This is a genomic window from Agromyces sp. NPDC060279 (genome assembly GCF_042726785.1).
Taxonomy (GTDB): domain Bacteria; phylum Actinomycetota; class Actinomycetes; order Actinomycetales; family Microbacteriaceae; genus Agromyces.
Genome location: NZ_JBHXBK010000001.1, coordinates 1,339,340 through 1,395,366 on the forward strand (window position 1 = coordinate 1,339,340; position 56,027 = coordinate 1,395,366).

Here is a 56,027-nt window from a genome sequence, read left to right on the forward strand (position 1 = left end):
TAAAGCACGCGAAGGGGACCGCGTGGGGGGGGGGCGGGTTGGGCAGGGTGGGGGGGTTCGTGAGGCTCGTTGGTGGGTTCCCTCGCGTCTGTTTGTTGGTGCCCCTCCCCTGCGTGCCCCCCCACCAACGTACCGGCCCACGCCCCGCAGCGCGCGATTCGCGCGACTCCGCGACACCCGCGCGGGTGGCCACCGCGGATGTGACGCGCTCAGGCCGCGAGCGGCTCCTTCGCGACGAGGGTCAGCACGTCGTAGCTCGCGACGAGCTCGTCGCGCTGGTTGCGCAGCACGGCGTCCCAGCGCACCTCGCCGTACTCGTCCGTCTCGCGCGGCGTGATCTGCTTCGCCGTGAGCTCCACGCGGATCTCGTCGCCCGGCGACACCGGCGTCACGAAGCGCAGGTTCTCGAGCCCCGAGTTCGCGAGCACCGGCCCCGGCTCGGGGTCGACGAACAACCCTGCGGCCCACGACACGAGCAGGTAGCCGTGCGCCACCCGCCCCGGGAAGAACGGGTTCGCCGCCGCCGAGGTCTCGTCCATGTGGGCGTAGAAGGTGTCGCCCGTGAACGCCGCGAACGTCTCGATGTCGTCGAGGGTGACCGTGCGCGCCGGGCTCTGCACCTGATCGCCGATGCGCAGCTCCGCGAGCGACTTGCGGAACGGGTGCCGCTCGCCGCTCGCCTCGTACGGTCGGGCGGATGCCCCGGCGTGCCACACGCCCGTGAGGGCGGTGAGCATCTCGGGCGAGCCCTGCACGGCGGTGCGCTGCATGTGGTGCAGCACCGCACGGATGCCGCCGAGCTCCTCGCCGCCGCCGGCCCGACCCGGGCCGCCGTGCACGAGGTTCGGCAGCGGCGAGCCGTGCCCCGTCGAGGTGCGGGCGTCGTCGCGGTCGAGGAACAGCAGCCGGCCGTTGTACGCCGCGACCGTGCCGGCGAGCGCGACCGCCACCTCCGGGTCGTGCGTCGCGACGCTCGTCACGAGCGAGCCGCCGCCGCGCGCGACGAGCTCGGCCGCCTCGGCGAGCGAGCGGTAGCCGACGATCGAGGAGACCGGCCCGAAGGCCTCGACCTCGTGCAGGGCGGGGCTCGCGGCATCCGCGAAGCGCAGCACCGTCGGCACGACGAAGGCGCCGTCCGGCAGCGTGCCGCGCGTTCCGTCGGCGCGCAGTACCTCGGGCTCCCCCGGTTCGCCGATTACGCGCTCGCCGCCCGCGGCCTCCAGCCTGGCCAGCTGGCGCAGTACCTCGTCGCGCTGCTCGATCGAGGCGAGCGGGCCCATCGTGACCCCCTCGGCGCGCGGATCTCCGACGACGACGCGCTCCGCGATGCGGGCGCGCACCGCGGCGATGACGTCGTCGACGGATGCCTCGGGCACGATCGCCCGGCGGATGGCGGTGCACTTCTGCCCCGCCTTCGTCGTCAGCTCGACGACGAGCTGCTTCACGTAGGCGTCGAACTCGGGCGTGCCCGCGGTCGCGTCGGTGCCGAGCACGGAGGCGTTGATCGAGTCGGTCTCGCTCGTGAAGCGCACCCCGCCCGTCTGCACCGAGTCGTGCGCGCGCAGCCGCTCCGCCGTCGAGGCGGAGCCGGTGAACGCGACGAGGTCGCCGAGGCGCAGCTCGTCGAAGAGTCCGGGCACGCTGCCCGCGACGAGCTGCAGCGAGCCGGCGGGCAGCAGGCCCGACTCGACGAGGATGCGCACCATCGCGACGGCGAGGTAGCCGCTCGGCGTCGCGGGCTTCACGAGCGTCGGCACCCCGGCGAGGAAGGCGGGCGCGAACTTCTCGAGCGAGCCCCACACCGGGAAGTTGAAGGCGTTGATCTGCACGGCCACGCCGGGCAGCCGCGTGTACACATGCCGCCCGAGGAATGTGCCGTCCTTCGAGAGCTGCTCGACCGCGCCGTCGACGTAGACCTTCGCGTTCGGCATCTCGCGGCGGCCCTTGCTCGAGTAGGTGAAGAGCACGCCGATGCCGCCGTCGATATCGACCCAGGAATCCTGCTTCGTGGCGCCGGTGCGGCTCGAGAGCTCGTACAGCTCCGCCTTGCGCTCGGTGAGGGCGAGCGCCATGCGCTTCAGCAGCACCGCGCGCTGGTGGAAGGTGAGTTCGCCGAGGCTGGCCTGCCCCACCGTGCGGGCGTGCTCGAGCGCGCCGGCGAGGTCGAGCCCCTCAGTCGAGACGCGGGCCACGAGCTCGCCGGTCGCGGCGTCGCGCACCTCGCTCGTCGCGGCCGAGGCATCCGGGCTCCACCAGGCATCCCGCACGTAGCTCGGCAGCGCCGCGTGCGTCAGGGTCTCGCTCATCGTGTTCCTCTCGCTCGTCTGCGCGCTCACGGCGCGTCCCACAGGTAGAAGCCCTCGCCGCTCTTGCGGCCGAGCCGGCCCTCGGCGACCATCCGCCGCAGCAGCGCCGGCGGCTCGAAGCGCTCGCCGAGCGTGCTCGCGAGGTACTCGGCGATGCCGAGCCGCACGTCGAGCCCGACGAGGTCGGTGAGCCGCAGCGGGCCGACGGGATGCTTGTAGCCGAGCGTCATCGCCCGGTCGATGTCCTCGGCGGAGGCGACGCCGGCCTCGAGCATGCGGATCGCCTCGAGCCCCAGCGCGACGCCGAGTCGCGAGGACGCGAAGCCGGGGGCATCGGCCACGACGATCGGCGTCTTGCCGAGCGCCTGCACCCAGGACTGCGCCTCGACGACGAGCGTCGCATCGGTGGCGTCGCCGCGCACGAGCTCGACGAGCGCCGACGCCGGCACCGGATTGAAGAAGTGCATGCCGAGGAAGCGCTGCGGCCGGTCGAGGAGCGCCGCCAGCTCGTCGATCGAGATCGAGGAGGTGTTCGTCGCGAGGGCGGCGCCGGGCGCCAGCACGGCCTCGACGCGGGTGAGGGCGTCGGCTTTCAGGGCGAGCTCCTCCGGGACCGCCTCGACGACGAGCTCGCACGCGGCGAAGTCGCCCACCTCGGTGCTCGTCGCGAAGCGCGCGTCGTACACGCCGGCGGCCTCATCCGCGGTGCCGCGTTCGATCGAGACGGCGACGGCGTCGAGCACGCGCCGCCCGGCGGCCTCCGCCGCGTCGGCGTCGCGCTCGACGACGGTGACCCGGGACCCGGCGAGCAGGAAGGCGTGCGCGATGCCCGCGCCCATCCGGCCGCCGCCGAGCACCCCGACCGTGGCGGGGGCACCGCCGACGCCGCCTTCCCGCACGTGCGCCGCCTCCGGCGTGCGCCCCGCGTCGCTCATCCGTTCCGCCGCACTCATCCGTTCCGCCGCACTCATCCGTTCCGCCGTTCCAGGAACTCCGTCATCAGCCGGATCTTCTCCGGGCTCTCGAACAGCGCCGCCTGCTCGTCGAGATCGACGGCCGGGTGCGCCGCGCGCGGCGCACGGAACACGCGCTTCGTCGCCATCGTCGCCGCCCGGTCGTTGCGGGCGATGCGATCGGCGAGCGCGTGGGCGGCGGGCAGCAGCTCGGCGGGCGGATGCACCGCCGACACCAGGCCGATCGCGAGCGCCTCCTCGGCGCCGACGGCGCGGCCGGTGAGCAGCAGCTCCATGGCGCGCGCGTCGCCGACGATCTCGCGCAGCCGCCAGCTCGCGCCGGCCGCGGCGAGGATGCCGAGCCCGGTCTCGGGGTTGCCGATCTTCAGCGCCGGGGTGCCGAGCCGCAGATCGGCGGCGTAGGCCAGTTCGGCCCCGCCGCCGAGGGCGTAGCCGTCGAGGGCGGCGATGACGGGCATCGGCAGCTCGGCGACGCGGATGAAGGCGTGCGCGTTGATGCCCTTCCTGGCGTCGTCGGCGCGGCGCTCCCGCAGCTCGGCGATGTCGGCCCCCGAGGCGAAGACGCCGCCCGCGCCCGTGAGGATCAGGATGCGCGGTTCGGCCTCGAGCTCGGCGCAGAGCTCGTGCAGCTCGTCGATCATGGCCTGGTCGATCGCGTTGCGCTTCTCGGGGCGGTCGAGGGTGGCGACGACGCGGTCGTCGAGGCGCTCGATGCGGAGCACGCGGCCGCTCGCGGCGCTCATCGCACCGCCTCCAGGATGACCGCGGTTCCCTGTCCGACGCCGACGCACATGGTGGCGAGGCCGTAGCGGGAGCCCTCGCGCTCCATCCGACCGAGGAGCGTGACGAGCAGGCGCGATCCGGAGGAACCGAGCGGATGCCCGAGCGCGATGGCACCGCCGTCGGCGTTCACGCGCGCCTCGTCGAGGCCGAGCCGGCGGATGCACGCGATCGATTGCGTCGCGAACGCCTCGTTCAGCTCGATCGAGCCGATCTCGTCGAGGTCGAGCCCTGAGCGCTCGAGCGCCTTCTCGGTCGCGGGCACGGGGCCGAGGCCCATGATCTCCGGAGCCAGCCCGGCGCTCGTGCCGACGACGATGCGGGCGCGCGGCACGAGCCCGTAGCGTTCGACGGCGGCGCCGCTCGCCACGACGATCGCCGAGGCGCCGTCGTTCAGCGAGCTCGAGTTGCCCGCGGTGACGACCGAGCCGCCGGCGACGACCGGGCGCAATCCGGCGAGCGCCTCGAGGGTCGTCTCGGGCCTCGGCCCCTCGTCGACGAGCACCTCGCCGGCGCGGGTGGCGACGCCGACGATCTCGGCCTCGAAACGTCCGGCGGCGATGGCCGCGGCGGCGCGCTGCTGCGAACGGAGGGCGAAGGCATCCGCCTCCTCCCGGGTGATGCCGTCGACCCGCGCGACCTCCTCGGCCGTCTCGGGCATCGCGAAGGTGGCCTTGTCGCGAGCGAGCAGCTCGGGGTTCGGGAAGCGCCAGCCGATGGAGGTGTCGTAGGCGGCACCGGGCTTGGCCCAGGCGCGCTCGGGCTTCTGCTGCACCCAGGGGGCGCGGGTCATCGACTCGACGCCGCCGGCCACGATGAGCTCGGCGTCGCCCGCCCGGATGGCCTGCGCGGCCATCGTGACCGCCGACATGCCGGAGGCGCAGAGGCGGTTCACCGTGATGCCGGGCACCTCGTCGGGCAGGCCCGCGAGCAGCACGGCCATCCTCGCGACGTTGCGGTTGTCCTCGCCGGCCTGGTTCGCGGCGCCGAGGATGACCTCGTCGAGCTCGCCCGCCTGGTCGGCGCCGATGCCGGCCCGGGTGACGGCCTCGCGGACGACGAGGGCGGCGAGGTCGTCGGGGCGGACGCCGGCGAGCGCGCCGCCGTAGCGACCGACGGGCGTGCGCACGCCTCCGACGAGGTAGGCCTCGGCCATGCGGGTCTCCTGACTGCGTTGTCTGCGACGGCGGTTCGCCGGGTCGATTTCCTGACCGAGCGTTCGGAAAGTAATTATGGCATGCCCCACCCCCACCCCGCACGCCCACAGAAAACCGACTTGCCCGACTTTCATGAAAGTCGGGCAAGTCGGTGGGCGGGTCAGTCGAGCAGGTCGACGCCCTTCGTCTCCTTCACGAGCGAGACACCGATGAGCGAGATGACCGCCGCGATCGCGATGTAGAGGCCGATCGTCCACGAGGCGTGGAAGGCGTTCATGAGCGCCTCGGCGATCATGGGCGCGAAGGCGCCGCCCAGGATGGCCCCGAGCGCGTACCCGATCGAGACGCCCGAGTACCGCACGTTCGCGGGGAACATCTCGGCGTAGAGCGCCGCCTGCGGTCCGTACGACAGACCGAGCCCGAACGTCATCACGAACAGCGCGACGAAGTACCAGACGATGTTGCCGGTGTCGATGAGGAACCACATCGGCACCGCCCACAGCGCGAGGAACACGTAGCCGATCTGGAACGTGCGCACCCGGCCCAGCCGATCGGACAGGCGACCGCCCCAGAGGGTGAAGATCAGCCAGCCGAACGAGGCGAGCGTCGTGGCGAGCAGCACGGTGGGACGGTCCATGCCGAGCGCCGCGACGGCGTAGGTCGCGAAGTACGCGATGAGGAGGTACCCCGCGGCGTTGTTCGCGATGAAGATGACCGCCGTGAGCAGCACCTGCTTGGTGTTGCGGCGGAAGAGCTGGCCGAGCGGGGCCGAGGACTCCTTGCGGCGGCGCAGCAGCTCCTCGAAGACGGGGCTCTCCTCGACGGCGCGGCGGATGACGTACCCGACGACGATGAGCGCGATCGAGAGCAGGAACGGGATGCGCCAGCCCCACTCGAGGAACGCCTCGGGCGACATCGAGCTCGTCAGCAGCCAGAGCGTGAACGTCGCGAGGATCATGCCGACGGGCACGCCGATCTGCGGGAAGGCCCCGAAGAAGCCGCGCTTGCCGCGCGGGGCGTGCTCGACGGCCATGAGGGCGGCGCCGCCCCACTCGCCGCCGGCGGAGAAGCCCTGCAGGATGCGCAGCAGGATGAGCAGCACCGGCGCTGCGATGCCGATCGCCGCGTACGTCGGCAGCACGCCGATGAGCGCGGTCGACAGGCCCATCATGATGAGGGTGAAGACGAGCATCTTCTTGCGGCCGAGCTTGTCGCCGAGGTAGCCGGCGACGATGGCCCCGAGCGGGCGGAAGAGGAAGGAGATGCCGATGGTCGCGAAGGAGAGCACCTGGGCGAGGCCGGGGTTCGACTCGGCGACCGGGGCGAGGAAGAGCGGCGCGAGCACGAGGCCGGCCGCCTGCGCGTAGATGAAGAAGTCGTACCACTCGATTGAGGTGCCGACGAGGGTGCCCGCGAGCACCTTCCGCTCCTCGCGGGACATCCGCTCGGCGCGAGCGGGATCGGTGACAGCTGTCGACATACGAACTCCGTTGTTCGTTCGGGCGGGGCCGGCACGGGGGATGCCGGGCAGGGACCCCTGGCATGGTCATGGGACATTTCCTGACCGATTGTTCGGTCGGGAATCCCGAGCGTAGCGCATCCGTCCCGATTCCTGGAAGGCCGATCGCTCCGGCGTTCTGGACGCCCCGGGCGTGACGGCAGTATTTGCGGGTCGCGGCGGCCGGGCACCCGCAAATACCGACCGCATTCGCCCTGGCGCCGCCGACTGAATCGGCTGTCAGCGGGATCGGGCAGGCTGGACGCCATGACCGAACTGCGCTCCGCCGCCCTCGACGCCCTCCGCGAGCTCGTCGGCCGCGACGACGTCGACTTCCACGACGGCCAGTTCGAGGCCATCCGCGCGCTCGTCGACGAGCGCCGCCGCGCGCTCGTCGTGCAGCGCACCGGCTGGGGCAAGTCCGCCGTGTACTTCGTGTCGACGCTGCTGCTCCGCCGCGCTGGCGCCGGGCCCACCCTGCTCGTCTCGCCGCTCATCGCCCTCATGCGCGACCAGATCGCCGCGGCCGAGCGCGCCGGCGTCCGCGCCGTCGCCATCAACTCCACCAACGCGCACGAGTGGCGCGAGGTCGAGCAGCGCCTCGCCGCCGACGAGGTCGACGTGCTGCTCGTCTCCCCCGAACGGCTGAACAACCCCGCGTTCCGCGAGACCCAGCTGCCCGGGCTCGTCGAGCGCGTCGGCCTCCTCGTCATCGACGAGGCGCACTGCATCAGCGACTGGGGGCACGACTTCCGGCCCGACTACCGGCGCCTGCGCGAGCTCATCGCCCGCATGCCCGCGGGCGTGCCGGTGCTCGCGACCACCGCCACCGCGAACAGCCGCGTCGTCGCCGACGTCGCCGAGCAGCTCGGCGCGACGGTCGCCGACGACTCGGGCCGGCTCACGACGGGCGGGGCGGATGCCTCGGCCGAGGTGCTGACCATCCGCGGGCCGCTCGCCCGGGCCTCGCTGCGCCTCGGGGTGCTCGAGCTGCCCGACTCGCCGAGCCGGCTCGCCTGGCTGCTCAGCCATCTCGACGAGCTGCCGGGCTCGGGCATCATCTACACGCTCACCGTCGCCGCGGCCGTCGACACCGCCAGGCTGCTGCGCGAGCACGGCCACGAGGTCCGCGCGTACACGGGCCAGACCGACCCCGACGAGCGCGCCGAGTCCGAGGGCATGCTGAAGCGCAACGAGGTCAAGGCCCTCGTCGCCACGAGCGCGCTCGGCATGGGCTTCGACAAGCCCGACCTCGGCTTCGTGCTGCACCTCGGCGCGCCCTCCTCGCCCGTGGCCTACTACCAGCAGGTGGGCCGCGCGGGCCGTGCGACCGACAACGCCGACGTGCTGCTGCTGCCCGGCGTGGAAGACCGCGACATCTGGCACTACTTCGCCACCGCGTCCATGCCCGACGAAGACCGCGCGAACCGCGTCATCGCCGCCCTCGGCGAGCAGCCCGTGTCGACCCCGGCGCTCGAGGCGATGGTCGATATCCGCCGCACGCCGCTCGAACTCCTGCTCAAGGTGCTCGACGTCGACGGGGCGGTGCGCCGGGTGCAGGGCGGCTGGGTCGCGACCGGCGAGCCCTGGCTCTACGACGCCGAGCGCTACCGCCGCATCGCAGCCGAGCGGGTCGCCGAGCAGCAGCACATGCTCGAGTACGAGCGCACGACCGAGTGCCGCATGGCCTACCTGCAGCGCAGCCTCGACGACGACACCGCGGCACCGTGCGGGCGATGCGACACCTGCGCCGGGCCCTGGTACCCCGCCGCCGTCGGCCAGGAGGCGACGGCGGCCGCCCGTGGGGCGCTCGACCGGGTGGGCGTCCCGATCGAACCGCGCGCGCAGTGGCCCACGGGCGCCGACTCGCTCGGCGTGCCGCTCAAGGGGCGCATCCCCGTCGAGGCCAGGGCGGCCGAGGGGCGGGCGCTCGCCCGGCTCACCGACCTCGGCTGGGGCGGCGTGCTGCGCGAGCTCTTCGCCGCGGGCGCCCCTGACCAGCCCGTGCCGCCGCGTGTGCTCGACGCCTGCGTGCGCGTGCTCGCGGGCTGGGACTGGGCCGAGCGCCCGGCGGCCGTCGTCGCGATGCCCTCGCGCTCGCACCCGCAGCTCGTCGACTCGCTCGCCCGCGGGCTCGCCGAGATCGGCCGGCTGCCCTACCTCGGCGCGCTGCAGCCCGTCGGAGGCGGACCGAGCGGCGAGCCCGGCGGCAACAGCGCGTTCCGGCTCGCCGGCGTGTGGGGGCGCTTCTCCGCCGAGGGGCTCGAGCTGCCCGACGGCCCCGTGCTGCTCGTCGACGACCAGGCCGACAGCCGGTGGACGCTCACGGTCGCCGCCCGCACGCTGCGCGAGGCCGGCGCCGGCGAGGTACTGCCCTTCGTGCTCGCGCTCCGCGGCTGAGGCGCTCCCCCTCAGCGGATCTGTTCGAGCACCGCCTCAGCGATCGCGACCGGCTCGTCGTGACTCTGCACGCGATAGACCGAGTCTCCGACCTTCAGCATCACCGTCGTCGCCGGCCCGTCCGCGACGCGCACGAGCGACGCGGCATCCCCGTCCACGAAGCTCGGCGAACCGCTCAGGTCGATCGCTTCGTAGACGCCGGAGAGGTCGGCCTCCGCCATGAGTTCGAACTGCTCACCTGCACCGATCACCGCGTCGATCGTCGGACCGGGGATGCCGTCGACGGTGTACTCGCAGCGGTACGCCCGGGATGCCGCCGCGACCGCGTCGCGGAAGCTGGTCGGCGCCGACGAGGTGGGATCGACGACGCTCGCCTCGATCGCCCCCGCGCCGAGGGCCATCCCGATGCCCTGGGGATCGAGGCCACCGGTGCAGACCGCATCGCTCTGCCGCTGTCCGGCGGCGCGCGGCCAGTCGAGCTGCTCGGCGCTCGCCTCGGCGAGCACAGGGAACGCCGCCTCGCCCACGGAGACGAGCCGCCCGTTCATCTGCTCGGCGTCAGTATCGCCGTAGACCGACCCGCCCGTCACCAGCCCGGGCGCGGTGAGTCGGATCGTCGTCCAGGTGCCGCCCACGGGGGCGGTCAACTCCCAGCCGGTCTCCCCCGCGCCGCGGGAGGCGGTGATACCGGCGACCTCAACCGTGTCGGTGGAGGGCGAATCCCCGAGCCAGGCGGGCTGCCACTCGCCGGCGGCTCCGGGCAGCACCTCGACGCTGAGGTACGCGATCTCACCGCTGCCGCCGAGGATGTCGCTCGGGGCCGGGCCGATGCGCCAGGAGCAGCCGAGCCCGCCTGCCGCGGCCAACTCGATGGCGCCGAGTGCGGCGTTGCCTTGGATCGCCGCTTCGGGCTGCGGCGTGCCGTCACCTGTCGGGCTCATCGCCGCAGCGACGACGTCGGCGGGCACGAGCGCATCGCAGTCGAGTGGGCCTGCGATGGTCGTCGGTTCGGGCGTTTCGCTGGGGGCCGATGTGGTCGGCGTCGGCGCGGGCGACGCGCATCCCGCGAGCAGGAGGCCGACGGCCGCGACGGCCGGAAGGACGAGCGGTGAGCGCATGTCGCCACGGTATCGCCCCGCGAGACGTCGGCAGCTCAGGGGCGCCCCGGAAACGGAAGAACCCGCCCGCACCCACTGGATGCGGACGGATTCCCTCGGTGGACGGTCGCCTCGAACGTGCCTACTCGGCGGACGTCGCGCCCGCCTCGACGGGCCCGAGGTCGTACAGGAGCTCGTCGCCGAGTCGCACGTCCTCGAAGTCGACCTCGATCTCGGCGCGGTCGAGCAGCTCGTTCATGCGACGCTGCCGGTTGCGCGGGATGAGGGTCACGACCCGGCCCGTGCGTCCGGCGCGGCCCGTGCGGCCCGAGCGGTGCAGGTACGTCTTGTACTCGTCGGGCGCGTCGGCCTGGATCACCAGGTCGATGTCGTCGACGTGGATGCCTCGGGCCGCGACGTCGGTCGCGACGAGCACGTCGACGCGCCCGCTCGTGAGCTGCTGCAGGTTGCGGGTGCGGCGCGACTGGTTCAGGTCGCCGTGCAGGGCGACAGCGCGGACGCCGGCATCCTCCAGGTGCTCGGTGAGGTCCTCGGCGAACGCGCGGGTGCGCGAGAAGACGAGGGTCTTGCCGTCGCGGTCGGCGAGCTGGGCGACGATGTCGCGCTTGTCGCGGTTGTCGATCACGAACACGCGGTGCTCGATGGTGCCGGAGGCCTGGTCCTCGCCGGCGACCTCGTGCACGGCCGGGTCGACGAGGAACTCGTCGACGAGCGCGGCCACGCCGGTGTCGAGCGTCGCCGAGAACAGCAGTTTCTGGCCGCCGTCGCGGGTCTCGCGGAGGATGCGCTGCACCGGCTCGAGGAAGCCGAGGTCGCACATGTGGTCGGCCTCGTCGAGCACCGTGATGCGGATGTCGGAGAGGTCGAGGTGTCCCTGCGCGAGCAGGTCCTCGATGCGGCCGGGGGTGCCGATGACGATGTCGACGCCGCGGCGGAGCGCCCCCACCTGGCGGGCCTGCGGCACGCCGCCGTAGACCTGCGTGGTGAAGAGCCCGACGGACTGGGCGATCGGCTGCACGGTGCGGTCGATCTGGAGCGCGAGCTCACGGGTCGGCGCAAGGATCAGGGCGCGGGGCGCGCGACCCATCTGGCGCTTGCGGCGGCCGTCGGGGCCGTTCTCGACGTTGCGCTGCTGCTCGGCCCAGAGCTGCATGAGCCGCTCGACCGTCGCCGCGCCGAAGGCGATCGTCTTGCCGGAGCCGGTGCGGCCGCGGCCGAGCACGTCGCGCCCCTCGAGCACGACGGGGATCGTCGCCGCCTGGATCGGGAACGGCGACTCGGCGCCGAGCTCCTTCAGAGCGCGGACGATGTTGCCGCCGAGACCGAGCTCGCCGAAGCCGATGCCGTCGACCGCGTCGGCCTGGATGGCCTGGGCCTCGAGACGCTCGAGCACGACGTCGTCCTCGGGGGTGAAGCGGCTGCGCTCGTCCTTCGCCGGGTAGAACGCCGAGGGCCGGCGCTCCGAGTCGCGGAAGCCGGGACGGTCGAAGTCGCGACGCGCGCCGCGCTGGTTCGCTGAGCCCGTCGAAGCGCCATCCCGCTCGAAACGACGCGGACGGTCATCGCGGTCATACGACCGAGCCGGACGCTCGTCCCGGTCGAAACGACGCGGCGCACGCTCATCACGCTCGAAGCGACGCGGACCACGCTGGTTCGCTGAGCCCGTCGAAGCGCCATCACGATCGAACGAACGACGCGGGCGGTCATCCCGGTCATACGACCGAGCCGGACGCTCATCCCGGTCGAAGCGACGCGGAGCCCGATCATCCCGATCGAAGCGACGCGGGCCACGCTGGTTCGCTGAGCCCGTCGAAGCGCCATCACGATCGTACGAACGACGCGGCGCACGATCATCCCGATCGTACGAACGACGCGGCGCACGCTCATCACGATCGAACGAACGAGCCGGACGGTCGTCACGATCGTACGAACGACGCGGCGCACGGTCATCCCGATCGTAGGAACGACGCGGCGCACGCTCGTCACGATCGTACGAACGCCCGTCCCGCTCGGAGCGGTGCGGGGCGCGACCGCTGGCGGTGCGCTCGTCGCGGGTCCAGCGCGGCTTGCGGTCGGATGCCTCCTCGGGGCGGTAGCCGCGGTGGCCGGGGCTGCGCGAGCCGGGCTTGCCGCTGCCGGCCGGGCGACCGGCGCGGCTGCTCTTCGCGTAGGAGGGGTCGAAGTCGTGGGCTCGTCCGCCGGCGGGCTTCTTGTTCTTCGGCATGCTGGTGCTTCCTGGGTTGTATTCGAGTACATGGCGATGCCGCCGCGGGGCGCGGCGTACCGAGAACCCGGGAGCATCGTCGACCGGGGCCGTTCACATACGGTGACTATCCGCAGCCTGATGCTGCAGAACCGGCCCTCAGGACTCACAAACCCATCCGCGCACAGCGCGGTGTCCAGAACCGACCTCCCAACGATACCCGATCGCCGCTGGGAAAGCGCCGGGCATCCTGCGCGGGCGCCGAAACCGCGCGGAAACACGCGACGCATACCCTCTCCTCGTGACCAGCACCGTGTCGATCCGCATCGAAGCCCCCCGCCAGCCCGAGGTGGAGCGCCTCCTCGCCGGCAGCAGCGAGTACTCCTTCTCGCTCGGCTACCCGCCCGAGGCGTGCTTCCTGCTCGACGTCGGCCAGCTCGAGCAGCCCGGCGTGCGGCTCTTCGTCGCCCGGAACGGTGCGGGCGACGCGCTCGGCATCGCCGCGCTCGTCGAGGACGGGCACGCCGACGACGAGCACGCGGCCGTCTACGCCGGTCGCGGCGAGCTGAAGCGCATGTACGTCGACGAGGCGGCACGCGGGCTCGGCGTCGCCGGGCGCCTGCTCGAGGCGATCGAGGCGGATGCCGCGGCGCGGGGCCTGCGGGAGCTCGTGCTCGAGACCGGCACCCTGCACCTGCCCGCCCAGGCGCTGTACGCGAAGCACGGCTACCGGGTGATCCCGCACTTCGGCCCGTACGTCGGCGAGGAGTTCAGCGTGTGCATGGCGAAGCCGCTGGCTTCGCATTCGGCCGACGCAGGGGTAGCATCGCTGCACCCCTGAACCCGGAGCCCCCGTGACCCGCACTCGTCCCTCCGGCGGTCGCGGCGGGCGCACGCGCCTGGTGCTGATCGCCGCTGCCGCCCTCGCCGGCGTCGCCGTGACCGGCGTGCTCTCCGGCTTCCACTTGCCGCTGCAGCCCATCGACCCCGACGCCGCGGAGTCCCGCAGCGAGCTCGCGAGCGTCGTGCCGATCGGCATCCGCACCTTCGAGGCGCCGGCCGATCTCGTCGTCGACGAGGACCTCGCGTACGGCGTGCGCGAGGACGGCACGCTGCTCACGCTCGACGTGTGCCGCCCCGCGAGCGCGGTTGCGGCGAGCGAGGGCGGGACGGATGCCGCGGCGGGCGCACTGCCCGCGGTCGTCTCGATCCACGGCGGCAGCTGGGCCCGCGGCGATAAGGCGAACGCGGACTGGCGCAACGTGTGCCTCTGGCTCGCGAGCGAGGGCTTCGTGGCCGTCTCGGTGAACTACCGGCTCGTGCCCGACGCCGTGTTCCCCGCACAGCTCGACGATGTGGCGCTCGCGGTCGAGTGGCTGCGCGAGCCCGAGCAGCTGGCGGAGTTCGGCATCGATCCCGGTCGCATCGGCGCTTTCGGCGGTTCGGCCGGCGGCAGCCTGGCCGCGCTGCTCGGCACCCGCGGCGACGGGCCGCTCGACACCGGCTCGCGGGTGGCGGCCGTCGCCGAACTGTCCGGCCCGCTCGGGCTCACCGGGCTCGCGCTCGACACCGACGGCGCCTCCCCGTGGCTGCGCTCCATCGTGACGGACTACCTCGGCTGCGAACCCGGGGACGCCTCGTGCGGGGCGGCGGCCGAGGCATCCGCGGCGACGCACGTGGATGCGAGCGATCCGCCGGTGTTCCTCGCCCAGTCGGATGCGGAGGTCATCCCGCTGGGGCAGCAGACCGCGTTCGTCGCAGCGCTGCAGGCGGCCGGGGTTCCCGTCGAGTCGCTCGTGGTGCCGGGGTCGGCGCACTCGATCGGCATCCTCGACGCGCCGATGCGTGCGCGGGTGGCGGCGTTCCTGCACGCGGCGCTGGGGCCCGTGGTCCGCTGAGCCCGTGGTTCGCTGAGCCCGTCGAAGCGGAGCGGATGGGATGGTTCGCTGAGCCTGTCGAAGCGGACTCCTCGCTTCGACAGGCTCAGCGAACCAACGGGGCGATCGCTTCGACAGGCTCAGCGAACTACTCGCCGCCGATCATCGCCGCCCAGGGGTAGTTGAGCTGCACGGCCGCGGTCGGCGCCCCGGTCAGGCCCTTCCCCAGGAACACCGCGTTGTACGGGGTGTAGATCGGCAGCCACGTCGGGTCGTCGATCTCGATCGACTGGGCCGCGATGAGCGAGGCGGCCCGCTCGGCATCCTCGGAGCTCGCTCGCGAGGCGTCGATCGCCTGGTCGAACTCCGCGTTCGACCATCCCGAGAGGTTGAAGAAGTTGTCGCTCTCGAGGTACTGGTAGATCTGCGTCGGGTCCGGGAAGTCGGTCTGCCAGAGCGAGAAGATCAGGTCGATGCCGTCGCGGGCGGCCGGGTCGCTGTACAGCGCGTTGTAGCCGTCGGCGGGCAGCGAGGTGAGTTCCGCCTCGAGCCCGATCGCCTGCGCGGCGCGCTGCACCTCGGCCCCGATGATCGGCATCTCGGCCTGCGAGTTCGTCACCGCGATGGTGAGGGTCTCGCTCGGCACGCCGGCCTCGGCGACGAGCGCCTTCGCCTCCTCGAGGCCGCCGGCCGCGTCCGCGATCTCCTGGTACGCCTGCTCGAAGTCCTCGCGGGCGAAGCCCCAGGTGCCGGGCGAGGCGGGTGCGGCGAGCGGGTCGGCCGCGCCGGCGACGGCGGCGGCGATGATCCCCTCCCGGTCGATGCTCATCGCGAGCGCCTGCCGGATGCGCGGGTCGGCGAGCGCGCCGTCGAGCGAGGTCACCATCGCGACGTAGCTGCCGGAGGTGCGGCCGAAGGCGAGCGTGCCCTGGCCGCCGCCCTGCAGGCGGGCGAAGCCTGAGGCGGGGACGCCCCAGGTGCCGTCGACCTCGCCGGACAGCAGCGCGTTCACCCGCGCGGCGGGGTCGCGCACGAAGGAGAAGTCGACCTCGGCCACGAGCGAGGGCAGCGAGTCGTCCCAGTAGTCGTCGAAGCGCTCGAGGGTGATCGCCTCGCCGGCCCGCCAGGAGGCGAGCGTGTACGGGCCCGTGCAATCGATGTCGGAGCCGGGGGTGCCGAAGTCGGTGCCCTGCGCCTCGGTCGAGGCCCGGTTCACGATGCGGCCGGCGCCGGTCGCGAGCGCCTGCGACAGCGTCTGGTCGGGCGCCGTGAGCGTGATCGTCACCTCGTTCGGCGCGGTCGCGACGATGTCGGCGACGTTCGCGTACACGGCGGTGTGGAACGAGCCGAGCTCGTCGCTGCGCGCACGGTTCAGGCTGTAGACGACGTCGTCCGCGGTGAGCGGCGCCCCGCTGTGGAACGTCACCCCGTCGCGGAGCGTGTAGACGAGCGTCAGCGGGTCGGGCTGTTCGAACGACTCGGCGAGCGCGGGCTCGATCGTGAAGTCCGGCGCGATGCGCATGAGGCTCTCGCAGACGTTCGAGAGCACCTCCATCGGCGGGAAGTCGTTCGGGTAGATGGGGTCGAGCGAGGACGGCTCGGCGTAGAGCGCCCAGTCGAGGCGCTCGACCTCGGTGCTCGGGGCGGGCAGCGACTCGGTGAGCTCGGGCTTCGTCCCCTTCGAGGGGGACGGGCCGGCTGCGGTGCAGCCGGCGAGGAGCACGGCGGCGGCGAGGGCGGCGGCGCCCCCGAGCAGTCGCGGTGTGCGGCGGGACATCGGCATTGATCTCTCCTTGCGGGGGATGCGGGACGGACGGGCCGTCACGCGAGCTGACGGAGGAAGGTGCGGCGGTCCCGGGAGACCTGATCGGGGTCCCATCCGGGTCTGGGCACGCTGCTGAGGAGCAGGCGCGTGTACGGGTGCTGCGGATCGCGCAGCACCCGGCTCGTCTCGCCGGACTCGACGACCTCGCCGCGGAACATCACGATGAGCTCCTCGGTGATCGAGCGGACGACCTCGAGGTCGTGGCTGACGAAGACGATGGCGACGCCGGTGTCGGCGCGGATCCGCGCCAGCAGCCGGAGGATCTGCGCCTGCACGGAGACGTCGAGCGCGCTCGTCGCCTCGTCGAGGAACAGGAGGCGCGGGGATGCCGCGAGCGCCCGTGCGATCGCGACGCGCTGCCGCTGCCCGCCCGAGAGCTCGCGGGGCAGGGCGCGGCGGGCGCGCTCGGGAAGGTCGACCTGGTCGAGCACCTCACGCCGGCGGGCCGTGCGTGCGGCGCCGCGGAGCGCGGTGTGCAGCGAGATGATCTCGTCGATCGCCTCCTCCGGCGTCTGCCGGGGGTCGAGGCTCTGGTAGGGGTCCTGGAAGACCATCTGCATGATGCCGGCCCGCTCGTGGCGGGCGCGCCGGGAGGTGCGGGCCTCGAGCTCGGTGCCGGCGACGACGATGCGGCCGGCGTCGGGCTGCTCGATGCCGGTGATGAGCCGGGAGAGCGTCGTCTTGCCGGAGCCGGACTCGCCGACGACGCCGAGCGATCCGCCCGCGGCCAGCTCGAAGGAGACGTCGGTGACGGCCTTCACCCGACCGTGGTCGTACGTCTTGCTCAGGCTCTCGACGGTGAGGATGCTCATGCGGCGCCTCCGATCGGCGTCGGCGCCTCGGCGTCGAGCCGGGAGGGCATCGCGTCGAGGAGCTTGCGGGTGTACGGGTGCTCGGGCCGCTCGAACACGTCGAGGGCGGGGCCCTGCTCGACGACGACGCCGGACTGCATGACGTGGATGCGGTCGCAGCTCGCCGCGGCGAGGTCGAGGTCGTGGGTGACGAAGACGATCGCGAGCCCGCGCTCCTCGCGGAGCCGCCGCAGGAGGCCCATGATCTCGGCCTGGGTGGTGACGTCGAGCGCGGTGGTGGACTCGTCGGCGAGGAGCAGGCGCGGCTCGGTGGAGAGCGCCGAGGCGATCATGACGCGCTGCAGCATGCCGCCGGAGAGCTCGTGCGGGTAGCGCTCGGCGAGCGTCTCGGGGTCGGGCAGGCCGACCTCGTCGAGGAGCGAGACGACCTGCTGCGCGGCGCGGGCGCGGCTCCAGCCGCGGGTGCGGCGCAGCCCGTCGGCGACGAACGCGCCGATGCGCTGGTAGGGGTTCACGTGGGCGCGGGGGTCCTGGAAGATCATGGCGGCGATCTCCCGGCGCACCTGGAGCACCTCGCGGCGGCCGGCGCCGACGAGCTCGCGTCCGGCGACCCGCACCGAGCCGGTGATCCTCGCGCCCTTCGGCGAGAGGCCGACCGCGGTGCGCAGCGTCATCGACTTGCCCGAGCCCGACTCGCCGACGAGGCCGACGATCTCGCCCTCGGCGCACGAGAGGCCGACGCCGTCGAGGATCCGCGCCGCGGCCTCGCCCTGGCCGACGTCGAGCCGGAGGTCCTCGATCGCGAGCACCGGGCCATCCACCTGCCGGTTCGAGCCGCTCATGCGCTCGTCCTCCTCACACGCTCCGCGATGCCCTCGCCCAGCAGGCTGAAGCTGACGACGGCGATGACGATGACCGCGCCCGGCGCGAGGGCCGGAGCGGGCGATCCCTGGATCAGCGCGGCCTGCCCGGCGGCGACCATGGCGCCCCAGTCCGCCTCGGGCGGCTGCACGCCGAACCCGAGGAAGGACAGGCCCGCGAGGTCGATCATCGCGTAGCCGAAGCAGAGCGAGGCCTGCGCGAGCACGAAGGGGGCGATGTTCGGCACGAGGTGCAGCGAGGTGATCCGCCAGGCCGACATGCCCTGCAGCTCGAGCGCCCGGATGTAGGGCGTCTGCCGTTCGGCGAGCGCCACGCTCCGCGTCGTGCGCGCCATGTACGGGATGTACGCGACGGCGAGCGCGGCCACGGTCGAGGCGAGGCCGGGACCGAAGACGGCGACGATCAGGATGGCGAGCAGCACGCCAGGGAAGGCGAAGAGGATCTCGACGAAGCGGGAGGCGGTCGCGTCGACCCAGCCGCCGCGCCAGGCCGAGAGCACGCCCACGGCGACGCCGATGAGGGTGGAGCCGAGCACGACGCCGAGCGGTCCGAGGAGGGAGATGCGGGCGCCCCAGATGACCCGGGAGAGCACGTCGCGGCCGGCCTCGTCGGTGCCGAGCAGGTGCGCGGCCGACGGCGGCTGCAGCGCGTCGATGAGGGAGACCTGGTTGGGGTCGTAGGGCGCGATCACCGGGGCGAGGATCGCGACGAGCACGAGCACGCCGAGCGCGATGAGCGCGGCGAGGGTGAGCGCGTTGCCGCGATGGCGGATGGCGAGCCACGAGCGGCGGGTGAGCAGATGCGTCGAGCGCGTCTCGGTGGTGGGGAGCGTCACCTCGCGCCTCCCTTCGCCCGGGCGCGGGGTTCGAGCACCGGGTAGAGCAGGTCGACGACGAGGTTCGAGAGCACGAACACGGCGACGATGATGAGGATGACGGCCTGCACGACGGGGAAGTCCTTCACGTTCACGGCCTGCACGAGGAGCGAGCCGATGCCGTTCAGGCCGAACACCGTCTCGACGATGGTCGTCGTGACGAGCAGGCCGGAGATGACGAGGCCGGCGAGGGTCACGACGGGCACGATGCCGCCGCGGAACGCCTGCCCCCAGATGACGCGCGAGGAGGAGAAGCCGCGCACCCGGGCGGTCTCGACGTACTCCTTGCCGAGCGCGCCGATCATCGAGGTGCGCGTCGTCCTCAGCACGAGCGCCGCCGAGGAGAGCGCGAGCGCGATCGCCGGGAGCGTCAGGTGCCAGAGCCGGTCGCCGAAGCCCTCGCCCGCGCCGAAGGCGGGGAACCAGCCGAGGGTCACCGCGAACAGGGAGGTGAGCGCCATCGCGACCACGAAGGACGGGGTCGCCATCGCGACGGTGCTGACGACGATCGCCGTGCTGTCGACCCCGCCGCGCTTCACCGCGGCGAGGACGCCGACGAGCACGCCGACGACGAGGATCAGCACCGCGGCGTAGCCGACGAGCAGCGCGGTCGTCGGCACCCGGCTGGCGATGAGCTCCGCGACGGGCTGGCGGAACTGGATCGAGAGGCCGAAGTCGCCGTGCACGACGCCGCCGAGCCAGAGCACGTACTGCGAGAGGAACGGCTCGTCGAGGTGGTACTGGTCGCGGATCGCCTGCAGCGTCTCCTGCGTCACCGAGTTGCCGCGCACGAGGAAGGACTCGGGCGAGCCGGGCGCGAGGTACATCGCGCCGAAGACGATGAAGGAGGTCGCGAGCAGGACGAGGGCGAGGGAGCCGACGCGCCGGGCGAGCGGGAGCAGCCAGGCGCTCATCCGGCGGCCCCGATCATCGCCGCCCACGGCGAGTGCAGCTGCACGTACGAGGCCGGGGCCCCGGTGGCGCGGGCGTTCAGGAACATCGTGTTGTAGGGCGCGTAGAGCGGGATCCAGAGCGACTCGTCGACGACGATCCGCTGCGCCTCGATGATGGATGCCGCGCGCTCGGCGGGGTCGGACTGGGTGCCCGCCTGCGCGATGAGGGCGTCGTAGTCGGGGTTCGAGAAGCCGAAGAAGTTGTAGAAGTTGCCCGTCTCGAAGTAGCGGTACATCTGCAGCGGGTCGGCGAAGTCGGTGCCCCAGGCGGTGAGGTAGAGGTCGATGCCCTTCCGCGCCTCGGCGTCGGTGTAGACGGCGTAGTACTGGTCGACGGGGACCGAGCTGATCTCGACGTCGAGGCCGATCTTCGCCGCGGCGGACTGGATCTCGGCGCCGATCACGGGCGTCTGCGCCTCGGCGCTCGTCGTGGCGAGCACGATGGGCTCGGTGGGCGCCGTGGTGGTGGCGAGCAGTTCCTTCGCGGCATCCAGGTCGAGGGTCGCCGAGTCGATGTCGTCCCAGGCGGCCTGGAAGGCGTCGCGCTCGTAGCCCCAGGTGCCGGGCACCGCGGGGGCGCGCTGCTCCTGGCCGGCGCCGGCGATGGCGACGTCGATGATGGCCTGCCGGTCGATCACCATGGAGAGGGCCTCGCGCACGACGGGGTCGGCGAGCGGGCCGGTGGGGTCCATCACGATGGCGTTGTAGCCCTGCGTGCTCGGCCCGTAGTACACGGTGCCGACGCCGCTACCCGAGAGCCGGGTGATCGCGGAGGGGGCGACCTCCCAGGTGCCGTCGAGCGAACCGGAGAGCAGGCCGTTCACGACGGCGGCGGGGTCGCGCACGATGGCGAACTCGACGGTCTCGGTCTTCGCCCGCAGCTCGGGGTCGAAGTAGTCGTCGTCGCGGACGAGGGTGATCGTCTGCCCGGAGTCCCAGCTGTCGAACTCGTACGGCCCGATGCAGTTCACGCCGCCCTGGGGCGTGCCGTAGCGCTCGCCGAGCTCCTGCACGGTGGCGGCCCGCTCGACGATGCCGGCAGGGCTCGACAGGTAGGCGTTGAACAGCTCGTCAGGGGCGCTCAGGGTGACGGTGACCTCGAGGGGCCCGGTCGCCGCGATCGAGTCGACGTTCGCGAACGCGCCCGACCAGAACGAGCCGGCGGCGGGGTCGAGGTGGCGCTGCAGGCTGAACACGACGTCGTCGGCGGTGAGCGGCGAGCCGTCGTGGAAGGTCGCCCCGTCGCGCAGGGTGTAGACCCAGGTGGTCGGGTCGGGGTGCGCGAAGGACTCGGCGAGCGCGGGCTCGAGCGAGAGGTCGGGGGCGAGGCGGAGCAGACCCTCGCAGACGTTCGCAAGGATCGAGCCGGTCGTGTTGTCGGCGTTGTAGATCCAGTCGAGCGAGGCGGGCTCGCTCGACATGGCCCAGGTGATGCGGTCGAGCTCGCCGGCGGGCGCCGGGGTGAGCTCGACGACCTCGACGGCCGCGTCGCCGCGTTCGGGTGCCGCGGGCGACGCGCACCCGGCGAGCACCACGACGGCCGCGGCGCCTCCCGCGATCATGGCCCGTCGTGCGGCCTTGGCTGTGCGCCTCATCACTGCTCCTCACCTCGTCGTGGGTACGTGCGATCGACGGCGTTCCGGTTGCGGTCAGGGGGGGTTCCGCCTGCGGTGGCCGATGGGGGCCGTCTGCCGATGAGTAAACACGGCGGCCTGGATCGCTGTCAAGCGAATGGAACGTTCTTTTTTTTGAATGGAACGTTCCTTTTCGCTTCGGCATGGGCTACCGTGAGGTCCGGCGACGACGTGGTCCGGTGGCTTCCCGGCACGTCGAATCCGTGATGCGAAGGAGCGAGACGTGAGCCAACCGTGGATCCTGATCACCGGCAACGGCGGGTTCGGCGACACCGCCGAACGAGCCGACCTGCGCTACCCGGTCAACCCGAGTTCCGAGCTCGCCGCCGAGCTCGACGGGGAGACCGTGGCGGGGCACCTGCTGGTCGGCCGGAGCCTCGCCTGGCACCGCCACCCCGCCGAGGCGCTCGCCCCGATCCTCGACGAGGCCGGCACGCCGCCCGCCGTCATCCTCTCCACCGGGGTGTTCTCCGGCCGCAGCACCGTCTCGATCGAGCGCATCGCCGCGAACGTGCAGGACTTCCAGTTCGCCGACGACGACGGCTACCGCCCCGCCGGCGACCCCGTCTACGCCGATGGCCCGACCGCCTACCTCGCGACGGTGCCGATCAAGGCGATCACGCACGCGATCCGCGAGCAGGGCATCCCCGCGCTGCTGTCCAACTCGGCGTCCACGCACGGCTGCAACGCCGTCATGTACACCGCGCTGCACCTCGTGGCCGAGCGCGGCCTCGGCAGCCGCGCCGGCTTCATCCACCTGCCCGACACCCCCGGTCACGTCGCCAGCCTCGGCAGCAACGGCCCGAGCATGGACCTCCGCCTCCAGGCCGAGGCCGTGCGCATCGCCGCCGCCGCCGCGATCGCGAACCCCGGCGCCGACCTCGACGTCCCCGCGAACGAGTGGGAGTGGTGAGCGGCATGCCGACGAACGCCCCCGCCCTCCTCGTCACCGGCGCCGCCCTGCACGGCCGGCCCGGCACGCACGACGTGCTGCTCCGCGACGGCGCGGTCGCCGCGATCGAACCGAGCGGCTCCATCGGCGCCGACGCCCTCGCCGAGTGGGCCGACCGCGCCGGCGCCGAACGGCTCGACGCCCGCGGCGGCCTGCTCGCCCGCGCCTTCGTCGAACCGCACCTGCACCCCGACAAGTCCTTCAGCCTGTCCGAGCTCGACCCCGCCGAGGCGTCCGGGCTCGACCACTTCGCCCGCTCCAGCCGCATCAAGGCCGGCTTCACGCCGGAGCGGGTCGCCCGCCGGGCCCGCCGGGCCTTCGAGCTCGCCGTCGCGAACGGCGTCACCCGGCTTCGGGCGAACATCGACATCGACTCCATCGCCGGGCTCCGCGGCTTCGAGGGCGTGCTGCAGGCGCGCGACGAGGTGCGCGGCATCCTCGACGTCGACCTCGTCGCCTTCCCGCAGGAGGGGCTCGGCCGCGACCCCGGCGCCCTGCCCCTGCTGCGCGAGGCCCTCCGCTCGGGCGCCGACCTCATCGGCGGCTGGCCCAACGTCGAAGAGGGGGATGCCGCGCAGCGCGCGCACGTCCGCACCGTCTTCGAGCTCGCCGAGGAGTTCGACGTCGACGTCGACATCCACGCCGACTGCTGGCTCGACGAGCGCGAGCGGATGCTCGAGGTGATCGCCGACGAGACCATCGCCCGCGGCTACCAGGGCCGCGTGCTCGCGAGCCACTGCTGCGGCATCGAGCGCTACGCCGAGGAGGACGCCCGCCGCGTCGCCGCCCGGGTCGCCGAGGCCGATGTGCGCGTCGCGATCATCCCGCTGAACCTCGTCGACGGCGGCCCCCGCGGGCTCTCCCGCCCGCACGAGCTGCGCCGCGCCGGTGCCGAGCTCGTCGTCGGCAGCGACAACCTGAACGACGGCTGGTACCCGCTCGGCACGCTGAGCCCGCTCGACCGCGCCTACATGACCCTCGTCGGCGGCGGATTCGACGACGACGACGACGACGTCGACCTCGTCTGGCACATGGTCGCCTCGGGCGCGGCGCACGCGCTCGACGATCGCGGCCGGGCGGATGCCGAGGCCTGGCGCGCCCCGGACGTGACGGCGGGCATGCCCGCCGACCTCGTGCTGCTCGGCGCCCGCGACCGGCTCGAGGCGCTCCGCCGCCCGGGCGGCCCGATCACCACGATCAAGGCCGGGCGGGTCGTCGCCCGGCGGAGCGTCAACGAGGCCGTCGTGGATCCCGCCGACCGCCCCGCCGTCGGGGTCCGCGCATGAGCCGCGTCGAACTCGCGGTCGTCGGCGAGCGGGTGCTCCTCGGCGACGAGCTCGTGCCCGCCACGGTGCTCGTCGAGGGCGGCCGGATCGCGGCCGTGCGCCGTGGGGCCGACCGCGAGGTCGACGCCGAACGCGTCTTCGACGCCGGCGAGGACGTCGTCTCCCCCGGCTTCGTCGACCTGCACGTGCACTTCGACAACCCCGGCGACGACCTCGCCGCCGACTACCGAATCGGCACGGCGAACGCCGCCCTCGGCGGCTGCACCTTCGTCATCGAGCACCCGTTCACGACCCCGCCGACGACGACCGCCGCGCGCTACGCGGCCAAGTCCGAGCTCGGCGCGCACGGCGCGATCGTCGACTTCGGCCTGTGGGGCGCGCTCACCGGGCCCGGCCTCGGCGAGCTCGGCGGGCAGCGCGAGCTCGGCGCCCCCGGCTTCAAGGCCTTCCTGCCCGAGAACGACATGGACTACCCCTCGGCGAGCGACGACGACCTTCGCCAGGGGCTCGCCGAGACCGCGCGGCACGGCGGGCTCGTGCTCGTGCACGCCGAGGATCGCGAGGGGCTGAGCGCCGCGATCGCCGCCGAGCGCGCCGCGGGCCGCACCGGCTACGCCGCCGTGCTCGCGGCCCGCAGCCCGGAGCTCGAGCTCGAGGCCGTGCGCCGCGTGCTCGCGATCGCCGAGGAGACCGGCGGGGCCGTGCACTTCGTGCACCTCTCGCTGCCGGAGGCGGTCGACCTCGTCACCGCCGCACGGGAGCGCGGCGTCGCCGCGAGCTGCGAGGTCACCGCCCACCACCTGCTGCTCGATGCCGAGGACTTCCTGCGGCTCGGCTGGACCGCGCTCTGCGCGCCGCCGTTGCGCGCCCGGCCCGAGGTCGAGGGCATGTGGCGGCGGCTCCGCGACGGGGCGATCGACGCCGTCGTCTCCGACCACTGCGTCTACTCCGTCGCCGACAAGGCCGTGGCCGAGCACGACGCGCTCGGCGGCCCGTTCGGCATCCAGAGCGCCCGCGAGTTCGCCCCGCTCTTCCTCGACGAGGCGCTGCGGCGCGGCTGGACGCTGCCCGAGGCACTCGCCCTCGTCACGATCCGCCCGGCCGAGCGCTGCGGCGCGGCGCCCGCGAAGGGGCGCCTCGCGCCCGGCGCGGATGCCGACCTCGTGGTGCTGCAGCTCGGCGAGGCCCGGCCGGTGCAGGCGTCCGGCCAGTTCGGTCCCGACCGCTGGTCGCCCTACGCGGGCCGGCCGAGCACCGTCCGGGTGCGTGCGACCGTCGCCCGCGGCGAGTTCGTCGTGCTCGACGGCGGGCTCGTGACCGACCAGGGGCCCGGCGCCTTCGTGCCGCTCGCCGTCCCGGCGCCCGCGAGGAGCTCCGCGTGAGCGGGCCGGACGCGAGCAGCGCCGCGACCGGGCTCCAGCGCCCGAGCGCGCTGCCGCCCGTCAGCGACGCGGACCTCGACCGCGGGGCGCGCGAGCTCATCGACACCTGCCTCGCCGTCGGCGCGAGCGACCGGGTGCTGGTCCTCGCCGACGAGGCGACCCTCGGGCTCGCCGAGCGCATCGTCGCCGCGGCCACCCGTGTCGCCGCGGACGCCCGGCTGCACCTCGTGCCCGGGCTCGACGACGACTACCCGGCCGCCTTCGCCGAGATCGAGCGGGCGATCACCGGGCACCGGCCCACCGTGACGGCGTTCGCCGCGCGCGACGGCGACGACCGCCTCGCCTGGGACGAGCGCTTCTGGGCGCTGCTCGACGCCGTGGGCGCGAGGCACGCCCAGCTCACCGCGCTCGACCGGCCGAGCCTCGGCATCGGCCTCGCCGCCGACTACCGCGAAGTGGCCCGCTTCAGCGAGCTCGTCCGCGACCGGCTCGGCGGCGGGACGACGGCCGAGGTGCGCAACGCCCTCGGCACCGAGATCCGCTTCACCCTCGACCCGGACCGGCCCTGGACCGCGTTCACCGGGCTCTACCACGCGCCGGGTGAGGGCGGCCGGCTGCCGCAGGGCGAGGTGTTCTGCTCGCCGATCGGCGCCGACGGCGTCATCGCGGCGAGCGTGCTCGGCTACCCGTTCAACGCCTCGACCGGCCTGCTCGCCGACCCCGTGCGCTTCGAGGTGCGGGGCGGCCGACTCGTCGGGCTCGAGCACCCCGACGCGGAGCTCGCCGCGCGGCTGCGCGCCTGGTTCGACCGCGACGAGCACGCCGGCCGCATCGGCGAGTTCGCCGTCGGCACCAACCGCGCCTGCACGGCGCTCAGCGGGAACCTCCTCTTCGACGAGAACGTCCCCGGCTGCCACATCGCCCTCGGCCATCCCTTCGGCGACTACACCGGGGCGCACTGGCACTCGGAGGTGCACGTCGACCTCGTCGTCGAACGCCCGACCATCACCGTCGACGGGGCACCGCTCCTCGTCGACGGCCGCTACCCCGACCCTCTCCCAGCCGATTGGAGCCCCGAGTGACGAGCTACCGCAACGACTACCTGAGCGCGAGCCGCGGCCGCGTCGGCGACCGCTACTACCTGATGACGCCCGACACGATGGTCGAGAACACGCTGCCCGGCCTGCCGCCGTACGCGGCGACGGTGCTCGCCGCCCCGCAGGGCAGCCCCGCCCGCTTCGGCCAGTACCTGCTGCAGCTCGAGGCCGGCGCCGCGAGCACGCGGCCGCAGGGCGCGGGCTTCGAGAACTTCCTCATCGCGCTCGACGGCGCGCTCCGGGTGCGGTCCGCGGGCGAGGAGTGGCGGCTCGAGGACGGCGGCTACCTCTTCCTCCCCGAGGGCCGCACCTTCGAGCTCGAGGCCGTCGCGGCCTCCCGCGCCCTGTGGGTGAAGAAGCGGTACCTCGCCGTCGAGGGCGTCGAGGCGCCGCCCGTCGTGGCCGGCCGGCTCGGCGACGTCGTCGGCATCGACGACGACGGCATCGACGGCAGTTACGGGCAGCTGCTGCCCGACGACGAGCGCTTCGACCTCGCGATGAACGTGATGCGCTTCCAGGGCGGAGCCCGGTTCCGCATGGTCGAGATCCACCACCAGGAGCACGGCCTCTACCTCCTCGAGGGCGGCGGCGTGTACCACCTCGACGGCGAGCACGTCGACGTGCAGCAGGGCGACTTCATCTACATGGCGCCGTACTGCACGCAGGCCTTCACGGCGACCGGCCCTGAGGCATCCGCCTACCTGCTCTACAAGGACGTGAACCGCGATGGCTTCTGAGACCGCCCAGCTCATCGTGCGCGGCGCCCGGCTCGACCGGGACGCCGCGGGCGCCGGCGCGCCGGCGGGCGCGCTCGTGGACGTCGTCGTCCGCGACGGCGCGATCGCCGCCATCGGACCGGATGCCGCGGCCGGCGCGACCGCCGAGGAGGTGATCGACGCCGGCGGCGGCCTCGTGACCACCCCGTTCGTCGAGCCGCACAGCCACCCCGACAAGGTCTACAGCCGGCAGCGGATCGCGGAGCTCGGCCTCGTCGCCCACGGCCCCCGCTCCGTGCTCATGCAGCGCCAGCGCGACCTGAAGGCGGCGTTCACCGTCGACGACGTCGCCGAGCGCGCCGGCCGCTTCCTGCGCGCCTCGGCGCTCGAAGGCGTCGGACTGCTCGCCGGGCAGGCCGACATCGACTCGGTGACCGGGCTCGCCTCCGTCGAGGGCGTGCTGCGCGCCCGTGCCGAGTGCGACGGCGTCATCGAGACCGTCGTCACGGCGTTCCCGCAGGAGGGAATGGTCGGCGACGCGCGCGCCTACGGGCTCGTCGCCGAGGCCCTCGCGATGGGTGCGGACCGCGTCGGCGGCTGGCCCAACAACGAGGCCGACGACGAGGCGCGGCTCACGCACCTGCGGCTCGTCTTCGAGCTCGCCGAACGGTTCGGCCGCCCGATCGACATCAACGTCGACTACTTCACCGACCCGAGCGAGCGCCTGCTCGAACCGCTCGCCGAGCTCACCGTCGCGTACGGCATGCAGGGGCTCGTCAACGCGAACCACGTCGGCGCCCTCGAGACCTACGCCGACGACGACGCCGCCCGCGTGATCGAGAAGGTCGCCGAAGCCGGCATCGCCATCACCGTCTGCCCCTCGAACCTGCAGAGCTCGTACCCGTACCGCGGCGTCTCGCGGCCGAACGAGCTGCTCGACGCCGGGGTCACCGTGACGATCGGCACCGGCAACCACGAGGACAACTGGGAGTCGCTCGGCACCCTCGACCCGCTCGAGCGCGCCCGCTTCGCGTGGCACGCGCTGCCGCTCGCCGACCGCACGGGCGAGGGTGTGGACGACGCGTGGCGGATGGTGACGAGCTCGGCCCGCGCCGCCGTCGGCCGGCCGGCCCCGCGGCTCGAGGCGGGCGCCGAGGCCTCCTTCGTCGTGCTCGCCGCGGGCGACCGCCTGCACGCGTTGCGCAACGAGGCCGGGTCGCGGTGGACGGTGCGCCGCGGCGCGCTCGTCGCGTCGCGCCGTGTCAGCACCGAGCTCGTCTACAGTTGATGGCGTTCCCCGCGCCTGGTGCCGACGGAGAGGTCGAGGTCCATGACGGAGCGTGATCAGCCGGCGACGAAACGCGTCACCATCCACGACGTCGCCCGCGAGCTCGGCCTGTCCACGAGCACGGTCTCGGCCGCGCTCAACGGCAGCGGCAAGCTCCGTCAGTCGACCAGGGACCGGGTGCAGCGCACCGCGGACGAGCTCGGCTACCGGCCGAGCCGGGCGGCGCTCGCCTTCCGCCTCGGCCGCACCGGCACGATCGCGTTCGCCCTGCCCTCGGTCGACGAGGGCGCGGTGCCGATGCTCGACCTCGACTTCTACATGACCGCGGCGCGCGCGGCCGCGACGAAGGCCTTCGAGGCCGGGTACGCGCTCACGCTCACACCGCCGACCGTGACGAGCGAGGACGGCTGGCGTCTCATCGGCGCCGACGGGGTCGTGCTCTGCGACCCCGTGCGCAACGACGAACGGCTGGCCGCGCTCGAACGGCTCGGCACGCCGGTCGTCACGGTGGAGCGGGATGCCGCGCGCCCCGACTGGCCCTACGCCGTCACGAGCGATCACGGCGAGAACATGCGCACGCTGCTCGATCACCTGCACGAGCAGGGCGCCCGGCGGATCGCGCTGATCAGCGCGGACGCGAGCTGGTCGTGGGCGGAGGAGAGCGCGGCGGCGTACCGCGACTGGGCGGCCGAGCACGGGATGCCGGAGCTCGTGCGGCTGATCCCCCTCGACCACGCCCACAACGACCCCTACGAGTCGACGCTCGCCCTGCTGCGCGGCGCCGAACGGCCCGATGCCGTCATCGCGACCGCGGAGCAGTACCGCGAGGGCGTGCTGCGGGCGGCCCGGGACGCCGAGGTGCGGATCCCCGAGGACGTGCTCGTCGCCGTGGGCATCGACAGCCCGGGGTCCGAGCGGCACGACCCGCCGCTCACCGCGATCGACCTGCAGCCCGACCGGCAGGCGGAGCTCGCCGTCGGGATGCTGCTGCGCCGCATCGAGGGCGAGCCGATCGACGGTCCGCAGCTCTCCGACGCGGTGCTCCGCGTGCGCGGCAGCACGGTGCGCCCGGTTCGCTGAGCCCGCCTGGTTCGCTGAGCCCGTCGAAGCGACCTCCACCGCTTCGACAAGCTCAGCGGACCAAGCTCAGCGAACCAACGCTTCGACAAGCTCAGCGAACCACGCGCTACACGCAGCGGCCGGCCTCGGCGATCTGCTCGTCGCTCGGCCGCCCGTAGGCCTCGATGCCGGAGCCGGGCACGTCGTAGCCTGCGGCGATCGCCCACGCGGTCGCCCACATCTCGTCGTCGCTGTCGAACACCGCGCTCTCGAAGATCGGCGTGCACTCGGGCCGCACGACCTGGGTGTGCCCGACCTCGTGCACGACGACCGCCTTGGCGTTCACGTCGTCGGCGTAGCTCCAGTCGATCGAGTAGCTGAGGTGCAGCTTCGCCCAGCCCCCGTCTCCGTACCAGTACTGCGCAGTGCCCGAGTACCACTCGTCGCTCGAAAGCCCATTGACGACGTGGTCCCACGCGAAGTCGAGGTGCACGCCGTGCGCGATGGAGCGGGCGAACTCCTCGATCGGTCCGCGGCTCGCGTACTCGGGCGCCGCCCGGCGGGCCGTCTCGGCGGTCTGCGAGGCGCGCACGGCCGCGACGGCGGCGGCCAGCTGCTGGTACCCCTCGGCACTGTCGTCCTGCTCCACGAACCAGGACTCGCCGTCCTGGGCGATCGCGTGCATGGCGGGCACGCGCGACTCGTAGCTCGCGACCGTGCTCGCGTCGAGCACGGCCTGCGCGTCGGCGGCGGCGTCCGCGTAGAACGCGGTGCGCGCCTCGGCGAGCTGCTGCTCCGCGGCGTGCAGGCCGGCGAGGCCCGACTCGGCCTCCTGCTGCACGGCGCCGAGCCGTGCGGTGCGCTCCTGGGTCGCGACCGCTTCGGCGAGGCTCGTCCAGACCGGCGTCAGCGGCCCGCGATCGTAGGCGGGCGGCTCCGGCAGTTCGAGCGCGGCGTCGTCGATGACCTCGCGTGCGGACGCGACCTCCGCCGTCAGCGCCTCGGCGAGCGCGGGGTCGCCCAGGCCGTCCACGAACGCGCCGGCGAGCGCTTCGCCCTCCAGGACCTGTCCTCTCGCGAGCGTCGTCGCGCCGCGCAGGTCGCCGAGCGCGTCCTCGGCGCGGGACTCGGCGGCCGCCCCGGCGATCACGCCCTGCGCGACGACGGCGTCGGCGAGCGCGGTCGTGCCGAGCACGAGGCCGAGGGTGCCGAGGGCCGCGGCGCCGAGCACCGGCAGCCCCCACTTGATGCCGTCGTTCACGCGTCTCCCCGCCTCGTCCCGCCATCCCCCACGATCGCGCCTGGATGCAGCGTAGCGAGCGGGCGATCCGCGGGCCACGGGCACTCCCGGAGGAGGGGCCGCCGGGTCTAGACTCCGAGCGACATCTCTGGGGGGAGGGTGCATGTTCGAAGCCGATGTGGCGGACATCGCCCAGCACGCATCGACGGGAGGACTCCCGGCCCGGCTCGGCGAGACGGTGGCGGCCGCGCACCGCCGCTACGCGGGGCTCGACGAGGGCGTCGTCGCCGACTACATCCCGATCCTCGCCGAGGCGGACCCGGCGCACTTCGGCCTCGTCGTCGCGCAGGTCGACGGCGCGGTGCACCGGGCGGGCGACGCCGGGGTGGCGTTCTCGATCCAGTCGATCTCGAAGGCGTTCGTGTTCGCGCTCGTCTGCGAGGCGATCGGGCACGAGGCCGTGCACGAGATCGTGGGCGTGAACAACACGGGGCTCCCGTTCAACTCGGTCATGGCGATCGAGCTGAACGGCGGCAGTCCGATGAACCCGATGGTGAACGCCGGGGCGATCGCGACGACCGCGCTCGTTCCCGCTGCCACGCCCGCCGAGCAGTGGGAGCTTGTGCGCACCGGGCTGTCCCGTTTCGCGGGCCGCGAGCTCGCGCTCGACGGCGAGGTGTACCGCTCCGAGGTCCTGACGAACCAGCGCAACCAGGCGATCGCGCGGCTGTTGCAGAGCTACGGACGGCTGGATGCCGACCCGCTCGCGGTCGTCGACGTGTACACGAAGCAGTGCGCCCTGTCCGTCACGGCCGAGGATCTCGCCGTGATGGGCGCGACCCTCGCCGACGGCGGGGTGAACCCGGTGACGGGCGAGCGCGTCGTCTCCGCGGAGGTGTGCCGCGACACGCTCGCGCTGCTCGCCTCGTGCGGCATGTACGAACGCTCGGGCGAGTGGCTGTTCGAGATCGGCCTGCCGGCGAAGTCGGGCGTGGCCGGCGGCATCGTCGCGGTCGCCCCGGGCAAGGGGGCCGTGGGCGCCTACTCCCCCCGCCTCGACCCGGCCGGCAACAGCGTGCGCGGCCAGCGCGCCTGCGCCTACCTCTCGCGCGCGCTCGGTCTGAACCTGTTCGCCTCGACGGCCGCGCCCGCCGCGGCATCCGCGCGGCCCGAGGCATCCGTGCGGCCCGAGGCATCCGCATCGTCCACCGAAGGGAGCCGCGCATGACCGCGCAGACCGCCGCACCCCGCGCCGAGGAGCGCCGCTCCTGGGCGCCCATGATCGGGCTGTTCCTCGCCCAGGTGCTGATGTCGTTCAACGTCGCCGCGCTGCCGATCTCGCTCGGCGGCATGGTCGAGGACTTCGGCGTGCCGCCCACGGTCGCGAGCTCGACGATCGTGGTCTACGGCCTCGCCGTCGCGGCCCTCGTGATGACGGGCGCGAAGCTCGGCCAGCGGGTCGGCTGGGTGCTCATCTTCCGCTGCGTCGTCGTCGTGTTCGGCGTGTCCTCGGTGCTGATGATCCTGTCGCCGACGATCGGCTGGGCGATCGCGGGCCAGGTGCTGGCCGGGGCGTCCGCCGCGATCATCGTGCCCTCGCTCGTCGCGCTCATCGCGGAGAACTACCGCGGCGCCCAGCAGGCGACCGCGGTCGGCTCGCTCGGCTCGGCTCGAGCCTTCTCGGGCATCAGCGCGTTCCTCATCGGCGGCACGCTCGGCACGCTCGTCGGCTGGCGGCCGGTCTTCATGATCACGCTCGGCCTCGCCGTCGCGGTCTTCGCGCTGAGCTTCGGGCTGCGCTCGGACAAGGGGGATGCCTCGGTCCGCATCGACCTCGTCGCCTCCGCCCTCATCGGCGGGGCGATCGTGCTGCTGACGCTCGGCTTCAACAACCTGAACGCCTGGGGCATCGTGCTCGCCGAGCCCGGCGCACCGTTCGACGTGCTCGGCCTCTCGCCCGCGCCGGTCTTCGTCGTGCTGGGCCTCGTGCTCGGGCAGGCGTTCTTCCTCTGGACGAGACGCCGGATGCGGCTCGGCAAGGTGCCCCTCGTCGACCTGTCGGTGCTCGGCAGCGCCCGGGAGCGCGCCGCCGTCTACGCGATGTTCATCATCGTCGCGATGGAGGCGGCGGTGAACTTCACGGTGCCGACGTACATCCAGGTGGTGCAGGGGCGGACGCCGTTCGACACCTCCCTCGCGATGATGCCGTTCAACCTGACCGTCTTCGTGACGGCGACGCTCATCGTGCGCTTCTACCGGCGCTACAGCCCGCGCACGATCGGGCTCTTCTCGTTCGGGCTGACGACGGCCGCGCTCGTCTGGCTCGCCTTCGTCGTCACGAACAACTGGGAGACGCTGCCGACGATCCTCGGGCTCGTCGTGTTCGGCATCGGACAGGGCGCGCTCGTGACCCTCGTATTCAACGTGCTCGTGACGGCGGCGCCGAAGGAGCTCGCGGGCGACGTCGGCTCGATCCGCGGCACGACGCAGAACCTCGCCTCGGCCGTCGGCACGGCGGTGATGGGCGCGCTGCTCGTCACGATGCTGAGCCTGAACTTCACGCAGGCCGTCACCGAGCACCCGGAGCTGCCGGACGAGCTCGTCGCCCAGGTCGACCTCGACCAGGTGAACTTCATCAGCAACGACGAGCTGCGGGAGAAGTTCACCGAGACCGATGCGAGCGTCGAGCAGATCGATGCGGCCGTCGCGATCAACGAGGAGGAGCGGCTGCGCACCCTGCGGATGGGCTTCCTCGTGCTCGCGGGGCTGAGCCTCGTGGCGGCGCTGCCCGCGTCGCGGCTGCCGCGGTACACGCCGGAGGAGATCCCCGACCCCTCGCCCGCGGGCGAGTAGCCGGGGCCTCGCCCCTCAGTGCTGGTGCAGCTCGCCGTGCGGGACGGCGAGTTCGCCCGGTTCGGTGCCGGCGAGGGCCGGCGTCGCGAGGGCGGCGACGAGCGCGGCGCCCGCGACGAGTCCGAGGGTGGCTGCCACGGGATGCCGCGTCCGGGTGGCCGCGGGTGCGGCCGGGGATGCGGATGCCGGCGCGGCATCCCGGGTCTGATCGGGCCCCTGGCCCGGAGTGCCTGCGTCGCGCAGCCGCGCCGCCGCCCCGACCGCGACGACGAGCGCGAAGCCCGCCGCCGCGATCGTCGGCAGCCCGGCGAGGCCGAGCGCCGGCGCCGCGCCCGCCCCCACGACGAGCGCGAGTCCGACGACGACCGTCAGGCCGACGGCGAGCGTCGTGCGCGGCAGCACCGCGCCGCCCGCTCGGAGTGCGGCGAACGCCCAGGCGAGCGCGGCGAGTCCGGCCGCGGCGAGCACCCCCATGGCGACCGGGCCCGTCGCCCCCGCGGCGAGCGCCGCGAGGACGAGCCCGGCGCCGAGCGCGGCGAGCGCCGGCCAGCTGCGGAGCGCGGCGGGGAGCACGGCGGCCTCAGGCCGTCGCCAGCCGGCCGCCGCGCTCGGCCCCGAGGCCGACGCCGAGCAGCACGAGCGCGCTCGCGAGGTGCAGGAAGTGGTCCGGCGTGTTCAGCGCGAGGATGTTCGCCGCGGTGCCCGCGAGGAAGAACCCGACGATGCCGAGCAGCAGGTAGGCGGCGCCCACGATCGTGTTGACGGTCTTCGCCGCACGCGCGCTCATGAGGCCGGCGACGAGCAGCGCCGCGCCGATCAGGAGGTGCGCGATGTTGTGCAGCGGGTTCACCGCGAAGATGCCGAGCAGCAGCCCGCCCTCGGTCGCGACGAACGAGACGCCGCCCGTGACCGCGAAGCCGAGCAGTCCGACGAGCAGATAGACCGCGCCGAACACCGTGGCGACGATGCGGTTCGGTGAGTTTCGCATGGTTCCTCCTTGATCACGGGCCCGTGCGGGCCGTCAGGTGGGATTCGGAACCGTCGCGGCAGCGGATTGGAGGAGATGCGGATGTCGCGCCGCTCAGGCGGGGAGCGCCTCGGCGCCGGGCTGCGGGGCCGCGATGACGTCGGCGATCTGCCCGAGGTGGGCGGCCATCGCCTCGTGGGCGGCGGCGGGGTCGCCCGCCCGGATGGCGTCGGCGATGCGGCCGTGCGCCCGGTGGGAGCGCAGCATCCGTTCGAGGCTCTGCAGCGTCTCGTCGCGCGAGGGCGCCGTCCACTCGTTCACGACGTCGATGAGCTCGACGAGCATCGCGTTCTGCGCGAGCGTGGCGACCGTGGTGTGGAACTCGAGGTCGAGCGCGACGAGGCGGGCGGCGGAGGGCTCGGGACGGCCGAGCTCCTCCTCCGCCGCAGCGAGCACCCGGTCGAGCGCGGCGAGGCCCGCGGCATCCGCGCGCAGCGCCGCCCGCTCGGCCAGCGGCGGTTCGACCACCCCGCGGAGGTCCATCACCTCGGCGAGGAGCCGTTCGCTCGGCGGCAGCACGCCGCGCAGCGAGTCGGCGAGCTTGGGCCGGGCGACGGCCTCGACCACGCTGCCGCGGCCGGGCCGTCGGCTGACGAGACCGCGCATCTCGAGGGCGGAGAGCGCCTCGCGCACGGTGCTGCGGGCGACGCCGCCGAGCTCGGCGAGTTCGCGCTCGCTCGGCAGCTTGTCGCCCGGCTTGAGCTCGCCCGACTCGATGAGTTCGAGCAGCCGGTTGGCCAGTTTCTCCGGCGCGCCGGCGTCGCGCGAGACCTTGAGATCCACCTCGGCCTCCCGTCGCGCGCCCCACTCGAGTGCTACGACTTTATCTCCACGGTGACCCAGTTCTCGAAGGAGGATCCGCCGGCGAGGCTCGTCACGCCGATCGTCGCGCGGCCGCCGAGCCCGGCGACCGGGCCGAACACCTCGGCGAAGAGGTCGCTGTAGCCGGAGGAGACGCGGTGCACCTCGGTGAACTCGGGCGTCGACACGACGAAGCAGAGCGAGCGGACGACGGCCTCGACGCGGTCGAGGGAGCCGAGGGCGAGGCGGATGCCGCCGAGGCAGTTCAGTGCGGTGAGGCGGGCGGCCTCGTAGCCCTCCTCGACGGTGAGCGTGTCGCCGAGGCGCCCCGGGTAGCGCACCGTGCCGTCGGGCTGGTCGGGGGTGTGGCCGCTGAGGAAGAGGATGTTCCCCGAGATGTGGTGCGGCTTCATCGAGCCGTAGACGTCGGCCCCGTAGTACCCCTCTTTGGCGAAGTCGGGGATCTCGAGTCCGAGCCGCGCGACGCGCTGCTCCGGGGTCTCGGCCGTGGCGGCGGCCTGGTCCTGCGTGTCCGTCATGTGACCTCCTTGTCCGGTTTCGCGCCGGATTCCCGGCGCTGCGCGGATCAGTATTGCACTGGTCCGACCATCAGACCATACTAGTTCCGATCCCCCAACTGGTCTGACCATCAGACCCCGACGTCCGGAGGAGCTCGATGACGACTCAACTCCCTGCTCTCGCCCCGCTCGACGTGCAGCACCACGACGACCCCAAGGTCGTCAAGGAGGCTGCCACCGAGGATTACACGACCCACGTCGTGCCGCTCTCCTGGCGGATGCCCCGGCCATCCCTCGCGATGTCCTTCTACGCGCTCGTGAGCGGCATGTTCTACCTCGTGACCGCCGCCACGCTCGCGGCGACCGTCGGCACGACCGACGCGCTCATCGGCATCGTGCTCGCCTGCGCCGCGTTCGGCGCGCTCGGCTACGCGTTCAGCCGCTACGCCGCGCGCACGGGCCTCACGGTCGCCCTCATGTCGCAGCGCATCTTCGGCACCTCCGGCTCGCTGCTCGGCGCCCTCGTGCTCGCGGCCACGGCCATCTACTACGCGGTGTTCGAGTCGTCGATGATCGCGAACGCCTTCCATGTCGCGTTCCCGCAGCTCTCGCTCGCGCTCTGGAGCGCGATCGCGGTCGCGATCAACCTGCCGCTCGTGATGGGCGGCATCCGCCGGTGGATGGACAAGTACAACGCCATCCTGCTGCCCGTCTACTGGATCGGCCTCATGGTCGTCGTCGTCATGCTCGCCGTGCGCAACGACTCCTCGGGCTGGCTCGCGCACCCGCCGCAGGAGGGCGCCGACTTCGCCGCCCCGGGCTGGCTCTACGCCTTCTTCGTCTACCTCGGCGTGCTCGTGCTCATGATGTTCACGGTCGACTTCGCCCGCTTCGGCAAGCCCGAGCAGGCCCGCTCGAACGGCATCGCCGTGTTCGGCCCGGTCTTCTACGCCTTCGTGTACCTCGCGAACGGCCTCATCGGCATCTTCATCGCCTACAGCGCGGGCCTCGACGGGGCGGTCTCCTCCGAGCTCGTCGGCAACACCATGGTGAGCCTGCTCGGCGGCTGGGGGCTCTTCCTCGTCTGGGTGACGCAGGCCCGCATCAACACGGCGAACTTCTACGTCGCCTCGACGAACATGGAGGCGCTCGTCTTCCGCCTGTTCCGCGTCCGCGTGCCGCGCGTCGCCGCCGTGCTCTTCTGCGGCGCGATCACCTACGTGTTCATGCTGACCGACGTCGTCAGCTACCTGCTCGTCGCCCTCGCCTGGCAGGGTGCCTTCATCGCCTCGTGGGTCGGGGTGGCCCTCGTGCACCTCGTGCGCACCTGGAACACCCGCGAGCTCGAGGAGTTCCGCGCCGGGCGCGTCCGCCGCTTCACCTGGAACGGCGCCGTCTGGGTCGCGACCTCACTGCTCGGCATCCTGCTCTACCAGTTCGGCGGGGCCTTCGGCGCCGCGTGGTCGACGCCCATCACGCTCGTGCTCGCCGTCGTGCTCGCCGCCGTCGTGGACCGCACCGGCCGCGGCGGGCTGCTCCGCCGGGCGCACGACCCGCGCAGCGAGGTCGACGACCCCTGGGAGGCGCGCGTGCGCTGCCACGTCTGCGACCACAGCTACATCGCCGTCGAGATGGACCGCGACCCCAGCGCCGAGGGGCAGCCGCCCATCTGCGCCGCGTGCGGCGTGCTGAGCACGGCGTACCTGCAGGCGAGCCGCCGCGAGCACGCTGCCCTCACCGCAGCGGGCTGATCGCCGAGCCCCCGGATGACGCGGCCGGGCGGGATCCGCGGATCCCGCCCGGCCGCGTCGTCAGCCGACGGCGCGGCGGACGAGCTCGGTGACCTCGCGCTCGACGGCCGCCGTCCACGCGCGCACCGCGAAGCCGACGGGCCAGAGGTCTCCGTCGTCGAGCTTCGCCCGATCCTCGAAGCCGATCGTCGCGTAGCGGGTCTTGAACTTCTTCGCCGGCTGCAGGAAGACGACGATCTTTCCCTCGCCGTTCGCATAGCCCGGCATGCCGTAGTACGTCTTCGGCACGAGCTCCGGCGCGACCTCGTGCACGACGCGGTCGAGCCCCTCGGCCAGTTCGCGGTCCTCGGGCTCGAGCGCGGCGATCGCCTCGCGCACCGCCGCCTCGCCAGCGGCCCGGCTCTTGCCGGCCTTCTCCTGCTCGCGCAGTTCCTTCGCACGCTGCTTGACCGCCGCGCGCTCCTCCGCGCTCAGTCCGGATGCCTCGTCCTTCGCCATCAGCGGCACTCCTCCCCGCGGGCCCCGCCCGCGCGTCCGAGGCTACCCCCGACGCTTCCGCGGCGCAGGCTCCTCCGGTGTCGTCACGGCCTGCACCACCGTGTGCGCGGCGGCGCTCTTCGCCCACTTGCGCACCCGGTCGGCCTGCTTGCGCCGCTGCTTCAGCAGGGCGGCCCGCCGCTTCGCGGCGGCCGCGGCATCCGTGATCGCCGCCCCCGGCTCGGCGGCGGCGCCTCGGTGCACCGTCGAGGGCACGACCCGGCGCGACCAGGCATCCAGTCCGGCCGTCGCCCGCGCCGCGGTCCGCGCGGCTCGGCGCGGGGCGCGCTTGCGATCCGCCTTGGCCGCGCGCCGCGTCGCCCGTGACTGGGCCACGATCGCCTCCAGCCGCTGCTTCGCCCGGCCCGGCGGCAGCCCGTCGGCCAGACGCTTCGCCTCCTTCTCGGCGGACTTCGCGTGCGCGAGCGCCGCCTTCGCGCGCCGCCGGTCGCGACGCTCGGTGACCGTCGCCATCCTCAGCCCTCCGCGTCGATCAGTTCGAGCAGCGCCCGGGCGGCGTCGCGGATGTCGTCGTGGTCGTACTGCCCCGCACGGCTCTCGAGCGAGATCACCGCGCAGCGATGCACCCGGCGGAAGTCGCCGTAGGGGAAGGAGTACGCCCCCTTCGTCTCGTCGTTCTCGTCGTCGTCCACCCCGAGGTGCCAGTGCCGGTACTCCGTCCAGCCCTCGCGCTCGACGAAGGCGTTCTCCTCGTCGGCGCTCGGCGCATCCTCGCTCCAGGCGTCGCGCTCGTCGCGCACCACCTGCCCGTCGCGCACGAGCGAGCGGGCGTGGCGCAGGGCCGTTTCGTTCAACCGGATCGTCATGAATGGACCTCCTCCCCGGTCGCCTTCTGGTCTACGTGCTCCGCGCGGACTCGACAAGGGGGTTGCGGCGGCGGCGCCCGGCCAGCAGTGTCCCGAGCAGGGCGCCCGCGGTGTTCGTGAGCACGTCGGTGAGGTCCGTGTGCCCGACCGCCAGCGCGAACTGCGCGAGCTCGAGCCCGGCGCTGAGCCCGGCCGCGGCCGCGGTGATCCGCCTCCACCCGAGGCGCGGGCGCAGCCGGGCGAGCCCGAGCCCGAAGGGCACGAACACCGCGACGTTGCCGGCGACCTCCCGCACCGCGCTCGCGCCGTACCCCTCGGCCGCGACGAAGGGCACGAGCTTCAGGCTGCGTTGCACCGGCACCGCCTCCCACGGCAGCTGCAGCTTCCACAGCACGAGCCAGACGAGCAGCACGAGGTACGCGGCGAAGAGCGCGGCGGCTGCGGCGGCGGCCCCGCGCCCGCCGGGTCGCTCGGTGACGGTGGTCATGCTCCCACCTCACGCGCGGGCGTGTTGCCTCGGCGTCTGCGCTTCCGCATACGCCCGCGATACGGCCCGCATCGTACCATCGGTGTCATGCGCGTGCTGATCGTCGAGGACGAACCCCTGATGGCCGAGGCCATCCGCACGGGACTCCGCCGGGAGGCGATCGCCGCCGACGTGGCCGGCGACGGCGACACCGCCCTCGAGCTGCTGTCGATCAACAGCTACGACCTCGCGGTGCTCGACCGCGACATCCCGGGTCCCAGCGGCGACGAGGTCGCCGCGAGCATCGTCGCCTCCGGGGTCGGGATGCCGATCCTCATGCTCACCGCCGCCGACCGCATCGACGACAAGGCCTCCGGCTTCGAGCTCGGCGCGGACGACTACCTCACGAAGCCGTTCGAGCTGCGCGAACTGGTGCTGCGACTTCGAGCGCTCGACCGCCGGCGCAGCCAGGTGCGCCCGCCCGTGCGCGAGCTCGCCGGGCTCCGGCTCGACCCCTTCCGCCGCGAGGTCTACCGCGACGGCCGCTACGTGGCGCTCACCCGCAAGCAGTTCGCCGTGCTCGAGGTGCTCGTCGCCGCGGAGGGGGGCGTGATCAGCGCCGAGGAGCTGCTCGAACGCGCCTGGGACGAGAACGCCGACCCGTTCACGAACGCCGTGCGCATCACGGTGTCCGCGCTGCGCAAGCGCCTCGGCACGCCGTGGGTGATCGCGACGGTACCGGGCGTCGGCTACCGCATCGACACCGGCGACGCGGGCGGCGGCGCGGATGCCGGGGGCGCGGGTGGCTAGGCGGCCCGGGCTCTCCGTCCGCTGGAAGCTGACCCTCAGCTACGCGGGCTTCCTGCTGCTCGCGATGCTGCTGCTGCTCGCCGTGGTCTGGCTGTTCCTGCTGCGCTACGTACCGGCCGAGGCCGCCGTCACGATGGACGGCTTCACGCCCGGCCGCGACGACCTCGTGCGCGCCTTCGCCCCGGCCGCGGCGTGGGCCCTGCTGTTCCTGCTGGCCTTCGGCCTCCTGGGCGGCTGGTTCCTCGCCGGCCGGATGCTCGCCCCGCTCGGCCGCATCACGAACGCGACCCGCAAGACCGCGGAGGGCTCGCTCTCGCACCGGATCGAGCTGGAGGGACGCAGCGACGAGTTCCGGGAGCTCGCCGACAGCTTCGACGCGATGCTCGCCCGGCTCGAGGCGCACATCGCCGAGCAGCAGCGCTTCGCCGCGAACGCCTCGCACGAGCTGCGCACGCCGCTCGCGATCACGCAGACGATGCTCGAGGTCGCCCGCGATGACCCCGGTGCCGATCAGGCGCTCGTCGAGCGACTGCGGCTCGTGAACGGTCGGGCGATCGAGCTGACCGAGGCGCTGCTGCTGCTCAGCCGGGCCGACCGGCGGGCGTTCCACCGAGACGCGGTCGACCTCTCGCTGCTCGCCGAGGAGTCGGTGGAGACGCTGCTGCCCCTCGCGGAGCGGCGCAGGGTCGCCGTCGAGGCATCCGGGGACGTCGTCACGGCCCTCGGCTCGCCCGCCCTCCTGCTGCAGCTCACCACGAACCTCGTGCACAACGCGATCGTGCACAACCTGCCCGAGGGCGGCGAGGTGACGGTCACGACGGTCGCGGCGCCGGGCCGCGCCGTGCTCGTCGTCGAGAACACCGGCCCCGCGCTCGCGCCCCACGTCGTCGCGACGCTGACCGAGCCGTTCCAGCGCGGCGCAGAGCGGATCCGCGGCGATCACGCCGGGGTCGGTCTCGGGCTCGCGATCGTGCAGAGCATCGTGACCGCGCACGACGGCGTGCTCGTCGTCGAGCCCGGCCCGCGCGGCGGCCTGCGGGTGAGTGTGCGGCTGCCGGCCGCGGTCGGCTCGCCGCCGGGACCGTAGACGCCAAGCGGGTCGTCCGGTATGTTCGACCCACCTGGAGGTGGGTCGATGGCGAGGCGGGGTTCGGGATTCTGGCGGGTCATCCGCGCCCTCTTCGCGAGCCTCGCGGCCGCACTCGACGGCCTCGGCGGCCTTCCCGCCGCCCGAGCCGAGGTGCGTCACTCGCAGCCGCGCGAGGAGTACCGGCCGTAGCCCTTCTCGGAGACCCCCGCGCGGGCGAGCCCTCCGGCTCCCCGGCGTGCGCCATGATGGACCTTCACGTCTCCTCGGGACCGGACGCCGTGATCCGGAGTCTTCGACCATCGAGCCGAGCCGAATCGAAAGGGCCTCCCATGTCCCGACCCATCAGCCGCGCCTGGATCGTCGCGGTGACGACCCTCAGCCTCTGCCTCTCCGCGACCGCTCTGCCCGCCGCGGCCACGGCCGAGGACGAACCGGCCCCCACCGAAGGCGTCTCGGTGGCCGACGCCACCGGCGGCGAGAACCCCGCCATGGGCGAGTACCCGGCGGAGGACTACCTCACCGCGGCGGCCGGGCTGCCAGACGAGCTCGCGAGCGCGATCGAGACCGACCTGGGCCTGACGCCCTCCGAGTACCTCGCCGAGGCCGACGCCGCCGTCGACGCGGGCGACGTCCTCGGCGCACTCGAGGCGAGCGGCATCTCCCCCGACGACGCGGTGCTCGACGGAACCGAGCTCCTCGTGCTCGTCGACGGCCCCGAGCAGGCGGAGGCGGTCGCCGCGGCCGGCGCGACGCCGATCTCCGAACCGGTCGCGGGCATGGGGGCCGATTTCTCGGACGTCGAGTTCGGCGCCACCGCGGACCTCGTCGGCGGTACGGGGTGGACCTACGCGCTCGGCGGCGGTATCTACAATCTCTGCTCCGTCGGCTTCAACGGCCGGGCCACCTCGAACGGCGCCCACCAGTTCGCCACCGCCGGACACTGCCTCGAGGGCCGCTCGAACGACAGCACCCCCATCCATCAACTGGTGCAGTCGAAGCCGAACACCCTCGGCGGCCTCGGCGCCCAGATCGGCACTCGAGTCCCCGGGAGCATCCAGTACGGCGGGAACGTGGACTCGGCGCGCGTCGCGGTGGCCGCGGGCTGGACGCCCCGGCCGACGGTGTCGACGTGGGGCGGCGGCAAGGGATCCCCGACGAGCGGCACCCCCGTCACGGTGCGCGGCGCGACGGCCGGCGTCGTCGGGGCGAAACTCTGCAAGTCCGGTCGTACGACGGGCTGGAGCTGCGGCACCGTGCAGGGCTTCCAGACCGTGCAGGTCGAAGGCCACAGCGTCAATTCGGTGATCGCCGATGTGTGCGCGATCCCAGGCGACAGCGGCGGCGCCGCACTGATCGGCAACTACGCCGTCGGCATCTCGTCGGGCTCGAACTCGAGCCAGACGGCGTGCGATGCGCACCCGCTCGCCGCCTTCTTCGCGATGACCTCGTCCCGCGGTCAGGACGTGCTGGAGTTCAACCGCGGCTGGGAGCTGTCGGTCGCGGTGCAGACCCCCGCGGTCCAGCTGCCCGGCTCGGGCCGGGCGTACCTCGGCACGAGCCTCACCGGCACAGTGCCCCAGGCGCCTGTCGGCACGGTGGTCTCCCTGTACCTGGACGGCTCCAGCACGCCCGCCTCCACCGCGAAGCTCAGCAAGACCGGCGGCTCGTTCGCCCTCCCCCTGACCGGCGCGGGCGCCGGGGCACACACGTGGAAGGTCGTCGCCCGCGTCGGCACATACTCGGTCTCGGCCCCGGCGAGCGGTTCCCTCACGCTCGCCCCCGCTCCATCGGTCGACCGCCTCGCCGGCCAGGACCGCTACACGACCGCGGTCGCGATCTCGCGATCCGCGTTCCCGTCGACGGCGCCGATCGCGTACATCGCCTCCGGGGTCGGCTTCGCCGACGCCCTGGCCGCTGCACCGGCTGCCGCCCGGGCCGGCGGCCCCCTGCTGCTCACGCCGGCGACGAAGCCCCCCGCTGCGCTCCTCGACGAGCTCCGGCGGCTGAAGCCCAAGCGGATCGTGGTCGTGGGCGGCACGGGTGCGGTCGCCAAGTCCGCCGCCGACGTCTTCGCGAAGATCGCCCCCGTGACCAGGCTCGGCGGTGCGGACCGCTACGCCACCAGCCGGAAGGTCGTCGACTACGCGTTCCCCGGCACCACCCCGGCCCTCTACGTCGCATCCGGTGCGAACTTTCCCGATGCGCTCGCCGCGAGCGCCGCGGCGGGCCGGTTCGATTCCCCGGTCGTGCTGAGCAACGGTCGCACCCTCGACGCGGCCACCTCGGCGCTCGTCAAGCGGCTCGGCCCAGGCAGGATCCGCGTCGCCGGAGGCGCGGGCGTCGTCTCCGACGCGGTGCTCGGCTCGCTGACGAAGCTCGCCGGCGACACCAAGCGGGTCGCCGGAGCCGACCGCTTCGGCACGGGGCTCGCGATCAGCGGGGACGCCTACGGCACCAGCCCGCGCGCCTTCGTCGCGAACGGCCTGAACTTCCCGGACGCCCTGGCGGGCGCCGCCTTCGCCGGCTCCACCGACTCGCCCTTGTTCCTGAGCCAGCAGAACTGCCTCGCGCGGGGCACGACGGCGGAGCTCCAGCGACTCGGCGTCACGCGGGTGACGCTGCTCGGCGCCGACGGGGTGCTGAGCGCGAACGTCGCCCGGCTGCGGGAGTGCTGAGCCGCCGGTCGGCCGCACGTGGCACCCTGGGTCCATGATCGCGCTCGTCGCCGCCCCGAGCAGTCTCGGCCTCCGCCCGCCGCGGCCCGGTGCGGTGCCCGGGGCGTGGCGGGCGCCCGAGGCGCTGCGCGCGGCCGGACTCTCCGAGCGCCTGCTCGCCGCCGGTGCCCGCGACGCCGGCACGGTGCCCGCCGGGCCGTATCTCGATGACGACGCGAGCCGGGCGCCCGGTCACGTACGCAATGAGGCCGCCCTGATCGAGCACTCGCGGCGGCTCGCGCAGCGGCTCGACGAGGTGCTCGACGCGGGCGACGCGCCGCTCGTCCTCGGCGGCGACTGCAGCATCCTGCTCGGAGCGGGACTCGCGCTGGCCCGCCGCGGCGGCACCGGGCTCGTGCACCTCGACGGGCACACCGACTTCCGGCATCCCGGCAACAGCGCGACGTGCGCCAGCGTCGCCGGCGAAGATCTCGCGGCCGCGGTGGGCCTGCACTGGCCCGCCATCGCCGACCTCGACGGCGCTGGACCCTACTTCGACGCGGCGCGTGCCGTGCACCTCGGCCACCGCGACGACGACGAACACGCCGACGAGGCCCGCCGCACGCTCGGGCTCGTCGTCTCCGCCGCGCAGGCGCTCGTCCAGCCGATGCCGCAGCTCGCCGAGCGCGTGCGGGCGACCGCCGGCGCCGGGTACTGGCTGCAGCTCGACGTCGATCTGCTCGACCCGAGCGTCATGCCTGCGGTCGACAGCCCCGACCCCGGCGGGCTCGACGTCGAGACGCTGACGGCCCTGCTCGCCGAGCTCGCCCCCGCGGCGATCGGCGCTTCGGTGACGGTGTTCGACCCCGAGCTCGACCCCGACGGGCGCTACGCCGGGCTGCTGACCGAGCTGGTGGTCGAGGGGTTCGGAGCGCTCGGCTCCGCCCTGCCCCGCTGACCTCAACATATCGATTTCGATTAATATCGAATATCGGTATGCTGCTGCCATGCAGACGAACACCACGCCGAACACGGCCCACGCCATCAAGCTCGCCGACCGAGTGAGTCTCTGGCTCTTCGCCGCAGCCGGGGCGGTCATCGCGACCTGGGTCACCTGGTCGGCCGTCACGCGGATCATCGAAGTGCTGCCGAATCGCGACGTCGCCGTGCTGGCCAACTTCGCGGGCACCCCCGCCGAGGCCCCCATCGGGCCCGACGGAGCGCCCGTGACCGTCGCCCTGGATCAGGCCGTCCTCACGGTCCCCGCGCTGCCGGCCGCCTCGCAGTGGGCGATCGTGATCCAGCAGCTCGTGCTCATGCTCGCGGTCATCGTCGGCGTCGCCGCGCTGGTCTGGCTCATTCGGAACGTCGCCCGCGGCGTCGTCTTCTGCCGCACCAACACCGTGCTGGTCGTCACCGCGGGGTTCGTCGGGCTCGGCGGCTTCGTCGCCGTGCCCTTCTTCGGCAACATGGCGGCGAACGGCGGGTTCGCCGTGCTCAGCGACCGCACCTTCGACAACGTGATCATGAGCGTCAACCCCTTCGCCCTCGTGCTGTGGGCGTTCGCCGTGGCCCTCCTCGGCACCGTCTTCTCGATCGGCGAACGCCTGCAGCGCGACACCGAGGGCCTCGTCTGATGGCACCGGCCGAGATCGAGGACAGCACGGACGTGCACTGCCGGCTCGACGAGCTGCTCGAGGAGCGCGGGCTGACCCTCACCAGGCTCGCCGAGATCGTCGGCGTGACGGTCGTGAACCTCAGCGTGCTGAAGAACGATCGGGCCCGGGCCATCCGCTTCTCGACGCTGCAGGCGATCTGCCGAGCGCTCGACTGCGAGATCGGGGAGCTGCTCGTGCTGCGGCCGCGGGCGTGATCAGCGACGTCGAGCGGCCGGAGCAGTCGGAGCGAAACGCCCCCGAAACGCAGGGCGGTTACACTCGCTGACGGCCACGCGACCGTCACGAGCGGTTCGTCGTCGCCCGCGCCGCCAGCGGCGCGCCACGAGAACTCACCACCCCCGAGGTCCCATGTCAGAGCCCATCACCGTGTCGATCCGCCGCGAGGTCGACCCCGCCCGCATCTCCGAGGCCACCGCCTGGGTGCAGACCGGCGTGAACCTCGCGAACAAGCATCCCGGATTCCTCGGCTCCGGCTGGGTCCGGGCCGGCGAGGACTCCCAGGTCTGGCACATGCTCTACCGCTTCACGAGCGAGGAGACGCTCGAGGCATGGGAACGTTCCCCCGAGCGCAGCTGGTGGCTCTCGATGGGCGAGGGCTTCGTGCGCAGCGAACGTTCCAAGCGCCGCACCGGGATCGAGGGATGGTTCGACGAACCCGCCACCGGATCCATCCCCGCCGTCGATGCCGAACCGATGGAGGCGCCGCCCGCCCCACCCCGCTGGAAGCAGGCCGTGACGATCTGGCTCGGCTTCTTCCCCGTGAACCTTGTGTTCTCGTACCTGATGACGCCCGTGCCTGGGTGGGGCGAGCTGCCGCTGTGGCTGCGGGTGCTCGTGACGACCCTCGTGCTCACGCCGATCATGACCTACTGGGTGCTGCCGTTCGTCACCCGTTCGCTGCGCCGCTGGCTGACGCCGCGCACCTGAATCTGGCCCTTAAGTCACATGCGAGCCGCTAGGCCCGGTGGGTAGCGTCGGGCCGCATGACGAAGAACGCACCAGGACCGCGTATCGAAATGGCCGCTCTGATTCTGGCCGGAGTCACGCTGAGTTCGGTGTCGTCCGGGTGCGTGTCGACTGCGCCCTCACCCTCGCTGACCGAGCCGGCGAGCGATGTGGTCACTGGGCTGTACCCGACCGCGATCCGTCCCGAGGTGGAGTTCAGGGGGTATGTTGCTGACGCCGACCGTCTTGCAGCACTCACCACGTGCTATGAGGCGACTGGGCTTCCGATCGCTACCGCAACCGGCACCGATGGGACGCCGCAATCCGTGAGTGTGGGCATGGAGACGGAAGAAGCCGCCCTCGCCTGGTACAGCTGCGAGTCCGCGAATCCGTCCCGCCCAACTCCTCCGGCAAACGCCGAACAACTGGCCTGGCTGTACGGCTATCTCACCGAGTTCCTCGCGCCATGCTACGAGGCGAACGGGTATGACATCCCGCCTCCGCCGTCCGAGAGCGAGTTCGTCGCGAAGTGGCCGAACCAAGGCTGGTACCCCATCATCGATGACCCCATCCCGAACCGAGAGCGTGACGCGGCGTTGAATTCAGCCTGCCCGGCCCCGGCGTAGCGACCGAGCCGAGGCGTCCGTTCCCAAAGCTCGGGAGCGGACGCCTCGAATAGCGTTAGTACTCGCAACCGAATACGTAGTCCTCCTCGACGCCGACAGACCCGCCGCGTCGCAATAGAGGGCGCTTTCCTACCTCGACCCTCGCGTCAGCGATCAGTCCACTTCGGAAACTGAGTGCACCGCACGGGGGCGACTCCACTCGATCGGGTTCACTGCGAGATACTCACGGGCGCATCGATCTCGTCGCAGCGCTTGACGATCGGATCCAGGCTCCGCGCGACGGGCGACCCGTCTCCGGTCTGCGGCGCACCCTCCACTGTCGCGAGTTCACCGATCGCCGATCTGAGCGAATCCACCGCAGGGATCAACGTCGCCTCTGAATGCATGATGCGCAGCAAACGGAGTGAGTCAGCGAGGTCACCCGCCACGATGGTGAAGCTGGAACGGTCCAACGCACCCGCCGAGTACTCAGCCGAGCCATTCTCGAGCATGGTCATCACAAGCGAAACGGAATGACACACACCGACATCGCCGGCTTCGCCCGAAGCGTTCTCCGCCCCGGCCGAGACGGCAGCTTCACGCGAAGTCGGGGGATCGACTGCTGAGCACCCGACCGTTCCGATCACCAGGGACACCAGGAGTCCCACCGCAAGGCAGGCTTTCGTCCAACTCATCCCATGCCCCATCTCTAGTAGGTCAGGCTTCCCTCGAATCGGACAACTGGGTCTGTGGAGGATTTCGGAGTGCACGCCCCATATCGCCGAGCATCCATGCTGAATCCGACCGGAGCGATGTTCGTACTGCCACTCGCAGCGTTGACAAAGGTGCCCGTGCTCGCGTTGTTGTTGAACGAAAGCGATTGAGTGAACTGGTTGCCGGTCTGAGGACTCCAGAGGCCAACGTAGATCGCCGGGGTCGTCCCGCAGTTCGGGATATCCGTTGTCCGGATCGTGATCGCGCCTGCTTTCGCGTGGTTGTACACGGGCGCGAACCAATACAGTGCGCCCGAGGATGGCATGTAGTGCGTGAATGCAGTGGTCGCGGCAGATGCCGTCTGCGCTCCAATGCCGACAAGGGCTGCAGCAAACAGAGCACCACACGCAAGGGCCCCAAGACGCTTCATTTGGCGCTCCCCTCTCGGTAGTAGGTACACGCTGCTACATCAGCTTCGAGCGCATCTGGGTCTGTCACGGCAACCATCTCCAATGCCCCGTCTTGCGTGAAAGTGCCTGGTGTTTCCAGCACCGCGGGCGGGTCGAGGGGAAGTGCAATACCGCCTGGCAGAGGGTACGCGTCGGCCGACTGAGTGCCCGCGAACCTCAGCTTGTCCCATGCGGCATTCACTCTCTCGCCCGCGATGAATCCGGGCGGCGCTTCTGCCCCGTCTGCCGCTAGTGCGGGGAGGGAAGCTCCAAGCCCCAGCGCCACAGTCGCGAGGCCAACTCCGCACATCGATCGGCGGCGTTGGCGCTTGTTCATAGCTGCTTTCTCCTTGTGCACCCGCTGCACCACTCCCGTTCGCTTCTGGCGCGAGCGCCATCAAGGCCGGCATACCCTCGGTGAGGATGCAGGCAATCCCCGCAGCTCGAAAGCTGTTTGAAGATCAGTGCGCTGCGATTCTTGGAAATTCAGCCCGCCGCGCCGCACCTAGGGATCATTCGACCCCCCTTGCACCGCGGTTGTTCTAGTTTGGGATCCCAATGATAGATTTTGGCTGTACCTTAAGGCCCATCTTTCAGGCCCGTTAAGCCCATCTTCAGATTCGCCGCGTGGCTCGGAGTTGCCCGACCTCGTGCATCACTTTCCTGGGCGTCAGGCCGGCAGCCGGGCACTCTCAGATCAGCCCGAGCGATCGTGCTCGGTTCACCGCATCGATTCGGGAGCGTGCTTCGAGCACGGTGAACACATCATTCAGATGACGCTTGACCGTGCCGGGTGCGATCGACAACTGCTGGCTGATCTCTTTGTTCGAGCGGGCAGCGGCGACCAGCAGGAGTACGTCGCGCTGGCGCGGCGTCAATTCGATGCCTTGCGTGAGACTCGCAGACGGAGCGTCACCGAATCCCCGCTCGACCGCGCGAATCAACGCAGCCGGGTCCACGTCCGGGGCGACGAGTGTCAGCCGCGGGTGCTTCACCGGGATCTTCGGGTCGGCCGTTCGAGACGAGGCGACGGCGACGACCTCAACCTCATCTGGGTGCCCGAGCAACACGTGGATGCCGGCCGTCGCGTCGCGGATCCAGCGCGATCCGAGATCGACGACCGCGACGGATCGGTACGCCTGCCCCAAGCTCCGGGTCACGACCTTCTGGTGCGCGGCGTCCACGAGACGGTCGAGTTCCACCGCTGCCAGCATCGCCCGGACTCCCGCCCTGAAGAGGCTCCTCGTGGATACGACGAGGATTTGCCGGGGTCGTGCATCGTCCATCGGGGCGCCTTCTCTGTGCAACGTCGATCCTGTGACGCTTGGCCCCCGGATACCACACGCTCACAGTGACTGTTTCCACACGACTGCTCCGCGTTACAGCGGCTCGCCAAAAATGTTCTTCAACACTCCATTTCCCCGTGGAGCGACTCACGAGCCGTGATTCAGACTGAGCAGGTACCAGTTGCAGAGCGCGGGAACCGCACCGAGCACCGCACAGACGATCCCGGACACCAGCCAGCGTCGATGAATCGCTTCGATCAGGACCATGCCGCCCAGCAGCACGACCGACGCGGTGAGGAAGATTGCAGTGACCCACAGCCAGGGGTCCTCGGCGTACTCTACGTGGTTGGTCGTAGGCCCCCCAAAGTAGTTCGTTCTCCGAATTCCAATCCTCACCATCCGCACGAACGCGAAGAGGCTCGTTGCGACGACGCCGAACCCGAAGACGGCGAACGAGGCGCGCCAGGTGACTCGGCGCACGGTCGCGGCCCCGAACGACCCCGATGCCCTCCAACGTCTCATCTGCTGCCCCATCCCCTCGGCGAACGCACGGTTACGGCGACCGTAACCACGGGCCGTGAGGCACCGGTATGGGCCGTTCGGCCCATACCGGTGGCCCCGTTCACGCCGGCGCCCCACACAACTCAGGAACATCCGGGGGATATGCGCCCCAAGGCATCCGCCGATCCGCGGAAGCGCGGGCCTCGCCGGGTGCGGCTTCCTGAGTTCTGAAGGCGCCGGGCGAGGGGAACGCGGCGCCGCGAGCGCGAAAAGGGGCCCGGCTCTCGCCGGACCCCTTCTCGAGCGGATGCCGCTACGCGCGCTTGCGGCGCAGGATCAGCTGCACGGCGAGCGCCAGGGCGCCGGCCAGCACGAGGCCGCCCGCGAGCCCGATCGCCGGGCCGCCCGTGAAGCCGGTGCTCGCGAGGCCCTGCCCGTCGCCGTCACCCGACGGGACCGGGGTGCCGGGGGTGCCGGTCGACTTGGACGACGGTGCGCAGGCGACGACGGCCGGCGGGTACTCGAGGTCGATCGAGAGCTCCGGGTTCACCTCGATGGAGGCCGAGGTGAGCGCGTGCGTCCAGCCGAAGTTCTCCTCCGTGACGACCCAGCGACCGTTGGGCAGCTGCTTCCAGCCAGGCCACGCGGTGGGGTTGCCGGCCTCGTCGATCGCGGCGCCCGGCCACAGCACGCGGCCGTCGACGGAGCCGTCCTCGCCGAGCGGGCCGAGCTCGACCCGCTCGGTGTGGGTGCCGTCGCTCAGCACAAGGTAGGCGGTGTGCCCGGTCGACTGCTGGTCGGGGTCGGTGAGCACCACGTCGAAGTCGATCCACGGCACGTTGGCCACGCAGAGCGCCGCGGCGCTGGAGCCTGCGAGGGTCGGCGGCACGCACTCGGTCTGGTCGAACTCGAACACGAAGCGCTCGGTCGTCTCGCCGCTCTCGAAGACGTGCCCCTCGGCGGCGGTGGCCACGGCGACGGCCGAACCGGTGGTGGCGTCACCCTCGATGGCCCAGCTCACCGTGTCGGTGTCGGCGGGCAGCACGATGCGGTCGTCGTCGACGCCGCAGAGGTCGACGGCGGCGGGCTTCGCCGGCACGGGCAGTTCAATCGGGCAGGGCTCGTTCGTGAACGAGAGCTCGAAGCGGCGCTCGGTCGTGCCGTCCTCGAAGACGTGGTGGCCCTTCGTCACGGCGACGGCGGTGACGGAGCCGCTCGACGGCTCGCCCTCGATGTGCCAGACCAGCTGCTCGGTCTCCTCGGGCAGCAGAACCTCGTCGCGGTCGACGTCGCAGAGGTCGACGATCTCCGGCTCGACCGGCTCGGGCACGATCACGGGGCAGGGCTCGTTCGTGAAGGTGTAGTCGTAGCGCTGCTCGGTCTTGCCGCCGGGGAACTCGTAGCCCTTCTTGGCGGTCGCGACCGCGGTGGCCGCGCCGGTCTTCGGGTCGCCCTCGAGCTTCCACGTCACGGTGTCGCTGTCGTCGGGAAGGATGACCGCGTCGCCGTCGACGCCGCAGGCCTCCGTGGCGTCGGGTTTCGGCGGCACCGGGATCTCGACGATGCACGGCACGTCGGTGAACTCGAAGTCCCAGCTCTTCACGGCACTGCCGTCGCTGAACACGTAGCCGGGCTTCGCGGTCGCGGTGGCCTTGGCCTTGCCGCCGACGACCGGCGAGATCGACCAGCTCACGCCCTCGGTGGCGCGGGGCTCGACGACGTAGTCGCCGGAGGTGCCGCAGAGGTCGACGATGGACGGCTTCACGGGCACCGGGATCGACGTGGGCTCGGGGGCCTTGCAGTCGCCCTTGAGCCCCTCGATGCGGCCGTCGGAGCCCTTGCCGTAGCCGTCGGTCCAGCTCGTGTAGGCGTAGACCCAGGGGCCGCCACCCTTCGTGGTGCCGGGCAGGCTCTCGGTGCCGAGCGTCAGGGTGGTGTTGCCCTTCGAGGTGATCGGCCCGCGGTCCATGCCGTTCGCGTTCGTCGGCGTGCCCTGGAACGAGGTGGTGCCGACGCGCCACTTCGTGGTGCCGGTGAGGGTGCTGCCGACGTTCGTGAGCTTCAGCGTGTAGGTCACGTCGTACTGGCCGGTCGTGGTGTTGCAGACGGCACTGGCGAGCAGGTCGCCCGTGTGCGCGCTCGCTGGCGCCGCAGCACCGACGACGGCGAGGCCGGCGCCGAGCGCGAAGGCGGCGATCGCCGCGAGGACGCGCCGCATGGGGCGTTGACGGGAATTGGGCAGCGCGGTGCGCGCACCGGTTCTCTTCATCGGGTCGGGATCTCCATGGGTCCTCGGCGTGAGGCGGACCCGATGCGGAAGCGCGCGGGTACGGCTTCGCACGGCCGCGCCGCGCGAGTCAGGCGCGACGAGGCCAGGGAGGTTCGGGTGGATCGGGTACTGCGTTCGGGTCCGCAACGTGCCCGGGGGCACGAAGACCAAGCATGACGGGCCCATCCGTTTCGTGTCCACACTTTGGAGGACATGTGGACAAAATCACCCCCAAACAGGGGTCAGTCGTCGCCGGAGCTCCGATTCACTCGGCGAGCCTCTCGGATGCGCCGCACGACGAGCACGACGAGCGCCGCGACGATGGCCGTGTAGACGACGAGATCCAGGTACTCGAGCCACTGCTCGAGGAGGTGGTGCTGCGTGCCGAGCGCCGCGCCGACCCCGATCAGCAGCGTGTTCCAGAGGCCCGAGCCGAGCACGGTGAACAGTGAGAAGACGACGAGGGGCATGCGGTCGGCGCCCGCGGGGAGCGAGATGAGGCTGCGCACGCCGGGGATGAGCCGGCCGATCAGCACCGACCACTTGCCGAAGCGGTGGAACCACTCAGCGCCGCGCTCGAGATCCGACAGGCTCACGAGGCGCGTCCAGGCGATCCAGCGGATGGCCCGCTCGAGGCCGATCGCCGCGCCGAGGGCGTAGAGCACGAGCGCGCCCGCGAGGGACGCCGCCGTGCTCCAGACGATGAGCCAGCCGAGGTTGAGGTCGCCGGCCTGGCTGAGGTAGCCCGCGAACGGGAGGATCACTTCGCTCGGGATCGGCGGGATCAGCACCTCGAGGAAGACGAGCACGCCGACGCCGACGTCGCCGAGGGTGTTCAGCACGTCGGCGGCGAATCCGGTGAGCCCGGTGAATCCGTGGTCGTCGGTCGTCAGGGCGGTCATGGCGGCTCCCGTCGTCGTGATCGTGCCCGGCGTTCGGCCACGCTACGCGGCGCGGATGAACGCGGGCTGAGATCGGGCGCCGGGCGCCGGGCGCGGGGCGCCCAGGCGACGGCGCCGGGTGCCGGATGCCTCGTCAGCGCGCGCGGGCGGCGCCGATCCGCCGGCCGAGCTCGTCGGCCGCGGCCCGCACCGCGCTCGCGATCTCCGCCGCGGGCCGCGTGCGCGGCGAGTCATCCGGATAGGTCACCGCGATGGCCGCAGCGGGCCACCCGACGTGGTCGAGCACCGCGACGCCGACCGAGGCGAGCCCCGGGGTGACCTCGCCGGCCTCGGCCGCCCAGCCGGTCTCGCGCACCTCGTGCAGCACCTGCTTCAGCCGCGAGGAACGCCATTCGCCCGCGGCGTCCGGGTCGCCGCGCCAGGCGAAAGCCGCGCGGTCCGGATAGAGCGCGCGGAGCTGCGCGGGCGGCAGCGCGGCGAGCATCGCCCGCCCGGTCGCGGTGAGGTGGGCGGGCAGCCGCACGCCCACGTCGGTGACGAGCGACGGCCGGCGCGGCGCGCGCTCCTCGACGAGGTAGAGCACGTCCCGCCCGTGCAGCACGGCGAGGTGCCCGCTCTCGCCGAGCCGGTCGACGAGGCCGGCGACGAGCGGCCCGCCGAGGCGCGCGAGCGGCTGCTGCCGGCTGAAGCCGCTCGAGAGCTCGAACGCGGCGACGCCGAGCCCGTAGCGGCGCTCCTCGGGCAGGTGCACGACGAAGCCGCGCTCCTGCATGACCGCGAGCAGGTGGTAGACGGTCGATCGGGGCAGCTCGAGGGCGGCCGCGATCGTCGCGGCCGGTACGGGACCGCGCTGGTGCGCCAGGTGGCTGAGGATCGCGAGCGTCTGATCCGCCGCGGGCACCTTCGCCTTCGCCATCCGTCGTCCTCCCCACCCGCATCTCGACTTGCCCAACTTTCATGAAAGTCGGGCAAGTCGGGGTTTGGAGGCGAGCGTAGCGCGCTTCGTCTGGGATTGCAGACGGATGCCTCCTCCGGCCGCTCCCGCCGAGGTGCCCGAGCCGCTGGAATCGAAGCATGAGCACGAGCGCGCCCTCCACCAGCCCGGTCACCGTCGGCATCCCCGGCCTCTCGATCGAGGAGGTCGTCGCCGTCGCCCGCCACGACGCCCCCGTCGTCCTCGACCCGGCCGCACTCGAGGAGGTCGAGCGCAGCCGCGCCATCGTCGACGGGCTCGCCGCCGACCCGAACCCGCACTACGGCATCTCCACCGGCTTCGGCGCCCTCGCGACGACGTTCATCGCCGCGGACCGTCGCGCCCAGCTGCAGGCCAGCCTCGTGCGCTCGCACGCCGCGGGATCCGGCGCCGAGGTCGAGCGCGAGGTCGTGCGCGCGCTCATGCTGCTGCGCCTGTCCACCCTGATGACCGGCCGCACCGGCGTGCGCCGTGCAACCGTCGAGACCTACGCCGCGATCCTGAACGCCGGCATCACCCCCGTCGTGCGCGAGTACGGCTCGCTCGGCTGCTCCGGCGACCTCGCGCCGCTCGCGCACTGCGCGCTGGTCGCCATGGGCGAGGGCGAGGTGCGCACCGCCGACGGTGAACTCGCGGATGCCGGCGCCGCCCTCGCCGCGGAGGGCATCGCGCCGCTGCGGCTCGGCGAGAAGGAGGGCCTCGCGCTCATCAACGGCACCGACGGCATGCTCGGCATGCTCGTGCTCGCCATCACCGACCTGCGCCTGCTGCTCACCACCGCCGACCTCGCCGCCTCGATGAGCGTCGAGGGGCTCATGGGCACCGACGCCGTCTTCGCCGCCGACCTGCAGGCGCTCCGCCCGCAGCGCGGCCAGGCGCGCTCGGCCGCGAACTTCCGGGCCGCGCTCGCCGGCTCGCCGATCGTCGCCAGCCACGCGGGCCCCGAGGACGGCCGCGTGCAGGATGCCTATTCGTTGCGCTGCGCGCCGCAGGTGCACGGTGCCGCCCGCGACACCGTGGCGCACGCGGCATCCGTCGCCGACGCCGAGCTCGCGAGCGCCGTCGACAACCCGGTGCTCACGGCGGACGGCCGCGTCGAGTCGAACGGCAACTTCCACGGCGCGCCCGTCGCGTACGTGCTCGACTTCCTCGCGATCGCCGCGGCCGACGTGGCCTCGATGAGCGAGCGCCGTACCGATCGCTTCCTCGACCGGGCGCGCAACCAGGGGCTGCCGCCGTTCCTCGCCCACGAGGTCGGCGTCGACTCGGGCCTCATGATCGCGCAGTACACGGCGGCCGGCATCGTCTCGGAGCTGAAGCGGCTCGCCGTGCCCGCCTCGGTCGACTCGATCCCCTCCTCCGCCATGCAGGAGGACCACGTGTCGATGGGCTGGGCCGCGGCGCGCAAGCTGCGGCGGGCCATCGACGGACTCACCCGGGTGCTCGCGATCGAGATCATGACCGCCGGGCGGGGCCTGCAGCTGCGCGCGCCGCTGCAGCCGGGTCCGGTCACCGGCGCGCTCGTCGAGCTCATCGCGGCCGAGGGCTCGGTGCCCGGCGAGGACCGCTTCCTCTCGCCCGAGATCGAGCGGCTGACCGAGCTCGTGGCCTCCGGCGAGGTGCTCGCACGGGCGTCCGCCGCCGCGGCGACGCCGCTCAACTGAGTCAGCCGACGCGGGCACGACACGCCGGACCCGGGACGAAAACCGCCCCGAAAAGGTGACAATGGCTCACTGAATGAACGTTGTGCCCGCAGGGATGCGGTGCGAGACTGAGCGCGTCGGTACCCGAAACCGGCACCCTTGGAATGTCGATGAAGCCACCACTGGACGAAGCGCCGCACCCTGGACGCCGGGCCCTGAGCCCCCGGCGCGCCGGATTCACTGCGGCCACCGCCGTGACTGCCGTACTGCTCGGCGTCACCGGCACCACCTCGGCCTACGCCGACGATGGCGCCCCGGTCGCCGACCCAGGCACTGACCCCGCCGCAGTCTCCGCCCCCGCTCCGGCCCCGGACCCCGCCCCGACCGACGCGAGCGCGAGCACGACGAGCGACC

At 72.6% G+C, this 56,027-nt stretch carries 52 protein-coding genes (1 of these 52 cut by a window edge); 24 read left to right on the forward strand and 28 right to left on the reverse strand.

The window, feature by feature from the left end; translation table 11 throughout:
- Positions 1-209: 209 nt before the first annotated feature.
- The 5 genes from paaZ to ACFWE1_RS06345 form a co-directional block, all read right to left on the reverse strand.
- The gene (gene paaZ / locus ACFWE1_RS06325) at positions 210-2,306 is read right to left on the reverse strand and encodes a phenylacetic acid degradation bifunctional protein PaaZ (protein WP_376932622.1); all 2,097 of its coding nucleotides are present in this window, start codon (positions 2,304-2,306) and stop codon (positions 210-212) included.
- A 26-nt stretch (positions 2,307-2,332) separates the two neighbouring features.
- Positions 2,333-3,241, reverse strand: coding sequence for a 3-hydroxyacyl-CoA dehydrogenase family protein (locus tag ACFWE1_RS06330; RefSeq protein ID WP_376932623.1), 909 nt, complete (start codon positions 3,239-3,241; stop codon positions 2,333-2,335).
- 32 nt (positions 3,242-3,273) lie between these two features.
- Entirely contained in the window at positions 3,274-4,023 is a 750-nt protein-coding gene (locus ACFWE1_RS06335; protein WP_376932624.1) for an enoyl-CoA hydratase/isomerase family protein, read from the reverse strand.
- Positions 4,020-5,216, reverse strand: a complete 1,197-nt coding sequence (locus ACFWE1_RS06340) for a thiolase family protein (RefSeq protein WP_376932625.1) — start codon at positions 5,214-5,216, stop codon at positions 4,020-4,022. Before ACFWE1_RS06340 ends, ACFWE1_RS06335 begins: the two co-directional genes overlap by 4 nt.
- 161 nt (positions 5,217-5,377) lie before the next feature.
- On the reverse strand, positions 5,378-6,697 hold the full coding sequence (locus ACFWE1_RS06345) for an MFS transporter (protein ID WP_376932626.1): 1,320 nt from the start codon (positions 6,695-6,697) through the stop codon (positions 5,378-5,380).
- A gap of 285 nt (positions 6,698-6,982) precedes the next feature.
- Between ACFWE1_RS06345 and ACFWE1_RS06350 the strand changes: the two genes are divergently transcribed.
- On the forward strand, positions 6,983-9,115 hold the full coding sequence (locus tag ACFWE1_RS06350) for a DEAD/DEAH box helicase (protein ID WP_376932627.1): 2,133 nt from the start codon (positions 6,983-6,985) through the stop codon (positions 9,113-9,115).
- An 11-nt stretch (positions 9,116-9,126) separates the two neighbouring features.
- Here ACFWE1_RS06350 and ACFWE1_RS06355 read toward each other — a convergent pair whose 3' ends face one another.
- Together ACFWE1_RS06355 and ACFWE1_RS06360 are read right to left on the reverse strand one after the other, a co-directional pair.
- Entirely contained in the window at positions 9,127-10,083 is a 957-nt protein-coding gene (locus ACFWE1_RS06355; protein WP_376932628.1) for a hypothetical protein, read from the reverse strand.
- Positions 10,084-10,354: 271 nt separating this feature from the next.
- On the reverse strand, positions 10,355-12,457 hold the full coding sequence (locus ACFWE1_RS06360) for a DEAD/DEAH box helicase (RefSeq protein WP_376932629.1): 2,103 nt from the start codon (positions 12,455-12,457) through the stop codon (positions 10,355-10,357).
- Positions 12,458-12,737: 280 nt separating this feature from the next.
- On the opposite strand from ACFWE1_RS06360, the gene ACFWE1_RS06365 reads away from it, so the two are divergent.
- Entirely contained in the window at positions 12,738-13,277 is a 540-nt protein-coding gene (locus ACFWE1_RS06365; RefSeq protein WP_376932630.1) for a GNAT family N-acetyltransferase, read from the forward strand.
- A gap of 13 nt (positions 13,278-13,290) precedes the next feature.
- Positions 13,291-14,334 carry an alpha/beta hydrolase gene (locus tag ACFWE1_RS06370; RefSeq protein ID WP_376932631.1) on the forward strand — a complete coding sequence of 348 codons (1,044 nt, stop codon included), beginning with the start codon at positions 13,291-13,293 and terminating at the stop codon, positions 14,332-14,334.
- A 127-nt stretch (positions 14,335-14,461) separates the two neighbouring features.
- Here the strand turns inward: ACFWE1_RS06370 and ACFWE1_RS06375 are convergent, their stop codons facing one another.
- From ACFWE1_RS06375 to ACFWE1_RS06400, 6 genes are read right to left on the reverse strand one after another with little or no spacing between them, the layout of a single operon-like run.
- Positions 14,462-16,096, reverse strand: a complete 1,635-nt coding sequence (locus ACFWE1_RS06375) for an ABC transporter substrate-binding protein (RefSeq protein WP_376932632.1) — start codon at positions 16,094-16,096, stop codon at positions 14,462-14,464.
- A 38-nt stretch (positions 16,097-16,134) separates the two neighbouring features.
- Positions 16,135-16,950, reverse strand: coding sequence for an ABC transporter ATP-binding protein (locus ACFWE1_RS06380; RefSeq protein WP_376932633.1), 816 nt, complete (start codon positions 16,948-16,950; stop codon positions 16,135-16,137).
- On the reverse strand, positions 16,947-17,792 hold the full coding sequence (locus ACFWE1_RS06385) for an ABC transporter ATP-binding protein (RefSeq protein WP_376932634.1): 846 nt from the start codon (positions 17,790-17,792) through the stop codon (positions 16,947-16,949). Before ACFWE1_RS06385 ends, ACFWE1_RS06380 begins: the two co-directional genes overlap by 4 nt.
- The gene (locus ACFWE1_RS06390) at positions 17,789-18,667 is read right to left on the reverse strand and encodes an ABC transporter permease (RefSeq protein ID WP_376932635.1); all 879 of its coding nucleotides are present in this window, start codon (positions 18,665-18,667) and stop codon (positions 17,789-17,791) included. The genes ACFWE1_RS06385 and ACFWE1_RS06390 overlap by 4 nt, the downstream gene beginning before the upstream one ends.
- On the reverse strand, positions 18,664-19,620 hold the full coding sequence (locus ACFWE1_RS06395; RefSeq protein WP_376932636.1) for an ABC transporter permease: 957 nt from the start codon (positions 19,618-19,620) through the stop codon (positions 18,664-18,666). The genes ACFWE1_RS06390 and ACFWE1_RS06395 overlap by 4 nt, the downstream gene beginning before the upstream one ends.
- A complete protein-coding gene (locus ACFWE1_RS06400; RefSeq protein ID WP_376932637.1) occupies positions 19,617-21,254 on the reverse strand; it encodes an ABC transporter substrate-binding protein in 1,638 nt (545 codons plus the stop codon). The genes ACFWE1_RS06395 and ACFWE1_RS06400 overlap by 4 nt, the downstream gene beginning before the upstream one ends.
- 262 nt (positions 21,255-21,516) lie before the next feature.
- Between ACFWE1_RS06400 and ACFWE1_RS06405 the strand changes: the two genes are divergently transcribed.
- Genes ACFWE1_RS06405 through ACFWE1_RS06435 form a run of 7 tightly spaced genes read left to right on the forward strand, consistent with a single transcriptional unit; the run spans position 21,517 to position 29,094 of the window.
- The gene (locus tag ACFWE1_RS06405) at positions 21,517-22,206 is read left to right on the forward strand and encodes a hypothetical protein (protein WP_376932638.1); all 690 of its coding nucleotides are present in this window, start codon (positions 21,517-21,519) and stop codon (positions 22,204-22,206) included.
- On the forward strand, positions 22,203-23,531 hold the full coding sequence (locus ACFWE1_RS06410; protein ID WP_376932639.1) for an amidohydrolase family protein: 1,329 nt from the start codon (positions 22,203-22,205) through the stop codon (positions 23,529-23,531). The genes ACFWE1_RS06405 and ACFWE1_RS06410 overlap by 4 nt, the downstream gene beginning before the upstream one ends.
- Complete coding sequence (locus tag ACFWE1_RS06415; protein WP_376932640.1) at positions 23,528-24,913, forward strand: dihydroorotase family protein; 1,386 nt, start codon at positions 23,528-23,530, stop codon at positions 24,911-24,913. The genes ACFWE1_RS06410 and ACFWE1_RS06415 overlap by 4 nt, the downstream gene beginning before the upstream one ends.
- Positions 24,910-25,995: an aminopeptidase gene (locus ACFWE1_RS06420; protein WP_376932641.1), complete on the forward strand. Its 1,086-nt coding sequence runs from the start codon at positions 24,910-24,912 to the stop codon at positions 25,993-25,995. Before ACFWE1_RS06415 ends, ACFWE1_RS06420 begins: the two co-directional genes overlap by 4 nt.
- Positions 25,992-26,747: a (S)-ureidoglycine aminohydrolase gene (allE, locus tag ACFWE1_RS06425; RefSeq protein WP_376932642.1), complete on the forward strand. Its 756-nt coding sequence runs from the start codon at positions 25,992-25,994 to the stop codon at positions 26,745-26,747. Before ACFWE1_RS06420 ends, allE begins: the two co-directional genes overlap by 4 nt.
- On the forward strand, positions 26,737-28,014 hold the full coding sequence (locus tag ACFWE1_RS06430) for an amidohydrolase family protein (protein ID WP_376932643.1): 1,278 nt from the start codon (positions 26,737-26,739) through the stop codon (positions 28,012-28,014). Before allE ends, ACFWE1_RS06430 begins: the two co-directional genes overlap by 11 nt.
- A gap of 42 nt (positions 28,015-28,056) precedes the next feature.
- Entirely contained in the window at positions 28,057-29,094 is a 1,038-nt protein-coding gene (locus ACFWE1_RS06435; protein WP_376932644.1) for a LacI family DNA-binding transcriptional regulator, read from the forward strand.
- Between the two features lie 106 nt (positions 29,095-29,200).
- Here ACFWE1_RS06435 and ACFWE1_RS06440 read toward each other — a convergent pair whose 3' ends face one another.
- Positions 29,201-30,334, reverse strand: coding sequence for a hypothetical protein (locus ACFWE1_RS06440; protein ID WP_376932645.1), 1,134 nt, complete (start codon positions 30,332-30,334; stop codon positions 29,201-29,203).
- 142 nt (positions 30,335-30,476) lie between these two features.
- Here ACFWE1_RS06440 and glsA point away from each other — a divergent pair, with 142 nt between their 5' ends.
- Complete coding sequence (glsA, locus tag ACFWE1_RS06445) at positions 30,477-31,541, forward strand: glutaminase A (RefSeq protein WP_376932646.1); 1,065 nt, start codon at positions 30,477-30,479, stop codon at positions 31,539-31,541.
- The gene (locus ACFWE1_RS06450) at positions 31,538-33,166 is read left to right on the forward strand and encodes an MFS transporter (RefSeq protein WP_376932647.1); all 1,629 of its coding nucleotides are present in this window, start codon (positions 31,538-31,540) and stop codon (positions 33,164-33,166) included. The genes glsA and ACFWE1_RS06450 overlap by 4 nt, the downstream gene beginning before the upstream one ends.
- A 15-nt stretch (positions 33,167-33,181) precedes the next feature.
- On the opposite strand, the gene ACFWE1_RS06455 is transcribed toward ACFWE1_RS06450, so the two are convergent.
- The 4 genes from ACFWE1_RS06455 to ACFWE1_RS06470 form a co-directional block, all read right to left on the reverse strand.
- Complete coding sequence (locus ACFWE1_RS06455; RefSeq protein ID WP_376932648.1) at positions 33,182-33,739, reverse strand: hypothetical protein; 558 nt, start codon at positions 33,737-33,739, stop codon at positions 33,182-33,184.
- A 7-nt stretch (positions 33,740-33,746) separates the two neighbouring features.
- The gene (locus ACFWE1_RS06460; RefSeq protein ID WP_189083372.1) at positions 33,747-34,154 is read right to left on the reverse strand and encodes a DUF4383 domain-containing protein; all 408 of its coding nucleotides are present in this window, start codon (positions 34,152-34,154) and stop codon (positions 33,747-33,749) included.
- Between the two features lie 93 nt (positions 34,155-34,247).
- On the reverse strand, positions 34,248-34,976 hold the full coding sequence (locus ACFWE1_RS06465) for a FadR/GntR family transcriptional regulator (protein WP_376932649.1): 729 nt from the start codon (positions 34,974-34,976) through the stop codon (positions 34,248-34,250).
- Between the two features lie 32 nt (positions 34,977-35,008).
- Positions 35,009-35,533 carry a RidA family protein gene (locus ACFWE1_RS06470; protein ID WP_376932650.1) on the reverse strand — a complete coding sequence of 175 codons (525 nt, stop codon included), beginning with the start codon at positions 35,531-35,533 and terminating at the stop codon, positions 35,009-35,011.
- 137 nt (positions 35,534-35,670) lie between these two features.
- Between ACFWE1_RS06470 and ACFWE1_RS06475 the strand changes: the two genes are divergently transcribed.
- Positions 35,671-37,263 (forward strand): purine-cytosine permease family protein, encoded by a 1,593-nt coding sequence (locus tag ACFWE1_RS06475; RefSeq protein ID WP_376932651.1) that lies wholly within the window; start codon positions 35,671-35,673, stop codon positions 37,261-37,263.
- 60 nt (positions 37,264-37,323) lie between these two features.
- Here the strand turns inward: ACFWE1_RS06475 and ACFWE1_RS06480 are convergent, their stop codons facing one another.
- The 4 genes from ACFWE1_RS06480 to ACFWE1_RS06495 are packed head-to-tail and all read right to left on the reverse strand — an operon-like array spanning position 37,324 to position 39,114.
- Entirely contained in the window at positions 37,324-37,761 is a 438-nt protein-coding gene (locus ACFWE1_RS06480; protein WP_376932652.1) for an iron chaperone, read from the reverse strand.
- 42 nt (positions 37,762-37,803) lie between these two features.
- Complete coding sequence (locus ACFWE1_RS06485) at positions 37,804-38,274, reverse strand: hypothetical protein (RefSeq protein ID WP_376932653.1); 471 nt, start codon at positions 38,272-38,274, stop codon at positions 37,804-37,806.
- Positions 38,275-38,276: 2 nt separating this feature from the next.
- Positions 38,277-38,627, reverse strand: coding sequence for a hypothetical protein (locus ACFWE1_RS06490; RefSeq protein WP_189083365.1), 351 nt, complete (start codon positions 38,625-38,627; stop codon positions 38,277-38,279).
- A 31-nt stretch (positions 38,628-38,658) separates the two neighbouring features.
- The gene (locus ACFWE1_RS06495) at positions 38,659-39,114 is read right to left on the reverse strand and encodes a VanZ family protein (protein WP_376932654.1); all 456 of its coding nucleotides are present in this window, start codon (positions 39,112-39,114) and stop codon (positions 38,659-38,661) included.
- 87 nt (positions 39,115-39,201) lie between these two features.
- Here ACFWE1_RS06495 and ACFWE1_RS06500 point away from each other — a divergent pair, with 87 nt between their 5' ends.
- From ACFWE1_RS06500 to ACFWE1_RS06540, 9 genes are all read left to right on the forward strand, one after another.
- Complete coding sequence (locus ACFWE1_RS06500) at positions 39,202-39,903, forward strand: response regulator transcription factor (RefSeq protein WP_376932655.1); 702 nt, start codon at positions 39,202-39,204, stop codon at positions 39,901-39,903.
- Positions 39,896-40,990, forward strand: coding sequence for a sensor histidine kinase (locus tag ACFWE1_RS06505; protein WP_376932656.1), 1,095 nt, complete (start codon positions 39,896-39,898; stop codon positions 40,988-40,990). Before ACFWE1_RS06500 ends, ACFWE1_RS06505 begins: the two co-directional genes overlap by 8 nt.
- Before the next feature lie 48 nt (positions 40,991-41,038).
- Positions 41,039-41,182: a hypothetical protein gene (locus tag ACFWE1_RS06510; protein ID WP_376932657.1), complete on the forward strand. Its 144-nt coding sequence runs from the start codon at positions 41,039-41,041 to the stop codon at positions 41,180-41,182.
- A 140-nt stretch (positions 41,183-41,322) separates the two neighbouring features.
- Positions 41,323-43,668 (forward strand): cell wall-binding repeat-containing protein, encoded by a 2,346-nt coding sequence (locus ACFWE1_RS06515; protein ID WP_376932658.1) that lies wholly within the window; start codon positions 41,323-41,325, stop codon positions 43,666-43,668.
- Positions 43,669-43,702: 34 nt separating this feature from the next.
- A complete protein-coding gene (locus ACFWE1_RS06520; RefSeq protein ID WP_376932659.1) occupies positions 43,703-44,605 on the forward strand; it encodes an arginase family protein in 903 nt (300 codons plus the stop codon).
- 49 nt (positions 44,606-44,654) lie between these two features.
- Entirely contained in the window at positions 44,655-45,284 is a 630-nt protein-coding gene (locus tag ACFWE1_RS06525; RefSeq protein WP_376932660.1) for a hypothetical protein, read from the forward strand.
- The gene (locus ACFWE1_RS06530; protein ID WP_376932661.1) at positions 45,284-45,520 is read left to right on the forward strand and encodes a helix-turn-helix domain-containing protein; all 237 of its coding nucleotides are present in this window, start codon (positions 45,284-45,286) and stop codon (positions 45,518-45,520) included. The genes ACFWE1_RS06525 and ACFWE1_RS06530 overlap by 1 nt, the downstream gene beginning before the upstream one ends.
- Before the next feature lie 154 nt (positions 45,521-45,674).
- On the forward strand, positions 45,675-46,253 hold the full coding sequence (locus ACFWE1_RS06535) for an antibiotic biosynthesis monooxygenase (RefSeq protein ID WP_376932662.1): 579 nt from the start codon (positions 45,675-45,677) through the stop codon (positions 46,251-46,253).
- 56 nt (positions 46,254-46,309) lie between these two features.
- Positions 46,310-46,897: a hypothetical protein gene (locus ACFWE1_RS06540; protein ID WP_376932663.1), complete on the forward strand. Its 588-nt coding sequence runs from the start codon at positions 46,310-46,312 to the stop codon at positions 46,895-46,897.
- Between the two features lie 209 nt (positions 46,898-47,106).
- On the opposite strand, the gene ACFWE1_RS06545 is transcribed toward ACFWE1_RS06540, so the two are convergent.
- From ACFWE1_RS06545 to ACFWE1_RS06570, 6 genes are all read right to left on the reverse strand, one after another.
- On the reverse strand, positions 47,107-47,571 hold the full coding sequence (locus ACFWE1_RS06545; RefSeq protein ID WP_376932664.1) for a hypothetical protein: 465 nt from the start codon (positions 47,569-47,571) through the stop codon (positions 47,107-47,109).
- 1,160 nt (positions 47,572-48,731) lie between these two features.
- On the reverse strand, positions 48,732-49,325 hold the full coding sequence (locus ACFWE1_RS06550) for a response regulator transcription factor (protein WP_376932665.1): 594 nt from the start codon (positions 49,323-49,325) through the stop codon (positions 48,732-48,734).
- Between the two features lie 147 nt (positions 49,326-49,472).
- Positions 49,473-49,805, reverse strand: coding sequence for a hypothetical protein (locus tag ACFWE1_RS06555; protein ID WP_376932666.1), 333 nt, complete (start codon positions 49,803-49,805; stop codon positions 49,473-49,475).
- 334 nt (positions 49,806-50,139) lie between these two features.
- A complete protein-coding gene (locus ACFWE1_RS06560; RefSeq protein WP_376932667.1) occupies positions 50,140-52,044 on the reverse strand; it encodes a hypothetical protein in 1,905 nt (634 codons plus the stop codon).
- Positions 52,045-52,337: 293 nt separating this feature from the next.
- Positions 52,338-52,997 (reverse strand): DedA family protein, encoded by a 660-nt coding sequence (locus ACFWE1_RS06565; protein ID WP_376932668.1) that lies wholly within the window; start codon positions 52,995-52,997, stop codon positions 52,338-52,340.
- Positions 52,998-53,130: 133 nt separating this feature from the next.
- Positions 53,131-53,913: an IclR family transcriptional regulator gene (locus ACFWE1_RS06570; protein WP_376932669.1), complete on the reverse strand. Its 783-nt coding sequence runs from the start codon at positions 53,911-53,913 to the stop codon at positions 53,131-53,133.
- Positions 53,914-54,071: 158 nt separating this feature from the next.
- Here ACFWE1_RS06570 and hutH point away from each other — a divergent pair, with 158 nt between their 5' ends.
- The gene (gene hutH / locus ACFWE1_RS06575) at positions 54,072-55,634 is read left to right on the forward strand and encodes a histidine ammonia-lyase (RefSeq protein WP_376932670.1); all 1,563 of its coding nucleotides are present in this window, start codon (positions 54,072-54,074) and stop codon (positions 55,632-55,634) included.
- A 233-nt stretch (positions 55,635-55,867) separates the two neighbouring features.
- Positions 55,868-56,027, forward strand: the 5' portion of a protein-coding gene (locus ACFWE1_RS06580) for a M23 family metallopeptidase (RefSeq protein WP_376932671.1). The gene runs 1,337 nt beyond the window's last position; only the first 160 of its 1,497 coding nucleotides appear in the window; the start codon lies at positions 55,868-55,870; its stop codon lies beyond the right edge, outside the window.

What these genes read in the sequence shown, in the direction of transcription:
- paaZ (WP_376932622.1), bottom strand. Translation starts at nt 2,306, where the DNA reads ATGAGCGAGACCCTGACGCACGCGGCGCTGCCGAGCTACGTGCGGGAT.
- ACFWE1_RS06450 (WP_376932647.1), top strand. Translation starts at nt 31,538, where the DNA reads ATGACCGCGCAGACCGCCGCACCCCGCGCCGAGGAGCGCCGCTCCTGG.
- ACFWE1_RS06570 (WP_376932669.1), bottom strand. Translation starts at nt 53,913, where the DNA reads ATGGCGAAGGCGAAGGTGCCCGCGGCGGATCAGACGCTCGCGATCCTC.
- ACFWE1_RS06380 (WP_376932633.1), bottom strand. Translation starts at nt 16,950, where the DNA reads ATGAGCATCCTCACCGTCGAGAGCCTGAGCAAGACGTACGACCACGGT.
- ACFWE1_RS06345 (WP_376932626.1), bottom strand. Translation starts at nt 6,697, where the DNA reads ATGTCGACAGCTGTCACCGATCCCGCTCGCGCCGAGCGGATGTCCCGC.
- ACFWE1_RS06495 (WP_376932654.1), bottom strand. Translation starts at nt 39,114, where the DNA reads ATGACCACCGTCACCGAGCGACCCGGCGGGCGCGGGGCCGCCGCCGCA.
- ACFWE1_RS06545 (WP_376932664.1), bottom strand. Translation starts at nt 47,571, where the DNA reads ATGAGTTGGACGAAAGCCTGCCTTGCGGTGGGACTCCTGGTGTCCCTG.
- ACFWE1_RS06475 (WP_376932651.1), top strand. Translation starts at nt 35,671, where the DNA reads ATGACGACTCAACTCCCTGCTCTCGCCCCGCTCGACGTGCAGCACCAC.
- ACFWE1_RS06435 (WP_376932644.1), top strand. Translation starts at nt 28,057, where the DNA reads ATGACGGAGCGTGATCAGCCGGCGACGAAACGCGTCACCATCCACGAC.
- ACFWE1_RS06430 (WP_376932643.1), top strand. Translation starts at nt 26,737, where the DNA reads ATGGCTTCTGAGACCGCCCAGCTCATCGTGCGCGGCGCCCGGCTCGAC.
- ACFWE1_RS06330 (WP_376932623.1), bottom strand. Translation starts at nt 3,241, where the DNA reads ATGAGCGACGCGGGGCGCACGCCGGAGGCGGCGCACGTGCGGGAAGGC.
- ACFWE1_RS06360 (WP_376932629.1), bottom strand. Translation starts at nt 12,457, where the DNA reads ATGCCGAAGAACAAGAAGCCCGCCGGCGGACGAGCCCACGACTTCGAC.
- ACFWE1_RS06565 (WP_376932668.1), bottom strand. Translation starts at nt 52,997, where the DNA reads ATGACCGCCCTGACGACCGACGACCACGGATTCACCGGGCTCACCGGA.
- ACFWE1_RS06520 (WP_376932659.1), top strand. Translation starts at nt 43,703, where the DNA reads ATGATCGCGCTCGTCGCCGCCCCGAGCAGTCTCGGCCTCCGCCCGCCG.
- ACFWE1_RS06540 (WP_376932663.1), top strand. Translation starts at nt 46,310, where the DNA reads ATGACGAAGAACGCACCAGGACCGCGTATCGAAATGGCCGCTCTGATT.
- ACFWE1_RS06490 (WP_189083365.1), bottom strand. Translation starts at nt 38,627, where the DNA reads ATGACGATCCGGTTGAACGAAACGGCCCTGCGCCACGCCCGCTCGCTC.
- ACFWE1_RS06535 (WP_376932662.1), top strand. Translation starts at nt 45,675, where the DNA reads ATGTCAGAGCCCATCACCGTGTCGATCCGCCGCGAGGTCGACCCCGCC.
- ACFWE1_RS06480 (WP_376932652.1), bottom strand. Translation starts at nt 37,761, where the DNA reads ATGGCGAAGGACGAGGCATCCGGACTGAGCGCGGAGGAGCGCGCGGCG.
- ACFWE1_RS06470 (WP_376932650.1), bottom strand. Translation starts at nt 35,533, where the DNA reads ATGACGGACACGCAGGACCAGGCCGCCGCCACGGCCGAGACCCCGGAG.
- ACFWE1_RS06385 (WP_376932634.1), bottom strand. Translation starts at nt 17,792, where the DNA reads ATGAGCGGCTCGAACCGGCAGGTGGATGGCCCGGTGCTCGCGATCGAG.
- ACFWE1_RS06335 (WP_376932624.1), bottom strand. Translation starts at nt 4,023, where the DNA reads ATGAGCGCCGCGAGCGGCCGCGTGCTCCGCATCGAGCGCCTCGACGAC.
- ACFWE1_RS06560 (WP_376932667.1), bottom strand. Translation starts at nt 52,044, where the DNA reads ATGCGGCGCGTCCTCGCGGCGATCGCCGCCTTCGCGCTCGGCGCCGGC.
- ACFWE1_RS06530 (WP_376932661.1), top strand. Translation starts at nt 45,284, where the DNA reads ATGGCACCGGCCGAGATCGAGGACAGCACGGACGTGCACTGCCGGCTC.
- ACFWE1_RS06400 (WP_376932637.1), bottom strand. Translation starts at nt 21,254, where the DNA reads ATGAGGCGCACAGCCAAGGCCGCACGACGGGCCATGATCGCGGGAGGC.
- ACFWE1_RS06515 (WP_376932658.1), top strand. Translation starts at nt 41,323, where the DNA reads ATGTCCCGACCCATCAGCCGCGCCTGGATCGTCGCGGTGACGACCCTC.
- ACFWE1_RS06460 (WP_189083372.1), bottom strand. Translation starts at nt 34,154, where the DNA reads ATGCGAAACTCACCGAACCGCATCGTCGCCACGGTGTTCGGCGCGGTC.
- ACFWE1_RS06525 (WP_376932660.1), top strand. Translation starts at nt 44,655, where the DNA reads ATGCAGACGAACACCACGCCGAACACGGCCCACGCCATCAAGCTCGCC.
- ACFWE1_RS06350 (WP_376932627.1), top strand. Translation starts at nt 6,983, where the DNA reads ATGACCGAACTGCGCTCCGCCGCCCTCGACGCCCTCCGCGAGCTCGTC.
- ACFWE1_RS06375 (WP_376932632.1), bottom strand. Translation starts at nt 16,096, where the DNA reads ATGCCGATGTCCCGCCGCACACCGCGACTGCTCGGGGGCGCCGCCGCC.
- ACFWE1_RS06395 (WP_376932636.1), bottom strand. Translation starts at nt 19,620, where the DNA reads ATGAGCGCCTGGCTGCTCCCGCTCGCCCGGCGCGTCGGCTCCCTCGCC.
- ACFWE1_RS06500 (WP_376932655.1), top strand. Translation starts at nt 39,202, where the DNA reads ATGCGCGTGCTGATCGTCGAGGACGAACCCCTGATGGCCGAGGCCATC.
- ACFWE1_RS06550 (WP_376932665.1), bottom strand. Translation starts at nt 49,325, where the DNA reads ATGGACGATGCACGACCCCGGCAAATCCTCGTCGTATCCACGAGGAGC.
- ACFWE1_RS06510 (WP_376932657.1), top strand. Translation starts at nt 41,039, where the DNA reads ATGGCGAGGCGGGGTTCGGGATTCTGGCGGGTCATCCGCGCCCTCTTC.
- ACFWE1_RS06415 (WP_376932640.1), top strand. Translation starts at nt 23,528, where the DNA reads ATGAGCCGCGTCGAACTCGCGGTCGTCGGCGAGCGGGTGCTCCTCGGC.
- ACFWE1_RS06485 (WP_376932653.1), bottom strand. Translation starts at nt 38,274, where the DNA reads ATGGCGACGGTCACCGAGCGTCGCGACCGGCGGCGCGCGAAGGCGGCG.
- ACFWE1_RS06340 (WP_376932625.1), bottom strand. Translation starts at nt 5,216, where the DNA reads ATGGCCGAGGCCTACCTCGTCGGAGGCGTGCGCACGCCCGTCGGTCGC.
- hutH (WP_376932670.1), top strand. Translation starts at nt 54,072, where the DNA reads ATGAGCACGAGCGCGCCCTCCACCAGCCCGGTCACCGTCGGCATCCCC.
- glsA (WP_376932646.1), top strand. Translation starts at nt 30,477, where the DNA reads ATGTTCGAAGCCGATGTGGCGGACATCGCCCAGCACGCATCGACGGGA.